At 47.9% G+C, this 57,671-nt stretch carries 43 protein-coding genes, 11 tRNA genes and 4 pseudogenes (1 of these 58 running past the window's edge); 38 read left to right on the top strand and 20 right to left on the bottom strand.

Annotated elements, in window-relative coordinates; translation table 11 throughout:
• Positions 1 to 21: 21 nt before the first annotated feature.
• Entirely contained in the window at positions 22 to 543 is a 522-nt protein-coding gene (gene fldB / locus ELR70_RS20325) for a flavodoxin FldB (protein ID WP_054015503.1), read from the bottom strand.
• 108 nt (positions 544 to 651) lie between these two features.
• On the opposite strand from fldB, the gene xerD reads away from it, so the two are divergent.
• The 11 genes from xerD (at position 652) to ELR70_RS20270 (ending at position 9,948) form a co-directional block, all read left to right on the top strand.
• Positions 652 to 1,548, top strand: coding sequence for a site-specific tyrosine recombinase XerD (gene xerD, locus ELR70_RS20320; protein WP_054015561.1), 897 nt, complete (start codon positions 652 to 654; stop codon positions 1,546 to 1,548).
• A 61-nt stretch (positions 1,549 to 1,609) separates the two neighbouring features.
• Positions 1,610 to 2,341 carry a bifunctional protein-disulfide isomerase/oxidoreductase DsbC gene (gene dsbC / locus ELR70_RS20315; protein WP_054015502.1) on the top strand — a complete coding sequence of 244 codons (732 nt, stop codon included), beginning with the start codon at positions 1,610 to 1,612 and terminating at the stop codon, positions 2,339 to 2,341.
• A gap of 96 nt (positions 2,342 to 2,437) precedes the next feature.
• Positions 2,438 to 4,162: a single-stranded-DNA-specific exonuclease RecJ gene (gene recJ / locus ELR70_RS20310; RefSeq protein WP_054015501.1), complete on the top strand. Its 1,725-nt coding sequence runs from the start codon at positions 2,438 to 2,440 to the stop codon at positions 4,160 to 4,162.
• A 186-nt stretch (positions 4,163 to 4,348) separates the two neighbouring features.
• Positions 4,349 to 5,447, top strand: a protein-coding gene (gene prfB / locus ELR70_RS20305) for a peptide chain release factor 2 (protein WP_125562743.1) whose coding sequence is annotated in 2 segments (ribosomal slippage) — positions 4,349 to 4,423 and positions 4,425 to 5,447 — 1,098 coding nt in all. Because the reading frame shifts where the segments join, the coding sequence is not laid out codon by codon here.
• Positions 5,448 to 5,474: 27 nt separating this feature from the next.
• Entirely contained in the window at positions 5,475 to 7,016 is a 1,542-nt protein-coding gene (gene lysS / locus ELR70_RS20300; RefSeq protein WP_054015500.1) for a lysine--tRNA ligase, read from the top strand.
• Between the two features lie 550 nt (positions 7,017 to 7,566).
• A tRNA-Ser gene (locus ELR70_RS20295) sits at positions 7,567 to 7,659 on the top strand.
• Between the two features lie 30 nt (positions 7,660 to 7,689).
• Positions 7,690 to 7,766, top strand: a tRNA-Arg gene (locus ELR70_RS20290).
• A 52-nt stretch (positions 7,767 to 7,818) separates the two neighbouring features.
• Positions 7,819 to 7,895, top strand: a tRNA-Arg gene (locus ELR70_RS20285).
• Positions 7,896 to 7,947: 52 nt separating this feature from the next.
• Positions 7,948 to 8,024 (top strand) — tRNA-Arg (locus ELR70_RS20280).
• Between the two features lie 134 nt (positions 8,025 to 8,158).
• Positions 8,159 to 8,235, top strand: a tRNA-Arg gene (locus ELR70_RS20275).
• Positions 8,236 to 8,778: 543 nt separating this feature from the next.
• Positions 8,779 to 9,948: a DUF1343 domain-containing protein gene (locus tag ELR70_RS20270; protein WP_054015499.1), complete on the top strand. Its 1,170-nt coding sequence runs from the start codon at positions 8,779 to 8,781 to the stop codon at positions 9,946 to 9,948.
• Between the two features lie 7 nt (positions 9,949 to 9,955).
• On the opposite strand, the gene ELR70_RS20265 is transcribed toward ELR70_RS20270, so the two are convergent.
• A complete protein-coding gene (locus tag ELR70_RS20265; RefSeq protein ID WP_054015560.1) occupies positions 9,956 to 10,804 on the bottom strand; it encodes a MurR/RpiR family transcriptional regulator in 849 nt (282 codons plus the stop codon).
• A 230-nt stretch (positions 10,805 to 11,034) separates the two neighbouring features.
• On the opposite strand from ELR70_RS20265, the gene ELR70_RS20260 reads away from it, so the two are divergent.
• Positions 11,035 to 12,411, top strand: coding sequence for a Na+/H+ antiporter NhaC family protein (locus ELR70_RS20260; RefSeq protein WP_054015498.1), 1,377 nt, complete (start codon positions 11,035 to 11,037; stop codon positions 12,409 to 12,411).
• Positions 12,412 to 12,446: 35 nt separating this feature from the next.
• On the opposite strand, the gene ELR70_RS20255 is transcribed toward ELR70_RS20260, so the two are convergent.
• From ELR70_RS20255 to ELR70_RS20245, 3 genes are all read right to left on the bottom strand, one after another.
• Positions 12,447 to 13,052, bottom strand: coding sequence for a hypothetical protein (locus tag ELR70_RS20255; protein WP_128064692.1), 606 nt, complete (start codon positions 13,050 to 13,052; stop codon positions 12,447 to 12,449).
• Positions 13,042 to 13,596, bottom strand: a complete 555-nt coding sequence (locus ELR70_RS20250; RefSeq protein ID WP_054015496.1) for a sigma-70 family RNA polymerase sigma factor — start codon at positions 13,594 to 13,596, stop codon at positions 13,042 to 13,044. The genes ELR70_RS20255 and ELR70_RS20250 overlap by 11 nt, the downstream gene beginning before the upstream one ends.
• 74 nt (positions 13,597 to 13,670) lie before the next feature.
• Positions 13,671 to 14,318, bottom strand: a complete 648-nt coding sequence (locus ELR70_RS20245; RefSeq protein ID WP_082353197.1) for an energy transducer TonB — start codon at positions 14,316 to 14,318, stop codon at positions 13,671 to 13,673.
• Positions 14,319 to 14,519: 201 nt separating this feature from the next.
• On the opposite strand from ELR70_RS20245, the gene ELR70_RS20240 reads away from it, so the two are divergent.
• On the top strand, positions 14,520 to 15,026 hold the full coding sequence (locus tag ELR70_RS20240; RefSeq protein WP_054015495.1) for a DUF3087 domain-containing protein: 507 nt from the start codon (positions 14,520 to 14,522) through the stop codon (positions 15,024 to 15,026).
• Positions 15,027 to 15,071: 45 nt separating this feature from the next.
• Here ELR70_RS20240 and ELR70_RS20235 read toward each other — a convergent pair whose 3' ends face one another.
• Genes ELR70_RS20235 through ELR70_RS20225 form a run of 3 tightly spaced genes read right to left on the bottom strand, consistent with a single transcriptional unit; the run spans position 15,072 to position 18,284 of the window.
• Positions 15,072 to 16,580 (bottom strand): GGDEF domain-containing protein, encoded by a 1,509-nt coding sequence (locus ELR70_RS20235; protein ID WP_054015494.1) that lies wholly within the window; start codon positions 16,578 to 16,580, stop codon positions 15,072 to 15,074.
• A 40-nt stretch (positions 16,581 to 16,620) separates the two neighbouring features.
• On the bottom strand, positions 16,621 to 17,055 hold the full coding sequence (locus tag ELR70_RS20230; RefSeq protein ID WP_054015493.1) for a hypothetical protein: 435 nt from the start codon (positions 17,053 to 17,055) through the stop codon (positions 16,621 to 16,623).
• A complete protein-coding gene (locus ELR70_RS20225) occupies positions 17,055 to 18,284 on the bottom strand; it encodes a hypothetical protein (RefSeq protein ID WP_054015492.1) in 1,230 nt (409 codons plus the stop codon). Before ELR70_RS20225 ends, ELR70_RS20230 begins: the two co-directional genes overlap by 1 nt.
• Before the next feature lie 200 nt (positions 18,285 to 18,484).
• Between ELR70_RS20225 and ribA the strand changes: the two genes are divergently transcribed.
• The 7 genes and pseudogenes from ribA to csrA all read left to right on the top strand — a co-directional run bounded on the left by ribA (position 18,485) and on the right by csrA (position 24,681).
• Positions 18,485 to 19,117: a GTP cyclohydrolase II gene (gene ribA / locus ELR70_RS20220; RefSeq protein WP_054015491.1), complete on the top strand. Its 633-nt coding sequence runs from the start codon at positions 18,485 to 18,487 to the stop codon at positions 19,115 to 19,117.
• A gap of 152 nt (positions 19,118 to 19,269) precedes the next feature.
• Entirely contained in the window at positions 19,270 to 19,803 is a 534-nt protein-coding gene (locus ELR70_RS20215; protein WP_241566334.1) for a hypothetical protein, read from the top strand.
• Positions 19,804 to 19,817: 14 nt separating this feature from the next.
• A complete protein-coding gene (locus tag ELR70_RS25550; RefSeq protein ID WP_241566333.1) occupies positions 19,818 to 20,063 on the top strand; it encodes a hypothetical protein in 246 nt (81 codons plus the stop codon).
• Positions 20,063 to 20,533 (top strand): regulatory protein RecX, encoded by a 471-nt coding sequence (locus tag ELR70_RS20210; protein WP_054015489.1) that lies wholly within the window; start codon positions 20,063 to 20,065, stop codon positions 20,531 to 20,533. Before ELR70_RS25550 ends, ELR70_RS20210 begins: the two co-directional genes overlap by 1 nt.
• A gap of 38 nt (positions 20,534 to 20,571) precedes the next feature.
• Positions 20,572 to 23,176, top strand: a pseudogene (alaS, locus tag ELR70_RS20205) (alanine--tRNA ligase).
• A 3-nt stretch (positions 23,177 to 23,179) separates the two neighbouring features.
• Positions 23,180 to 24,399: pseudogene (locus ELR70_RS20200) on the top strand (aspartate kinase).
• A 90-nt stretch (positions 24,400 to 24,489) separates the two neighbouring features.
• Positions 24,490 to 24,681 (top strand): carbon storage regulator CsrA, encoded by a 192-nt coding sequence (csrA, locus tag ELR70_RS20195; RefSeq protein WP_010386837.1) that lies wholly within the window; start codon positions 24,490 to 24,492, stop codon positions 24,679 to 24,681.
• A gap of 52 nt (positions 24,682 to 24,733) precedes the next feature.
• Here csrA and ELR70_RS20190 read toward each other — a convergent pair whose 3' ends face one another.
• Positions 24,734 to 25,204: a YcxB family protein gene (locus ELR70_RS20190; protein WP_054015486.1), complete on the bottom strand. Its 471-nt coding sequence runs from the start codon at positions 25,202 to 25,204 to the stop codon at positions 24,734 to 24,736.
• A gap of 433 nt (positions 25,205 to 25,637) precedes the next feature.
• Between ELR70_RS20190 and ELR70_RS20185 the strand changes: the two genes are divergently transcribed.
• The 4 genes from ELR70_RS20185 (at position 25,638) to ELR70_RS20170 (ending at position 29,152) form a co-directional block, all read left to right on the top strand.
• The gene (locus ELR70_RS20185) at positions 25,638 to 25,898 is read left to right on the top strand and encodes an OadG family transporter subunit (protein ID WP_054015485.1); all 261 of its coding nucleotides are present in this window, start codon (positions 25,638 to 25,640) and stop codon (positions 25,896 to 25,898) included.
• 14 nt (positions 25,899 to 25,912) lie between these two features.
• Positions 25,913 to 27,685, top strand: a complete 1,773-nt coding sequence (gene oadA / locus ELR70_RS20180; RefSeq protein WP_054015484.1) for a sodium-extruding oxaloacetate decarboxylase subunit alpha — start codon at positions 25,913 to 25,915, stop codon at positions 27,683 to 27,685.
• Positions 27,686 to 27,695: 10 nt separating this feature from the next.
• Positions 27,696 to 28,829 (top strand): sodium ion-translocating decarboxylase subunit beta, encoded by a 1,134-nt coding sequence (locus tag ELR70_RS20175; protein WP_054015483.1) that lies wholly within the window; start codon positions 27,696 to 27,698, stop codon positions 28,827 to 28,829.
• A gap of 143 nt (positions 28,830 to 28,972) precedes the next feature.
• Positions 28,973 to 29,152, top strand: coding sequence for a hypothetical protein (locus tag ELR70_RS20170; protein WP_054015482.1), 180 nt, complete (start codon positions 28,973 to 28,975; stop codon positions 29,150 to 29,152).
• A gap of 43 nt (positions 29,153 to 29,195) precedes the next feature.
• Here ELR70_RS20170 and ELR70_RS20165 read toward each other — a convergent pair whose 3' ends face one another.
• Entirely contained in the window at positions 29,196 to 32,165 is a 2,970-nt protein-coding gene (locus ELR70_RS20165) for a hybrid sensor histidine kinase/response regulator (RefSeq protein ID WP_054015481.1), read from the bottom strand.
• Positions 32,166 to 32,416: 251 nt separating this feature from the next.
• Here ELR70_RS20165 and ELR70_RS20160 point away from each other — a divergent pair.
• The 6 genes from ELR70_RS20160 to ELR70_RS20135 all read left to right on the top strand — a co-directional run bounded on the left by ELR70_RS20160 (position 32,417) and on the right by ELR70_RS20135 (position 32,971).
• Positions 32,417 to 32,492, top strand: a tRNA-Phe gene (locus ELR70_RS20160).
• A gap of 14 nt (positions 32,493 to 32,506) precedes the next feature.
• Positions 32,507 to 32,582: transfer RNA gene (locus ELR70_RS20155), tRNA-Thr, on the top strand.
• Between the two features lie 5 nt (positions 32,583 to 32,587).
• Positions 32,588 to 32,663, top strand: a tRNA-Phe gene (locus ELR70_RS20150).
• A gap of 61 nt (positions 32,664 to 32,724) precedes the next feature.
• A tRNA-Phe gene (locus ELR70_RS20145) sits at positions 32,725 to 32,800 on the top strand.
• Between the two features lie 14 nt (positions 32,801 to 32,814).
• Positions 32,815 to 32,890 (top strand) — tRNA-Thr (locus tag ELR70_RS20140).
• Positions 32,891 to 32,895: 5 nt separating this feature from the next.
• Positions 32,896 to 32,971, top strand: a tRNA-Phe gene (locus ELR70_RS20135).
• Between the two features lie 775 nt (positions 32,972 to 33,746).
• On the opposite strand, the gene ELR70_RS20130 is transcribed toward ELR70_RS20135, so the two are convergent.
• Complete coding sequence (locus ELR70_RS20130; protein ID WP_054015480.1) at positions 33,747 to 34,055, bottom strand: hypothetical protein; 309 nt, start codon at positions 34,053 to 34,055, stop codon at positions 33,747 to 33,749.
• A 128-nt stretch (positions 34,056 to 34,183) separates the two neighbouring features.
• On the opposite strand from ELR70_RS20130, the gene ELR70_RS20125 reads away from it, so the two are divergent.
• The gene (locus ELR70_RS20125) at positions 34,184 to 34,453 is read left to right on the top strand and encodes a DUF1289 domain-containing protein (protein ID WP_054015479.1); all 270 of its coding nucleotides are present in this window, start codon (positions 34,184 to 34,186) and stop codon (positions 34,451 to 34,453) included.
• Here the strand turns inward: ELR70_RS20125 and ELR70_RS20120 are convergent.
• Entirely contained in the window at positions 34,437 to 35,072 is a 636-nt protein-coding gene (locus ELR70_RS20120) for a transporter substrate-binding domain-containing protein (protein ID WP_235577093.1), read from the bottom strand. The genes ELR70_RS20125 and ELR70_RS20120 overlap by 17 nt on opposite strands.
• A 205-nt stretch (positions 35,073 to 35,277) precedes the next feature.
• Between ELR70_RS20120 and ELR70_RS20115 the strand changes: the two genes are divergently transcribed.
• The 3 genes from ELR70_RS20115 to ELR70_RS20105 are packed head-to-tail and all read left to right on the top strand — an operon-like array spanning position 35,278 to position 40,378.
• A complete protein-coding gene (locus ELR70_RS20115; RefSeq protein WP_054015477.1) occupies positions 35,278 to 35,481 on the top strand; it encodes a DUF3283 family protein in 204 nt (67 codons plus the stop codon).
• 2 nt (positions 35,482 to 35,483) lie between these two features.
• Positions 35,484 to 35,912 (top strand): GNAT family N-acetyltransferase, encoded by a 429-nt coding sequence (locus ELR70_RS20110; RefSeq protein WP_054015476.1) that lies wholly within the window; start codon positions 35,484 to 35,486, stop codon positions 35,910 to 35,912.
• Positions 35,913 to 35,914: 2 nt separating this feature from the next.
• Complete coding sequence (locus tag ELR70_RS20105; protein ID WP_082353195.1) at positions 35,915 to 40,378, top strand: EAL domain-containing protein; 4,464 nt, start codon at positions 35,915 to 35,917, stop codon at positions 40,376 to 40,378.
• Between the two features lie 48 nt (positions 40,379 to 40,426).
• Here ELR70_RS20105 and ELR70_RS20100 read toward each other — a convergent pair whose 3' ends face one another.
• From ELR70_RS20100 to ELR70_RS20080, 5 genes and pseudogenes are all read right to left on the bottom strand, one after another.
• Positions 40,427 to 41,374 carry an ion transporter gene (locus tag ELR70_RS20100; RefSeq protein ID WP_054015475.1) on the bottom strand — a complete coding sequence of 316 codons (948 nt, stop codon included), beginning with the start codon at positions 41,372 to 41,374 and terminating at the stop codon, positions 40,427 to 40,429.
• Positions 41,375 to 41,413: 39 nt separating this feature from the next.
• The gene (locus ELR70_RS20095) at positions 41,414 to 44,089 is read right to left on the bottom strand and encodes a bifunctional acetate--CoA ligase family protein/GNAT family N-acetyltransferase (RefSeq protein ID WP_054015474.1); all 2,676 of its coding nucleotides are present in this window, start codon (positions 44,087 to 44,089) and stop codon (positions 41,414 to 41,416) included.
• A 142-nt stretch (positions 44,090 to 44,231) separates the two neighbouring features.
• The gene (locus tag ELR70_RS20090) at positions 44,232 to 44,957 is read right to left on the bottom strand and encodes a hypothetical protein (RefSeq protein WP_054015473.1); all 726 of its coding nucleotides are present in this window, start codon (positions 44,955 to 44,957) and stop codon (positions 44,232 to 44,234) included.
• 71 nt (positions 44,958 to 45,028) lie between these two features.
• Complete coding sequence (locus ELR70_RS20085; protein WP_054015472.1) at positions 45,029 to 45,547, bottom strand: NUDIX domain-containing protein; 519 nt, start codon at positions 45,545 to 45,547, stop codon at positions 45,029 to 45,031.
• Between the two features lie 95 nt (positions 45,548 to 45,642).
• Positions 45,643 to 46,694, bottom strand: a pseudogene (locus tag ELR70_RS20080) (aldo/keto reductase).
• 192 nt (positions 46,695 to 46,886) lie between these two features.
• Here ELR70_RS20080 and dinB point away from each other — a divergent pair.
• The 3 genes and pseudogenes from dinB to ELR70_RS20060 all read left to right on the top strand — a co-directional run bounded on the left by dinB (position 46,887) and on the right by ELR70_RS20060 (position 51,808).
• A pseudogene (gene dinB, locus ELR70_RS20075) lies at positions 46,887 to 47,956 on the top strand (DNA polymerase IV).
• A 469-nt stretch (positions 47,957 to 48,425) separates the two neighbouring features.
• Positions 48,426 to 50,117, top strand: a complete 1,692-nt coding sequence (locus tag ELR70_RS20065) for a carbon starvation protein A (RefSeq protein WP_054015469.1) — start codon at positions 48,426 to 48,428, stop codon at positions 50,115 to 50,117.
• A gap of 158 nt (positions 50,118 to 50,275) precedes the next feature.
• On the top strand, positions 50,276 to 51,808 hold the full coding sequence (locus tag ELR70_RS20060) for a leucyl aminopeptidase family protein (RefSeq protein ID WP_054015468.1): 1,533 nt from the start codon (positions 50,276 to 50,278) through the stop codon (positions 51,806 to 51,808).
• On the opposite strand, the gene ELR70_RS20055 is transcribed toward ELR70_RS20060, so the two are convergent.
• A complete protein-coding gene (locus tag ELR70_RS20055; protein ID WP_054015467.1) occupies positions 51,805 to 53,439 on the bottom strand; it encodes a methyl-accepting chemotaxis protein in 1,635 nt (544 codons plus the stop codon). The genes ELR70_RS20060 and ELR70_RS20055 overlap by 4 nt on opposite strands.
• Before the next feature lie 206 nt (positions 53,440 to 53,645).
• On the bottom strand, positions 53,646 to 55,862 hold the full coding sequence (locus tag ELR70_RS20050; RefSeq protein WP_054015557.1) for a DPP IV N-terminal domain-containing protein: 2,217 nt from the start codon (positions 55,860 to 55,862) through the stop codon (positions 53,646 to 53,648).
• A gap of 189 nt (positions 55,863 to 56,051) precedes the next feature.
• On the opposite strand from ELR70_RS20050, the gene ELR70_RS20045 reads away from it, so the two are divergent.
• The gene (locus ELR70_RS20045) at positions 56,052 to 56,456 is read left to right on the top strand and encodes an HIT family protein (protein WP_054015466.1); all 405 of its coding nucleotides are present in this window, start codon (positions 56,052 to 56,054) and stop codon (positions 56,454 to 56,456) included.
• Positions 56,457 to 56,480: 24 nt separating this feature from the next.
• Here the strand turns inward: ELR70_RS20045 and ELR70_RS20040 are convergent, their stop codons facing one another.
• A protein-coding gene (locus tag ELR70_RS20040) for a Zn-dependent hydrolase (RefSeq protein WP_054015465.1) crosses the window boundary here: on the bottom strand, positions 56,481 to 57,671 show its 3' portion. It continues 498 nt past the right edge of the window; 1,191 of the gene's 1,689 nt are visible here — the last part of the coding sequence; the start codon falls outside the window, past its right edge; it ends in the stop codon at positions 56,481 to 56,483.

Here is a 57,671-nt window from a genome sequence, read left to right as displayed (position 1 = left end):
TGGCAGATCAGGTGATACGCGTTATAGCGACTCACTATATTGTGTCATGATTTGCTCAATCCACGCGGCGATGCGTTCGTCACTCTTTTCGTACTGGCTGTCTTCATCCAGAGCAAGGCCTACAAACTGACTTTTATCGTCTGTGAGTGCTTTAGATGCTTCAAACTCATAATCGGCAGTATTGGGCCAGTAGCCTATAAAATTAACACCTTGTGGGGCAATTTTATCGTGCAACATACCCAGTGCATCCTGAAACCACTGTCCATAGCCTTGCTGGTCACCCATACCAAACAGTGCGATGGTTTTGCCTGCGAGATCAACCTCGTCGATATCATCCCAGTGCGACTCCCAGTCTTCCTGCAACTCGCCGAAATCCCAGGTTGAGATACCAAAAATCACAAAGTCGAATTGCTCTGCGTTTTTTAGCGGTTCATCTTTGATATTGTGGAGCGACAGAATGTCTTCACCTATGATCTCCTGCATTTTCTCTGCTGCCATTTCTGTGTAGCAGGTAGTTGAACCGTAAAATAACCCGATCTGCATAGTAGTCTTCGCTCAATTGGCTGTTATTATATGGCGCGAAGTCTACCTTATGGTGTAATGAATTGATACAGGCTGCCCGTGACCGATTTAGAAATATCTGACCCAAGCATGCACAGCAATAGCGAACTGATAGAATCTTTCCTGGATATGCTCTTTTTGGAGCAGGGACTCAGCGACAATACCCTGGCTGCCTATCGTGCAGATCTGGATAAGTTTGTACGTTATGTCGTTGCTCATCATGATAACAAACCTCTATTGACCATTAGCAGCGCGGATATAGAGGCCTATCTGGCCTACCGAGTAGATGAAGGGCTTAAACCACGCAGCACTGCACGTGCAATGAGTGCCCTCAAGCGATTCTATGCCTACTGGGTAACCAAACAAGTCATCACGGCGAGTCCTCTTACCCACATTGCTCAGCCCAAATTGTCACAGTCTTTGCCAAAAACGCTTAGTGAGCAAGAAGTGGAAGCCTTGCTGAGTGCGCCTGATGTTGAAGATCCTATGGGCCTCAGAGATAAAGCCATGCTGGAACTGTTGTACGCAACAGGATTGCGCGTCACGGAGTTGGTTGGCTTGCGGATGGAGCAAATTAACCTGAGACAAGCAGTATTGTTGGTTCGAGGTAAAGGCGGAAAAGAAAGGCTGGTGCCGATGGGAGAAGAAGCATTGCACTGGGTCGAACAGTTTTTAAAAGTTGGTCGCGCTCAGATGGTCAAGCATGCGAATGACTTTGTTTTTCCGTCCAAACGGGGGATTGGCATGACACGGCAAACTTTTTGGCATCGTATCAAACACTATGCTATGTTGGCAGACGTTAAGTCACCGTTATCGCCACACACGCTGCGTCATGCGTTTGCAACACATTTGCTAAATCATGGGGCGGATCTTCGAGTTGTACAAATGATGTTAGGCCATAGCGATTTGTCGACAACCCAGATTTATACGCATGTTGCCAGTGAGCGACTGAAAACGCTTCATCAGCAACATCATCCTAGGGCGTGATGGAATTTATTCGTAGTAATCCGGTCCTAGTGATTAACCAGAGCAATTTTACGAGAAAAACATGAAAAAGTTACTATTAGCAGCGTCGCTTGCTTTCAGTGTGGGCACGTTTGCCGACACAACACAAGAAGTCTCTCCGATGGCAGTAAGCCCTATCGCATCTCAGTTTTCTGAGCTGGGTTTAACGGTAAAAAGTGTATCGGACAGTCCAATCTCAGGTCTTAAAACCGTGATCACCGACAAAGGTGTATTTTATGCCAGCCCGAATGGTCAATATCTGGTGCAGGGCACTATGATTGATGTAGCGAACCGTCGCAACATCACAGAAGATGCACTGAGCGATGTACGCAAGAGTGGTGTCGCGCAATATCAAGATTCGATGATTGTGTACAAGGCTGAAAACGAAAAGCATCAGATCACTGTCTTTACGGACATTACCTGTGGCTACTGTCGTAAGCTACACCGTGAGCTGGAAGACTACCTGGCTGCGGGTATCACCGTTAAATATTTAGCCTTTCCGCGTGGTGGCCTGAGCGGTAACGGCTATAAGAGTTTGATGAACGTTTGGTGTGCAGAAGATGCCGCCTCAGCGATGACCGAGGCCAAAGCTGGCAACACCATTGCAGATGCGAAGAATTGTCAGGCTCCGGTTGCTGAGCACTACCAACTAGGTCAGAGTTTTGGTATTTCTGGTACGCCGGCTATCGTTTTGGAAGATGGCAGCATGATCCCAGGCTATCAGCCGGCAGACGCACTGGCAAAAATGTTAGACCAGGCCAGTAAAAAATCCTAAATCTGAGGTATACTCTCAGCATTTCTAAAAAGGCCTGCGGGCCTTTTTTGCTTTGTGGAGTCGTCCTTCACCCCATCAGGTAGTTCAGAGAGTGTTATGCAAACAGAGATCCGTCCCAGATTACGCGTCGATGATAGTCATTTACCCGCCCATCTTCACCCGGTCATTAAGCAGATTTATGCCGCGCGGGGCGTGAAAGAAGCCGTAGAGCTTGATAACAGTGCGGCTACATTGCTGGATTTTCGTTTGTTCCGGGATATGGATAAGGCGTGTGTCCTACTTGAAACCGCATTACACCAGCAGCAAAGGGTATTAATCGTCGGTGACTTTGATGCTGATGGTGCAACCAGTACTGCGGTGTTAATGGAAGGGTTACGTTTGTTTGGGCTACAACAGGTCGATTATCTGGTGCCTGATCGCTTCAGTCTGGGTTATGGATTAAGTCCTGCTTTAGCAGAGCAAATTGTTCAGCTGGCACCGCAACTGGTTATCACAGTGGACAATGGAATTTCCTGTCTGGCAGGTATCGATATCGTCAAGCAGGCCGGTATTTCGGTACTGGTCACTGATCATCACTTACAGGGTGAACAACTGCCTAATGCCGATGCCATTGTTAATCCGAACCGCCACGATTGTCAGTTTCCTTCAAAGTCTATTGCCGGCGTTGGCGTGGCATTTTATTTGCTGGTGGCCTTTCGCCATCATCTTCGTGAGGCTGGCTACTTCGAGCGTCAGGGTCTGACTCAGCCGAATCTTGCATCCTTGTTGGATATTGTTGCTTTGGGCACGGTGGCTGATGTGGTCGCGCTGGATGCGAATAACCGGACTTTGGTACATCAGGGCCTGGCACGCATTCGCAAGGGGCAAACTCGACCTGGGATCCGAGCGCTGATTGAAGTAGCAAACCGTACCGCAACGCGGCTTAATGCCAGTGATTTTGGTTTTGCACTGGCACCAAGACTGAACGCTGCAGGCAGGCTGGATGACATGAGTCTGGGGATTGCCTGCTTGCTATCTAAAGAAGAGCATCAGGCACGACGCATCGCCGCCCAGCTCGATAGCCTCAACCAGGAGCGACGCGAGATTGAGCAGGGCATGCAGCAAGAAGCGCAGGCGGTGCTTGAACGTCTTGTCGCTGCCCAGCAAAGCATTCCTGATGCAGTGTGTTTATATCAGGATGACTGGCATCAGGGCGTCATCGGGATCCTCGCGGGCAGACTGAAAGAAAAATATCACCGCCCGGCGATTATTTTTGCCCAGGGCGATAACGACGAAATCAAGGGGTCGTGCCGTTCGATAGAAGGTTTGCACATGCGCGACTTGCTTGAGCAAATAAATACACGCTATCCGGACTTAATCGTTAAATTTGGCGGTCATGCGATGGCGGCCGGATTGACCATCAGAGAAGCCGACTTTAGTGACTTTAAGCGTACCTTTGAAACCCTGGTCAGCGAAACCCTCAGTGAAGAGCATAAGCAGTCGGTGCTTCTGACTGATGGTGAGTTGCCGGCTGAGTGTTTCAATATGGATTTTGCCATGTTGCTACAACAGGCGGGTCCCTGGGGACAGCATTTTCCTGAGCCGGTATTCAGCGGCGTGTTTGAGTTGGTACAGCAGCGCATTGTAGGCGATAAGCACCTTAAGCTGGTACTTAAACACTCAAGCGGTAAACTGGTCGATGCCATTGCGTTTAACGTCGACGTGCGAGCCTGGCCCAACACGGCTGCACAGGCCGCTGAGCTGGCTTATCAGCTGGATATCAATGAGTTTCGTGGTAAGTTCACGCTGCAATTGATCGTCAGAGAGATCCGTGCCTGCTAACAATTGCAATAAAGGCACAAAATGTTCTTATCTGGGGCTGATATCTATGGCTATTATTTGTTAGTATTGGCCGTTTAGACCGCTTATATAATCTTTAAATACAGCGGTCACACTATATTTCAGCCCAGTGGCCAAACAAATGTTGCCACTGGCTGCGTTACCATCACGTAAATTGGAGTAATGTGAATGTTTGAAGTGAATCCTGTGATTAATCAAATCAAGGAAATTCGCGAGCGTACTGAACTTCTTCGGGGGTATCTTTGACTATGCTCTGAAACAAGAGCGGTTAGAAGAAGTCAATGCGGAACTGGAAGATCCAGCCGTCTGGAATGAGCCTGAAAAGGCACAAGCGCTGGGCCGAGAAAAGTCCAGCCTGGAAACCATAGTCGAAACCATAGACAACCTGGTAAGTGGCGCGGATGACGCCGAAGGTCTGGTTGAGCTTGCTGTCGAAGCAGAAGACGAAGAAACCTTTGCAGAAGCAGAGCAAGAAGTGCAGGGCCTTAACGCTCAGCTTGAAAAGCTGGAGTTCCGCCGCATGTTTTCTGGCGCGCAGGACAGCAACGATGCATATCTTGACTTACAGGCAGGCTCCGGCGGTACTGAAGCGCAGGACTGGTGTAACATGCTATTACGTATGTATCTGCGTTGGGCTGAAGCCAAAGGCTTTAAAACCGAAATCGTTGAAGCAACAGATGGTGACGTAGCGGGTATCAAAGGGGCAACACTGCGAGTCAGCGGTGAATATGCTTACGGTTGGCTGCGCACAGAAACCGGTGTTCACCGTCTGGTTCGTAAGAGCCCGTTCGACTCAGGTGGCCGCCGTCATACCTCATTTGCCTCGGCATTTGTATATCCGGAAATCGACGACAACATTGAGATTGATATCAACCCGGCAGACTTACGTATTGACGTATATCGTGCATCGGGTGCCGGTGGTCAGCACGTTAACCGAACAGAATCGGCGGTACGTATTACCCACTTGCCGACCAATACCGTGGTGCAGTGTCAGAATGACCGTTCACAGCACAAAAACAAAGATCAGGCCATGAAACAGCTCAAAGCAAAACTGTTTGAGCTGGAGCTGCAAAAGCAAAATGCTGAAAAGCAGGCCCAGGAAGATGCCAAATCTGATATCGGTTGGGGCAGCCAGATCCGTTCTTACGTGCTGGACGACTCGCGTATTAAAGACTTGCGTACCGGTGTTGAGAACCGTAATACCCAGGCGGTATTGGACGGTGATCTAGACAAATTTATCGAAGCCAGCCTGAAATCAGGCCTATAATCAACAAGCTAAACTAAGAGCTAAAAAATGACAGAGCAAATCCAAGACGAGAATAAACTCATTGCTGAGCGTCGTGCTAAATTGGATGCAATTCGTGAAAATTGCAGTGCCAATGGCCATCCGAACACCTTCCGCCGTGAAGACTATACGGCTGATCTACAGGCTAAGTTTGGTGATAAGTCAAAAGAAGAGCTGGTTGAGTTAGATCATCAGGTCTCTGTGGCTGGCCGTATTCTTGCCAAACGTGGTCCTTTCCTTGTTTTGCAAGATATGAAAGGCCGCATTCAGGCATATGCGTCTAAAGACGTGCAGAAAGAGCTGAAAGCCAAATATGGTCAGCTGGACATTGGCGACATCATTGGTGTGTCTGGTCCGCTACACAAATCTGGTAAAGGCGACTTGTATGTGGATATGGTGCAGTACGAGCTACTGACCAAATCGCTGCGCCCGCTGCCAGAAAAGTTCCACGGCCTGACCGATCAGGAAGCTAAGTATCGTCAGCGTTATGTTGATCTGATCACCAATATGGAAACCCGTGAGACCTTCCGTATTCGCTCGAAAGTGATTGAAGGCATTCGCCGCTTCCTGGCTGAGCGTGACTTTATGGAAGTTGAAACGCCAATGCTGCAGGTGATCCCGGGTGGTGCAACGGCTCGTCCGTTTGTGACACACCACAATGCACTGGACATCGATATGTATCTGCGTATCGCACCTGAGCTTTATCTGAAGCGTTTGGTTGTAGGTGGTTTTGATCGTGTATTCGAGATTAACCGCAACTTCCGTAACGAAGGTCTGTCAACTCGCCATAACCCAGAATTCACTATGATTGAATTCTATCAGGCGTACGCAGATTACAACGACCTGATGAACCTGACAGAAGACATGTTACGTACTGTGGCACAGGACGTACTGGGTACTACTACTGTGCTTAACACGGTTAAGAACGCGGAAGGCGAAGTACTTGAAACCATCGAGTACGATTTCGGTAAAGCGTTTGAGCGATTGTCTATGGCGGACGCCATCATCAAGTATGGCCCGGACGCTGAAGCGTCTGCTCACATCTTTAAAGATCCAGAAAACCACTTTGATGAGTTGGTCGCGTACGCTAAGAAAGTACACGTGAAGATCCCTGAAAAATGCGTGTGGGGTGCCGGTAAGTTCCTGTGTGAAATCTTTGAAGAAACCGCTGAGCATAAACTGATCCAGCCGACTTTCATCACAGAATATCCGTGGGAAGTTTCGCCACTGGCGCGTCGTAATGACGAAAACCCGTTTATCACAGATCGTTTTGAATTCTTCGTAGGTGGTCGTGAACTTGCAAACGGCTTCTCGGAGCTGAACGATGCTGAAGATCAGGCTGCACGTTTTGCCCGTCAGGTTGAAGAAAAAGATGCTGGTGATGACGAAGCAATGCACTTCGATGACGACTACATTCGTGCACTTGAATACGGCTTGCCGCCAACGGCGGGTGAGGGAATTGGTATTGACCGTCTGGTAATGCTATTTACTGACTCTCCGACTATCAAAGACGTTATCCTGTTCCCGCATATGCGACCTCAGGCTGACTAAGCCAGTCATTCAGAACAAACAATCGAGAAAAGCGCCTAAGGCGCTTTTCTTTTATGTATGTAAGAGATATCTGCTATGAGCCAGTTTAAGTCTCAAGGTATTTATAAAAGCACAATAAAATCAGGTATGAATTGACTAGAATTCCTGGCGGGTCAAATTTGGGTTAGCCGGTGACGGCTGGCATATCCAGCGCTTTTGCATATACTGCTGTGACTACGAACGGATGCAAAAGACCTCTGACCATGTCGCAACAAAAATCAAAAGCACAACACGAACAGGCAAGGATGAATTACTGCCGTAGCTGTATTAGTGAATTTCAGCGTTTAGGCTATGTAGACGCCTTTATCTCGGAAGAAACCTCCCGTAAGCAATCCCTTTTGGACCACTTTAATATACAGTCAGACCCTAAAAGTGACTAATTTATGACAAATTAATCGATAAAGTGCCTTAAAACACACCAAGCTGAACAATCTATCACCATACAGTGCTTTTTTACAAGAAAAGTATTTGACATATTTTCACGGTTCTATATTATACGCCCCACAAAGACGGAGAGGTGGCCGAGTGGCTGAAGGCGCTCCCCTGCTAAGGGAGTATAGGGTTTGTAGCCCTATCGAGGGTTCGAATCCCTCCTTCTCCGCCATTTATTTAAATGGTATCTTTGTAGTAAAACGGACGCGTAGCTCAGCTGGATAGAGTACCTGGCTACGAACCAGGCGGTCGGAGGTTCGAATCCTCCCGCGTCCGCCACTTTCTTCAAGTGGTTAAAAATGAAGTACTGAAGAGTATAAACTTAAGAAATGGACGCGTAGCTCAGCTGGATAGAGTACCTGGCTACGAACCAGGCGGTCGGAGGTTCGAATCCTCCCGCGTCCGCCACTTCCTTCAAGTGGTTAAACATGAAGTACTGAAGAGTAAAAACTTAAGAAACGGACGCGTAGCTCAGCTGGATAGAGTACCTGGCTACGAACCAGGCGGTCGGAGGTTCGAATCCTCCCGCGTCCGCCACTTCCTTCAAGTGGTTAAATAAGAAGAATCGGATTCAGGAAGTCGGAGGTTCACTCTCCACAAAGTACGTCCCGGTCCGCCACTTTCTTCAAGTGGTTAAAAATGAAGTGCTGAAGAGTATAAACTTAGGAAACGGACGCGTAGCTCAGCTGGATAGAGTACCTGGCTACGAACCAGGCGGTCGGAGGTTCGAATCCTCCCGCGTCCGCCACTTCTCTTGAGTGGTTAAATAAAAAGAATCGGATTCAGGAAGTCGGAGGTTCACTCTCCATAAAGTACGTCCCGCGACCGCCACTTTTTCTTGAATTCCGGAAAAGTGAGCAATCAACCGACGAGAGTCGGTTTTTTTGTGCCTGTAATTTAGGTAATTTGGTACGAGTGGACACACGTCCGTGTGAAGGGCTACCGGCGCGTAACGCGTGTGATCGACTTCCATGTCTCGCGTTCAGCAAGCTGCGAAGCAGTGCTTCGGTCTTGCCTCACCCACCTCCGCCACTTCTTCTTCAAGAGGTGAGCAATCAACCGACGATAGTCGGTTTATTTGTATCTGAAATTTGAGGTTTGCCTTGGTACGAGTGGAAACACATCCGTGTGGAGGACTCCTGACCCGTGTTATCGACTTCCAAGCCTCGCGTTCGGCAAGCTGCGACGATAATTAATCGTCGGCCTTGCTTCACTCTAACTTAAATAGTTGCAAATGAGGGGGGAGCGACACACAATTCTCGCATTCTTTGTTTTTCTCAGCAGGAATTTTGTGCGCCAGCCTATATATTCTTTCCTGATACTTGTTATCAGCTTCATCACACTTGTTTTGTCATTGCAGGTCGACGCCATTCAAGTGGGTGCCGAGCGCGGTGACAAATACCTGCCTTTGCTAGCAGGCAAACGGGTGGGTCTGGTTGTCAACCAAAGTGCGCGAGTACATGATCAACACTTGCTGGATTACCTGACAGACAATCAGGTAAATGTGGTTCGGATCTTTGCTCCTGAACATGGCTTCAGAGGGGACAGGGGAGCAGGTGTTTACATTAGTGATGGCAAGGATACGAAAACAGGGGTGCCAATCGTTTCTCTATATGGTGCCAATAAAAAACCTAAACCTGAACAACTCATCGACATTGATATTCTGGTATTTGATATCCAGGATGTCGGTGTGCGTTTTTACACTTACCTCAGTACTATGTTCCTGACTATGGAAGCGGCGCAGCAAAATGGCCTCAGTTACCTGGTATTAGACCGACCAAACCCCAATATTGCCTACGTTGAAGGTCCAGTTCTGGATAATCACTTTCGTTCCTTTGTCGGCATGGTCCCGGTGCCGATTTTACATGGAATGACACTGGGTGAGCTGGCACGTATGATAGTGGGTGAAAGGTGGTTTGATGGTGATGGAGCACTTAATCTGACAGTGGTTCCCGTTGCACAATACAGTGCTCAGCATGAGTATGTGCTGCCTATCGCACCGAGTCCCAATTTACCCAATCAACAGGCAATACACCTTTACCCGTCTTTGTGTTTATTTGAGGCTACGCGTGTATCTGTGGGAAGAGGGAGTGATTTTCCATTCCAGGTTTTTGGCCACGACCAAATCAGGCTTGGCTCATTGGCCTTTACACCGCGTGCTATACAGGGTGTCGCAGCTCATCCTAAGTTACAGGGAAAGGCCGTATACGCCACAGATCTGCGGCATTCTGAACAGCGAGGATTCTCGTTAGACTGGTTAGTGCAGGCACAAGCTGCTTTTGCGCAGCACAGTGAAGTGCTGATTAACTCTCCTGGTTTTTTTGACAAGCTGGCAGGAACCGATGTGGTCCGTCTGGCACTGGCACAAGGCCTTAAAGCACACCAGATCGAAGCCATCTGGCAGCAGGAAGTACAGACGTTTAAGACACGCCGCCTGCCTTACCTGCTTTATGAACGATAACATGCTTTTAGTCGTGATAAATAGCACGCATATTATCATTGGCCCGGTCAATGCGGCGTTGCCAATGCAAATTAGAGTGTGCCAGAGAGACAAAAAGCGTATCTATCAGATAGCACTGTGATGCACGCGTCAGTATTGCACTGTGGTTAACTGGTTCCGTTTCCTGAACAGTGTACAGAACATGATCGGCTACTTCGCTCAGTTGAGAGTCGCCATACCGAGTAATAGCAAATAAACGACACTCATTTAATTTTGCTTGTTCGGCTAGTTTAAGCAGTGCCTTGGTCTGCCCAGAGTTACTGATAACTATTAGTAAATCTTCTTTCCCCAGTGAGGCAATATAGCTGGCAGCGCTATATTCATCACTATGGCAGACTGCTGAAATCCCCACCTTTTGCAGTTTGAATGCAAAGTCCTGGGCGACAGACCCTGACGCACCCTTTGCGCAGATCAGTACTTTACGTGCGCTTTTTAGAACTTGCACCGTACGTTCAAACTCTGAACCATTATTGAGCTTTTGTGTAGCGGTCAGTGTTTTGTGCTGATTGGCAATGAGCTTTTCACTGATATCCGCCAAAGAGTCATTTTGCTCAAACTGTATAGAGCGAGACTCCTGAGTTGATGCTTGTTCATTCAGAGCATCCACAACGGCGAGTTTGAACGCCGGGAATCCCCGATAACCTAATTTTTGTGCAAACTTTACGACACTTGACTGACTGACTCCGGCTGCTTTGGCTAGCTCAATAGACGACAAGGTACGTATCTGAGTCCCCGAACTAAGGGTAAAGTCGGCGAGTTTTGCCTCACTTTGTGAGAGAGTTGGCCTTAATGCCTTTATTTTAATAAAAGTAGACATGCGCTTCACTTGGTAACCTGTATTAACAGAGATGTCCATATTATAGGTTCAAAGATGACAATGTGATAGATCGGAAAGATATATTATTGCGCTTTTTGATCTGGTTGGTACCTAAATAAGTTCTTTTTGTTGCGTTTGTAAATTCAGCTGGGAAAAGCTTGGATTTTTCCACGCAACTATTTAAGCTAACGGGTTTACAGCTTGAGCTAATAATTAGTAATAGGGAACCTATGTCCTGGTATTCGATTTTACCGCCTTTAATAGCCATTGCCGTGGTGTTCTGGCGTAAAGAGGTCATTGTGGCGCTGATCCTGGCGTTGATCTCTTCAGAATTTCTGCTTGCCCTCAATGGTGAGGGTAATGCGCTTTTTACCACCTTTATTAATAGTATTGAGCGCATCGTGAGCGTGGCAACCTCTCCTGGAAACAGTCGGATCCTGTTGTTTAGTATCGTTATTGGTGCGCTGCTGGCATACATCAGAGAGTCAGGGGGAGTCGGGGCAACGGTTAACAAACTGCTGAATATCGGGGTGGCAAAGAACAAACGCCAGGTAGGTCTGCTGACTATGTTCACTGGTATGGCTGTGTTCATAGAGTCGAACATGAGTGTGCTGACTTCAGGGATCGTATCCAGGGGTCTGTTTGACAAGTTTAAAATGAGCCGTGCACGACTTGCTTATATTATAGACAGTACCAGTGCTCCCGTGTGTATTCTTATTCTGCTCAATGGCTGGGGCGCTTACGTACTGGGCCTGCTGAGTAACTATGAGCTTGAGCAGTCGGCTGTCAGTATTTTATGGGGTAGTGTGGCCTTTAATTTTTACGCCATCATCGCATTGCTTATCGTCTTTTACACCATTGTTTTCGACAAAGTACACGGCCCGATGAAAGTAGCGGAGCAAGCACTGGCAAAGCAGGACCAGGAAATTGACAAGGGCCCAGCCGCCAGTAAGGCACGCTTTATGTTAGTGCCTCTGGCAACGCTTATCATCAGTATGTTGGGTTTTATGTTGTGGACAGGTGGTGGAGAACTGGCTCAGGGCAGCGGCTCTAAATCGGTCTTGTATGCCACGGTCCTGGCAACTGCGGTAGCTTACTTACTGCTACTCAAGGCGCGCCATTTTACTCATCAGCAATTGGTTGATGTGGGCTTTAAAGGTATGGGCGAACTACTGCCTTTGGTCAGTATTGTTTTGCTGTCTCTGACTTTGGGTGCAAGCCTAAAAGAGTTAGGTACAGGTGTATTCGTGGCATCGTTAGTGGGTGATTACTTACCTTTATACTTTATTGTGCCTGTGTTGTTCTTAACCGGGGCAGTGATGTCTTTTACCACAGGTACGTCCTGGGGAACCTTCGCGATTTTGATCCCCATCGGTGTGCCATTGATCCAGACTCTGGGGTTACCACCGTCTCTGGTTGTGGGTGCGATTCTCAGTGGCGGGATTTTTGGCGATCATTGCTCTCCGATCTCAGACACCAGTGCGGTCTCTGCACTGGCTTCAGGGTGTGACCTGCTGACCCATGTTAAAACTCAGCTTCCATATGCAATGGTGGGCGGAGTGCTGGCATTGATCAGTTTCTTCATTGCCAGCGTTGTGATGATTTAGGGTGTCCATTCGCCAGCCGAACGAGGCTGGCGAAGTTAAGGGCAGGCATACACGCTGCTTGGGGCTGGTATGATGGTCGTTAAATGACCCTCGGTGTTTTTGTCCAGCGCCAACATCTGACCCTGTGACAGCTCAGGCAATCTGGTTCCATCTTGCAATGCCACCAGCACCGACTGTTTAATTTCTAATAAGGTTTTACTACGGCAGTCGGCAACAAACCAAGTATCCTTATCACTGTGAACCAGTCGGCCATAAAAGCGTTGTTCCCTGAGCTGCTGATGCTGTTGGTCAAAGTGCTTATCAAGCGCTTGTTTTTGTTCCCGAATATGAGTGACATAATGACCCTGCTCAACACTATGGGTTTCGACCTGCTCATAGTCATCAAAACTCAGGGCGTATACAGGCAAAGCTGTATGTTGGGTTTGTTCCTGGGTGACCATGACGGTAGCCAGCACTATGAGTGCACCACATGCCAGGATCCACTGGCTTCTTTGCCACCAGCTTATCGGCCTGCTATTAGAATTCGCAGCGCGACAAATGTGTTTTAGGTGTCGCTGCTCAAATGCTGGCGGCTTGTTCTGTTCTTTGGCTTGCTGATAAGCTTGCCTGAGCTGATCAGTTGGTGATTTGTCATTCATCATCTGCTCCTAATTCGTTTTTCAGCGCGGCCCGTGCATAGCGGAGCCTGGTTTTGATGGTTTCCTGTGCAGAATCCGTAATACTGGCAATCTGTTGCAGGGAAAACCCTTCCAGTTGCAGGCTTATTGCTTCTCTTTGCGCTAAAGGCAGCGACAGAATTGCGTTGTACAAGGGTTGATGTGAGCGTGTTTCGTGTTCTGCCTGAGCAGGCATGTGCTGTTCTGGGCTCTCCATATAAGCTAACTTTTTTTGTCGACGTAGCTCATCAATCAGCGCGTTTCTGGCCACTTTGAACAAAAAGGCCTTGGGCGCCTGACTGGTATGATATGCCTGGCGTTTCTCTACAACGGTCAGCCAGGTTTTCTGACACACATCTTTAGCCAGTTCACTGTCACTTTGGGTAAGTAGAAAGTGATATAAATCATGGTTGTATTTGTCTATAGCCAGTTCAAGATACTTATTCTCTCCGCTCAGTTTAAATGCATGTAATGGATCCGCTGGCTCCGGTTCAGTTGCCGTCAGCCAGTTTTTTAGAGCAAGTAGCATAGGCAGTTCCTTATTGTTATTTGTGCGCCCAACAAGTGCACCAGACAGATTTGCGCTGGTGCACAACCTTGATATTAATTCTGGTCGAGCTTGAACTCCAGCACGACTTTTTGTCCGGGCATTGGTTGAGGCTGACCATTGATGATTTGGGGTCTATATTTCCAGCGTTTTAACGCTTTTAGTGCTTCACGGTTGAACACGCGTTTGGGTTCTGCATTGGCAACCCTGGCGTCGATGACGGTCCCTGTTTCTGAAATTGTAAAATGCAGTTCAACCCAGCCTTGTGTGCCATCTCGCGCAGCGGTGACCGGGTAGCGTGGCTCGACTCGTACGATAGGTGTGGCCTGCATATCTGATGGTTGCATTGATGAGCCCATTTGTATCGGACCGGTTTCGACAATTGGTGCGCTACCTAGCCCGTTGAATGCCATGGGGGGGACTTCTGCATTCAGCGTCGGCTTAGGCGGCGCTTTAGGTGCAGGTTTAGGCGGGGGTGGCAGGGGCCTTTTGGTTTCGACCGGACTATCTTGTTTTACTTCAGGCAGAAAAACTGGCGTATAAGTGATCGGACTTTGTTTAAACTCCAGGTCCTGACTGATCAGGTGCTGCATAAAGGCAAACGCAGCGAAGGTGACGGCACAGGCACCTATAAATGACAGTAAAACCTTATTCAGTGTTTGATAGGGGCGAGGTGATTGTTCTGCTAAAAATTGACCGTTCATGGGCATACTCCTTGATGATTTACCTATAAAACGGTGCTGAGGTCAAAAAGGGGTGAACTAGTTAGCGTTTTTTTTTTCCGATTACGTTAGAATGCGCAAAATAGTGAAACAGATTTACCTGACTATCAGGTCATCATAAGAGACTGAATCGCGCTTTATGGCTTGATTGGCTTGATAGTTTTACGGCATGTGGGAGAAAAGATGCAACTACTGGACATAGATAAGACACGTTACAGAAAACACCTGAACATAGTAATCGCGGCCTGCATTGTAGCTTTGGTGGCGGGCAGCTTAGGGTTCGCCCGGATTTTGATTGTTGCTTTCCCGGATCCGGATGGCAGTCATTTTCACTGGAACCTGACTGGGGTGGTGCTGACGTGTGTGATCATCGCTGCGGTCCTTAAACAGGTGCAGCATCACCCATTTATGTATGAAGTGAATTATGTTTGGCAACTTAAGCAAGCTCTTAATAAAGTCACCCGGAAAATGGCCAAAGTAAAAGCAGCTGCGCAACAAGGCGATGTAGATGCCATGCTAGCAATGCAGTTTAGTTACAGTGGTTCACGCCAGTTATGGCAGCTCGACGACAATACGCTGACTATGGAAGAGTTGGGTATTTGGCAGGCTGAGCTTGATGCGCTGACTAAACAGTATCAGGTGACGCTAGACTTAGCTCAATATGACGCTTCTTTATTGGAGAAGTTCTAGTCTGAATGAGGGCAAACAGAAAAGCATTATAGCGGCACAAGCATTTTAGCTGGAATAGAAAGTGAAATTGTTGCGAGATGTTTTTTTGATGCTGTACATGGCAACGTCGGCGCACTCTACCAGGCCCTTCAGATTTTCCGCGTGCTGAGGAAAATGAGCAATGCCGATACTGGCACCCACTGCCAGCTCTGTTTGGCCGTCACGGTGCTCAAAGGACATAGGTTGATTGATTGATTCGAGCAGGGTTTGGGCAAGACGAGTGAGGTCTTGTTGTGTAATGTCCAATCGCGCCACTAAAAATTCATCGCCTCCCCAGCGACATACCAGGTCGGTTGAATCCATGGCACCAGAGAGCTGGTTAGCGATGTGTTTAAGCAGTGCGTCTCCGGCATTATGACCGTAAACGTCATTGATGGGCTTAAACTTATCCAGGTCGATCAGCATCAGGCTAAAAGTGTATTGATTGTCTATCCAGTCGAGCAGCAGAAGCTCCGCGCCGTAACGGTTATATAACCCTGTCAGGCTGTCCCGCTGAGCACGTTTGTTAAGCTGATTCAACATGGTTTTACGCAAAGTAATGTCGGCAAGAAACACCTGAAAGTACCATTTACCGTCGCTCAGGGTGTTGAGCATGATAATACTAAGCCACACGGTTGACTGAGTCAGAGGGTTAACGAACTCAAATTCAGACTGCATTACTTGCTTTTGCTTGATACTGTTTTCGGTAAAGGTATACAGAATATCAGGGGTTTTACAGTATAGTCCCAGATTCTCCGGAAAACGTTCGTCTACATCAACACCCATACCCACAAGTAAATCTTTGGCTGCGTCGTTTATTAACAAAATATCGCCCTCATCTTTGACGAGCAAGGTGGGAGAAGAGGACTGTTCAAACATCAGCCGAAAGCGTTTCTCAAGCTCTACGACCTCAGCTCTTAAGCTTCGCTCCTGCTCAAATAAGGTTTCAGCTTTATCCAGCAGGCTATTGATACCTAGTTCTATGCGGCCAATTTCATTGTGACAGGCGTGTTTGTCAGCCTGTAAGCGCTGTGCGCTGCCGGGTAGGATCTTGGCCAGCTGCTTGCCTAGCTGGTTCAGAGGCCGCGTCACTTGCCAGTATACCAGAGTTGTTAGTAACAGGATGATGGGCAGGATCACGACAAGCATAGTTCTTACCCCGCCTAATGCAATGTTACGGGCATTTTGCTCGATTATCTGTGTATTGGGTGCAATATGTATGGTGCCAATGTTCTCGGATAAAAAAAAGGGATTAACGAGGTTGATCTGAATACTACCGGGACCACTGTGCAATATACTCTTGGCTAACAGGGTATCTTTACTAACCAAAGCAGCAGATAGAATAATGTCGTTGCTGACCAACCCATTAACAACTTCAGTGGCTAAATCTTTGTCTTCCAGATAAGCGGCAATAGACGCAGTTGAGGACACCGTTTTTCCTATCTGCATAACGATACCACTCGATCGGGCAAGCTCTTCTTCAAAAACATGTCGATAATATAGCTTGGCGTAGATCACACTGAAGAGCAGCGTCATTAGACTCAGTAGCAGGGTTAGCCGTGTGATCAAACTGTGTTTATTGAACAAAACGATACACCACTTTGACGTCCTCTGTTAGTGCCGTCTCAGGCACATAACCTATTGCATCTGGTGTAGATGCGACCGCTTTAAGTATAGCCTCGATTGACTGATACGCCTGTGGAAAAGAGGCCTTACCGCTAAATTTTACTTGTGACCAATATGCGTTTATCTGACTCATAGGGCGACCTGTGAGTGTAGTTAGAAACTCAACACGTAATGGATGACCTTGTTCATAATCCAGGACAGTGGCCAGTGTGCCATCCGGGAAAGCCGCATATTTACCCATATATAGGTCAATTAATTGATATTGAGACAGCTGTTGATTGGGATTATCACGATGCACAATGACAACCAATGGATCGGTGGCTTTTGCTGTGCAGGTAATCAACAATAGAAAGCATAAAGTTATGCGCACTGATATGAACTGCATTAGAACACCCAATTCAGGCTCAGCCCCAGAGACTGGAAGTCGTTATCATGATTTGCAGAAGACAACCCCTTGTGAAGATAGAATGCTGACGGCAGTTGCTTGACTTGGGTATGGTCCAGCTGAATTTTCGCAGCCAGCGTCGAGGTTAAGCTACGGCGCCAACTGACAGACCAGGTATGCTGGTCTATCAAATAGAAGTTGGTATGTCTGATCACGCCTTGATACAGGCTAGTGAGTTGAGGTGAGGTGAGCAAAGGCCCCGGATCAATGCGGTTGTTTGACTTTGCGGCGCTGAAAGTGAGCAGCCAGGTATCATCGTCGCTATGCATCCCCAGGCTGACATAGCCGGCTTTCAGGTGGTTGAGCACCTCCGAATCTGAGTCGATGTAGGAAAGTTCGCTCTGCATAATCCAACGACTATCGTCATACTTGGCACCGACTGTGAAGTAATTAAACCGCTTGCCTTTTATCTGAAGTGACTCAATTAATGCCTGTCGTGTTGGCCAGATAGCCTGCGGTACTTGCTGTAACGCGTTTAGCAGTAGTATCTGTTGTTCATTGGTATTACCGGCTTTAGTTGTGGTGTAGTTGGTGCGCAACAACCAATTTTCAGTCTGCGCAGACAGACTTAAGCCATAGATAGAGTCTAATTCTACATCCCACATAAAGTCATCGTCGCTGATTATCGGCGCGCTCGATTTTCCGCCAAAGAACTTATAAGACAGGACACTTTCTTTAAGTAGGTGAGTGTAAGTAATGTCGATGCCGTCCATATTTTGATGCGGAACTACCGCATAAAACTCGGTCGGAGGGTGGCCGTAATTGAAGGCATAACCAATATCCCGGAATTCCGTCATCATATACAGGTCAAGGCCTGTCCGGCCAATACGCAGCTGCCAGTTAGGCGTTAAGGTATAACGAGCAAAGGCCATTTGAATGAGGTAATCAAGTTTGTACTCTTTGCGCTCTTTTAACACGGTCTGCGCAACCCATTGTAGTTGCGAAGAAGATTGCCATTCGAGTTGTACCCCAATAGAAGAGTTAGCTAAGCTGGGTTCGCCCAGGTAACTGGCATCAGGTTGAGAGATCACGTGTCTGATCCCTGCAGTTTGAGAGTTGCTGATGTTGATATCCAGGGTGGCAAAACCTCCCACTTTGACGTCATTAGCCAAAGCCGGTATTGAGAGGCCCCAGACCAAGTATAAAAACATCACAATTTTCGAGCGCATCAGTTACCATTAAGATATTATTTCAGTAGAAATGCACTAGTGCGAGCGACACTGAGCAGTTCTTAATAGCCTAGCGTTGTTCGGTGTATTTGCCAGTATTTAGTCTGAGGACTTGTAAGTGGGTGGCTTTGCCACCATATAGTCAGTTACAGTATTTTTTGTGATATTATCACATCTTTGCAATTAGGTATTTTGTAGTCGTGGCACAAGTAAGAGCAAGAGTTGAGCTGAATGTTGGGCAGCGTAGTCATATCCCCGCAGAAATCGTCTCATTTGAAGGGTTAAAAGATGGCCAGGAGCATGTTGCCCTGGTGTTTAATCGTGCCGACAGCGAGCAGTCAGTACCACTGATCAGAATGCACTCTGAGTGCCTGACTGGTGATGTTTTTCATTCATCACGGTGCGATTGTGGTGAGCAGCTAAACGAAAGTATTGAAGCCATGCATCAGCAGGGGGGGGTGTTGCTGTACTTGCGCCAGGAAGGCAGAGGGATTGGTCTGTATAACAAGATTGATGCCTATGTTTTGCAATCACAGGGCATGAATACCTATGAAGCTAACAACCATCTTGGATTTGCTGATGATTTACGGGATTTTTCAGATGCAGTACTGATGCTACAGGCATTGGGCTTGGATCATGTTCGCTTGATGACAAATAACCCCCGTAAGCTCAACGCACTAAGAGAGGCAGGGATCCAGGTTGAAGAAGTTGTGGGTACCCATGCCCATGTCAAGGTGGGTGTTGCCGGGAATCGCAATTATCTGGAAACCAAGGTGAAACATGGGTCGCACATGCTTGATATAAAAAAGATCAAGAAACAGGATGAAATGTAGGCCTGTGTTATGACACTGGCCGGTCTGATTTCTAGATTGACCAGTGTCGGCTCATTCGCCAGCCGACAACGAGTTGAAATTTCCCCAGTCTGAGCTTTTAAGTCCCTCTATGACCCAGTATAATCGACTTGTTTCACAACGAATTGATGAATATGCCAACAGAATTTAAAACGTTTACCGCAGGATTTGGCTTGCAATGGCTTAAAGCCGGATGGATTATTTTCAAATCCCAACCTGTTACTTTTGTAATGATGTACCTGCTCATGGTTGTTGTGAGCCTGGTGCCATTTGTTTTTCCACCGTTGCAGCTGGTTGCTGTTTTAGCATCGCCGTTTCTCACTGCCGGCTTTTATCTGGCCGTGGTGAAAAAACAGCAGGGTCAGAACATTACATTGGCCGATATTTTGGCTCCGTTTTCTACTAAAGGTCGGCGACTAAACCTGTTTCGATTCGGTCTGTACCAAATGGGCGTGGCGTTGCTTTTGAGCGCCTTACTGAGTGTTTTATTTGGCCCAGCGCTGGAAATGCTACAAAGCGTTGATGAACAGAGCGAGCAGGCGGATGTGTTTGCGCAAGTACTTGCTCAGATAACATTTGCGGATGTGGCTATTTTCGTCGTGGTGCAATCGGTTGCTATGATGGCGTTTGCCTATGCGTTGCCTCTTGTTTTCTTCCGGGGGAAGTGAGCATTATTCAGGCCATGAAACAGTCATTAACCGTGTTTTATCGCAATATGGCGCCGCTAACGGTATTTGGCGCTGTGGTTGCCATGCTAATGCTGTTGTGTATCCCCATGTCTTTAGTGCCGCTAATCGTCGTGATGCCGATTGCTTACATTGGCTTTTTTGTGTCATTTCAGGCGATTGTCTCCACTTCGCAGCCGCCAGCCCCCTCTGATGATGGATCGTCACAGTCACAAACACAAAGCGGCCGGTTTGACGCCTAATGGATGAAAAGCAGGAACATGAAAAGAAGCTAAAGAATTACGCACTTTGGCTATTGTCCCGGCAGGAATATTCACGTCAGTTACTGGCCCAAAAGTTACGGGCAAAAGACGCCGAAGATGGGTATATTACACGCTTGCTTGACTGGCTGGAGTCGTTGGGCTATCTCGACGATAAACGTTATAGTGCCAGCTTTTTATCACAGCAAGTTGCCAAAGGGTTGGGCGAAAAACGTGTTATGATGGATGCACAGCGTAAAGGTGTCGATAAATCATATTTACAACACCTAATAGAAGAACAAGAAGTCGACTGGTTTAGTGTGGCATTACGCGCCTATGAAAAAAAATATAGCCGGTCGACAAATCAATTGGATTATAAAGAAAAGTCAAAACGAATTCGCTACATGATGTCGCGCGGGTTCCGTTATGACGAAATAGATTATGCTATCGAGGCACACTCACAGGGTGAGTAGTGTCTGTCACTAGAGCAGCAAAAAAGGGTAATGAGCACATGCAGCAGATGACGACCGCACAGATAAGGCAGAGCTTTCTAGACTACTTTGCCAAACAACAACACCAGGTGGTACCTTCAAGTTCACTGATCCCAGGTAATGACGCCACGTTGTTATTTACCAATGCCGGAATGGTGCAGTTTAAAGATGTGTTTTTAGGTGGTGAGAAACGCCCTTATAACCGAGCGACCAGCTCACAGCGCTGTGTGCGTGCCGGTGGTAAACATAATGACCTGGAAAATGTAGGTTATACCGCTCGTCACCATACCTTTTTCGAGATGCTGGGTAATTTTAGTTTCGGTGATTACTTTAAAAAAGATGCCATTCGTTTTGCCTGGGAGTTTTTGACAGAAGAAATCAAGCTTCCCAAAGAAAAGCTGCTGGTGACTGTTTATCACGAAGACCAGGAAGCTTACGACATCTGGGCGAAAGAGATGGGTGTTCCGGAAGATAAGATCATTCGGATCGCTACATCGGACAACTTCTGGTCGATGGGTGACACAGGCCCTTGTGGTCCTTGTTCTGAAATCTTTTTTGACCATGGCGAAGAAATTTGGGGTGGACCTCCGGGCTCGCCGGAAGAAGACGGCGACCGCTTTATTGAGATCTGGAACCTGGTATTTATGCAGTATAACCGTCATGCCGATGGCACGATGGAGCCACTGCCTAAGCAATCAGTTGACACAGGAATGGGCCTTGAGCGTATTTCTGCAATCATGCAGGGCGTGCACTCCAACTATGAAATTGACCTGTTCCAGGCATTGATTGCTGCAGCTGCCAAGGTCACCGGTGCACAGGATCTTGAAGATAAGTCACTGCGAGTGATTGCTGACCACATTCGTTCTTGTGCCTTTTTGATTGCAGACGGTGTGATGCCATCTAATGAAGGGCGCGGTTATGTATTGCGTCGTATTATTCGCCGTGCAGTGCGTCATGGTAACAAGCTAGGTGCCAAAGACGCATTCTTCTATCAGCTGGTCAGTGCACTGAGTGAGCAGATGGGTGACGCTTACCCTGAGCTGGTTAAACAAGGTGCCATCATCGAGAAGGTACTGCGTATTGAAGAAGAGCAATTTGGTAAGACGCTGGACCGTGGTCTGGCTATCCTGGAAGAGCATTTGGCCTCACTCGAAGGCGATGTGATCCCGGGTGATGTGGTATTTAAGCTATATGATACCTATGGTTTCCCGGCTGACCTGACCGCTGATGTGGCTCGTGAGCGTTTTATGACCATAGATGAGCGCGGCTTTAAAGACTGCATGGAAACTCAACGTAAGATGGCTCAGCAGGCCGGTAAGTTCGGTGCCGACTACAACGAGCAGCTGAAATCTGAAAAATCGTCAGACTTTAAAGGCTACGATGCCACGCATTACACTGGTACTGTTGTGGAGTTGTTCAAAGAAGGCCAGTCGGTATCTGTGCTTGAAGACGGTGATACGGGTATTGTGGTACTGGACCGCACACCGTTTTACGCCGAATCAGGTGGTCAGGTTGGCGATACCGGTAGCCTGAAAGTTGCGGCGGGTGAGTTTATTGTCACAGACACGCAAAAGCTGGGTAATGCCATTGCGCATCACGGTCAGGTAACAGGCCGCATCGGCGTGAATGACAAAGCGGATGCTCAGGTGGATACGGCGCGCCGTGAAAACATTAAGAAAAACCATACAGCCACCCACATTTTACACGAAGCGCTGCGTCAGGCACTGGGTGAGCATGTTGCTCAAAAAGGCTCGTTGGTCATGGCAGACAAGCTGCGCTTTGACTTTTCTCACTTCGAAGGGGTCAGTAAAGCCCAACTACGTGAGATTGAAGATGCCGTGAATGCCCAGATCCGTACAAACTTCGCACTCAATACTGAGTTAATGGACATAGATGCAGCCAAAGAAAAAGGGGCTATGGCACTGTTCGGCGAAAAATACGACGATGAAGTACGTGTCGTATCAATTGGCGACTATTCTATTGAGCTGTGTGGTGGTACACACGTATCTCGCGCTGGCGACATTGGCTTGTTTAAGATTGTCTCTGAAGGCGGCATTGCTGCAGGTGTGCGTCGTATCGAAGCGGTAACGGTGTGCTGAGGCCATTGCTTACGTTGCGGATCAAGAGCAAACGCTAGCAGAAATTGCAGCCCTGGTGAAAGGCGACAACAGCAGTGCGCTGGACAAAGTGGCGGCCCTGATTGAAAAAGCCAAGGGGCTAGAAAAGCAGGTGTCTCAGCTTAACGATAAACTGGCAAGTGCTGCTGGTGCTTCGCTACTAGAGTCGGCGACTGACATCAACGGCATTAAAGTGCTGGTTGCGAATGTGGCTGGAACCGAGTCGAAAGCACTGCGTGGCATGGTTGATGACCTCAAGAACAAGATGGGCTCAGGCGTTATCGCGCTGGGCGTGGCCAATGGTGACAAAGTTAGCCTGATCGCAGGTGTAACCAAAGATTTGGTTGGCCGTGTGAAAGCGGGCGAGCTTGTTAACCATATGGCTGCTCAGGTGGGTGGTAAAGGTGGCGGCCGTCCGGATATGGCGCAGGCTGGCGGTTCTGAACCTCAGAACCTGGATGCGGCACTGGCCAGTGTTCCTGCATGGCTGGCTGAGAAAACGCAATAACACGTGGCCCTTATTGTTCAAAAGTTTGGTGGCACTTCGGTGGGGTCTATTGACCGCATCGAAGCGGTCGCCGACTTGGTAGTCAGAACCCGACAGGCTGGCCATCAAGTCGTGGTGGTACTGTCGGCGATGTCTGGTGAAACTAATCGTTTGATTGAGCTTGCCAAGCAGATAGATGCACAGCCCAACCCCAGAGAGCTCGACGTTCTGCTGACTACCGGTGAGCAGGTGTCCATTGCTTTGCTGGCGATGGCTATTATCAAACGTGGCCACTCCGCGATCAGTATGTTGGCTGAGCAGGTTGGTATCTACACTGACAACATGTTTGGCCGGGCGCGCATCACACATATTGAGACGGCTCGCCTGCGTCAGGAACTGGAACAGCATCATATTAGTATCATTGCTGGTTTTCAGGGGCGCGACCAGGAAGGTAATATTACCACCCTGGGCCGGGGGGAACGGATACCAGCGCGGTCGAAATAGCTGCTGCACTTGGTGCGGATGAGTGTCAGATTTATACCGATGTTGATGGTGTCTACACCTGTGATCCCCGTATCGAACCCAAAGCTCGCCGTATGACTCAGGTCACGTTTGAGGAGATGCTGGAGCTTGCGAGCTTAGGTGCTAAGGTGTTGCAGATACGCTCCGTTGAGGCTGCGGGGCGTTATAAACTACCATTGCGGGTTTTATCTACCTTCAAGCCAGATGCCGGGACCTTGATAAACTACGAGGACAACCCCATGAATAATAAAGTGGTATCAGGGATTGCCCATCAGAAAGATGAATGTCTACTGATTGTCAGGCAGGTACCTGAGAGCCCTGCAACCTTGGCTGCAATCTTGTCACTCTTTGGCGAATATGCCATAGAAGTAGACATGATCAGTCAAATGAATCAACAGACTGGCAAAATAGACTATGCTTTAACTGTGCATAGCAATGATCATCTGCAGGCGCTGGATGTGCTCAGGACGCATCAGCATACGTTTGGAGCAGTTGAAATCGTTAGTAATTCAGCGGTTGCAAAAATATCAGCGGTAGGGGTGGGGTTAAAATCGCATTCAGCGAACGTCGGTACATTCTTTTCTGCGCTGGCAGCAGAGAATATTTCACCCTTGTTAGTTGCAACCTCAGAAATAAAGATTTCAGTATTAATCGATGAGCGATATCTTGAGTTAGCAGTACGTGCTCTGCATGACGCTTTTAAACTGGAAAGTGACGATTAAGCAATAATTTTGCTTACTTTTACGGAAACTTTTCATTAAAATGAACAAGACGCGGAATCTTTTAAATTTTGGAATAACAGGAGCAAGAGAATGCTAATTCTAACTCGCCGTGTAGGCGAAACTCTAATGATAGGTGATGAAGTAACTGTAACCGTATTAGGTGTTAAAGGAAATCAAGTTCGTATTGGCGTTAACGCCCCTAAAGATGTTTCTGTACACCGTGAAGAGATCTACATGCGTATTCAGGCTGAAAAGTCTAACCCAACAACGGGTAATATGTAAGACACGGCCATTCCAGGCGTACATGCCCGGTAGAATTCGAAAAAGTAGCCACTCAGTCGTGGCTATTTTTTTTGCTTAGAATAAAGCTCAACGCTTCTTTGGACAGAGCTTCTTTTGAGATGTATTGATTTGTACCTGCTCGCACTAAGACCACACCTAATTCCGTTTCTGCGATCTCATGCACATCTTCCCAACGTATCTGATACGATTTATAAGGATTGGTTGCTGTGACTCCCTGTTCATCAATTTCCAGTGTTATTTTACTCCCACTGGCACGGGTGACCATTTGCCTCGCTACCCACCAGGGGCGCCGATAATAGTGTGCAATACATTCTAAAACCGCAAGTAAAATCAAGAAGTTGCCTAGATAGGCATTGTCAAGGCCATACATTGCAACGCAGCCCAGAATGAACAAGAACGCGACCAGGGCATACTTAGGCTTGCTTACATTGCTGTAAGGCAGTGATTGATCAAAACATTCACGAAAGTAATTTTTATCCAGTATAAATTCGCAGCGAAACACAAATACAACTCCAGTTATTTCATCTTTGTATTATACCCCGAATTCAACTGCGTGAGTGACTTTACGTAAACTGCAGAATGCTTCTCTCAGGAAATGTTAACATTCATTAAAAAGGTCTTCTTGGTCATACCAATTGTATGTTTCCGTTCTGGGATCCTGCCTCAGTGAATATTTTTTATGCCACCTCTCTATTTTTGTCAGGTATCTTGACTATTTTTCATATTTATTTGGCTGTTTTCATTAAATATTCATTTGGAATATTGTAACAGGTTGAATTTATGTGTTTATTTTAATTGGTAATACCAATTTACACATAAGTTTACAAAGCGACCTTTTTTGCTATGATGATTGCATAAATATCTATAAATTGTGGCTATCTATTGTATCTACATGATGTCACGTAAAAAATGTTAACAACAAGGGGAGAGCAGAGATGGACATTACAGCCTTACTGGCTCAGGCCGCCAACTTAATGCTTACCGGCATGGTCGGGGTGTTCGTATTTTTGTCTATTTTGATCATCGCAGTGAAAGGGTTATCCAGGTTTGCTGCTCCGGCAGAACAGACACCACCAAGTTCGCGGGTAACTAAATCAAAGCCGGCGAGTGAAGAACCGGTACCCGGTGAGCATTTGGCAGCTATCAGCGCTGCGATTTCACAATACCGCAATCAGCACTTCCAATCAGAAAAATAATCAAGGGGTCCTTTATGTCACAGCTCAAACTTACAGAATTGGTACTGCGTGATGCACATCAATCGCTATTAGCCACTCGTATGCGCCTGGAAGATATGCTGCCAATTGCTGAGAAACTGGATCAGATTGGTTACTGGTCAGTCGAATCCTGGGGAGGAGCCACTTTTGATGCCTGTATACGGTATTTGGGTGAAGATCCCTGGTATCGGATCCGCGCTCTAAAAGAGGCTATGCCCAACACTAAGCAACAGATGTTGTTGCGTGGCCAGAACTTGCTGGGATATCGGCATTATGCTGACGATGTCGTTGAAAAGTTTGTTGAGCGTGCTCACCACAATGGCGTTGATGTTTTCCGAATTTTTGATGCCATGAATGATGTGCGTAATCTGGAAACCGCGATTCGTGCTGCCATTAAAGTGGGTGCGCATGCGCAGGGCACAATCTCTTACACTGTCAGTCCGGTGCATACACTGGATATGTGGCTTGCACAAGCCAAACAGTTGGAGCAAATGGGGTGCCATTCAATCTGTATTAAAGACATGGCGGGCTTACTTAAACCTTATGATGCCGAAGTGTTGATCCGTGAGCTGAAAAACACGGTGTCTGTACCAATCGCCATGCAATGTCATGCTACTACGGGCCTGAGTACCGCAACGTACCAAAAAGCGGTGGATGCAGGCATCGATATGCTGGATACCGCCATCTCTTCCATGAGTATGACCTACGGTCACAGTGCCACAGAGACTTTGGTGTCGATCGTTGAGGGCACTGAACGGGATACCGGACTGGACTTATTACAACTTGAAGAAATTGCTGCTTACTTCCGTGATGTCCGTAAAAAGTACGCAGCCTTTGAGGGCAGTCTAAAAGGGGTTGATGGGCGTATTTTATCGGCGCAAGTTCCGGGAGGTATGCTGACCAATATGGAAAATCAGCTCAAAGAGCAAGGTGCCGGAGACCGTCTTGATGAGGTGCTCAAGGAAATCCCATCTGTACGTCAAGATTTGGGCTTTTTGCCATTGGTGACACCGACCTCTCAAATCGTCGGAACTCAGGCGGTACTGAATGTCCTGACAGGAGAGCGCTACAAAACCATCACCAAAGAAACCGCGGGTGTCCTCAAAGGCGAATACGGGAAAACCCCCGCACCGGTCGATCAAGCTTTGCAGCAGCGAGTGCTTGATGGCGCAGATGCGATCACCTGCCGCCCGGCAGACCTAATCGAGCCAGAGCTTTCACAGCTTGAATCTGACTTACTGGAGAAGGCGAGCAGTCTGCAGTTGAGTCTCAGTGAAGCCGTGGTTGATGATGTGCTTACCTACGCCCTGTTTCCTCAAATTGGCCTGAAGTTCCTGCAAAACCGTGATAACCCAGACGCATTCGAGCCTAAGCCTGAATTGGTTCAGAATGACTCTGCGGCACTTAAACCGACACGGTCGAAATCAGCACAGGAGCGTTATAGTGTTCAGGTCGATGGCAAAGTGTACAACGTAGTAGTAGCACCAGGTGGTGAATTACAGGAAGTCGCTGTGAAGGACAGCGAGCTAATGCCTCAGTCGGCATCTCTCAGCAGTGGTGAAACGCTAAACGCACCGCTGGCGGGTAATATTTTTAAACTGCATGCTCGACGTGGAGATGTGGTAGAGCAGGGTGATCTGGTATTGATTATGGAAGCGATGAAGATGGAGACCGAAGTGCGGGCGACCCACAGCGGTAAAATTGCCGATATCCTGGTCAATGAAGGCGACTCTGTATCGGCTGGCGATGCCATAGTAGAGCTGGCGTAGGAGGTGTTCGATGGATGGACTATTAAACCTATGGTCAGCGACTGGACTGGCCAATCTGACATTTCCTGCATTGGCAATGATTGCGGTTGGCTGTGGGCTACTGTATCTGGCAATTGCAAAAGGGTTTGAGCCTTTATTACTGGTGCCGATTGGTTTTGGTGCAATTCTGACTAATATACCCGTCGCGGGTCTGGCAGATCCAGGTGGGCTGCTCTACTACGTTTACTACATAGGTATAGACAGTGGTGTGTTTCCGTTACTGATCTTTATGGGGGTTGGTGCATTGACGGACTTTAGTGCCTTAATTGCTAACCCCAGAATGTTGTTGTTGGGGGCCGCTGCCCAGTTTGGCATTTTTGCTACTTTGTTTGGGGCCATCTTACTGAACTATGTGCCCGGCTTTGAGTTTACCCTGCAAGATGCCTCTGCAATTGCCATTATCGGTGGGGCTGACGGTCCGACTGCTATTTTCCTTGCATCGCGCCTGTCTCCGGAATTATTAGGGGCCATTGCGGTTGCTGCTTATTCTTATATGGCGCTGGTGCCGATTATTCAGCCGCCTATTATGCGTCTACTGACCTCTGAAGAGGAGCGCAATATTGCGATGCCACAGTTAAGAGCGGTGTCAAAGCAGGAAAAGATCCTGTTTCCACTGGGTGTTCTGGCATTGACACTGTTATTCCTGCCTGCTGCAACCCCACTGGTTGGGATGTTTTGCCTGGGTAATCTGATGAAAGAGTCAGGGGTGGTTGATCGCCTGAGCAATTCTGCCCAGAACGAAATCATCAATATTACAACCATTTTCCTTGGGTTAGCGGTAGGTTCCAAGTTAGCGGCAGATCAGTTTCTTACCGTAGAGACCATAGGGATTCTGGTACTGGGTGCAGTCGCCTTTAGCATAGGTACAGCATCGGGCGTCTATATGGCGAAGATGATGAATCGCTTTTCAGCAGACAGTCCAATCAACCCACTTGTTGGGGCAGCTGGCGTATCCGCTGTACCTATGGCAGCCCGGGTTGTAAATAAAGTTGGTTTAGAAAGCAATCCTCACAACTTTTTGTTGATGCATGCAATGGGACCTAATGTGGCAGGCGTACTCGGTAGTGCCGTTGCCGCGGGCATTTTGCTTGCACTTGTCGGTTAACACTCTCCAACCTGTTGCGCGAAGTAATGCTTCGCGCTTTTTTCTTCATTTCTCTGGACCTTCAAATTAGACGCCTTGCGATACTTGGCAAACGGGCTGCTGCTATGGCATGGTAACACCATTAATAAAAGGAGCGCGTAGTTTTGAATGTTCTGATAATTCTGGGAAGCTTGATAGTCGCCTTGCTGGTCCTTATCCCATTACTTGAAAAGTACCAAAGTCGAATTGGGCTCGATAAAATGCAGAAATACGGGAAGTATATTTTACCCCTGGTGATGATTTCTATCGTGATACGCCTGATATACTCGATGGTGCAGGGCTAGCGGTGTGTACTCAGCAGTAAGCTGCTGAGTACACTGGTTATGATTAATTGACCTGTGACTGCAAGTAACGCTGAATAAACTCTGTCGCTTGCTGGTATTCGGTTTCAAGTGCGTCACGCAAGTGGATCAGCTCATCACTGGTTAGCTCTTCATTTTTACAGCGATGTTCGAACTGAGTGGCCATATCAGCAACACGGTGTGCGCCAATGGTCTTTGATATAGATTTGAGCTGGTGACAGGCTTCGACAATCTCTTCCTGACTCATAGAAATAACCGCACCATTGATATCTCTGGCGAGTTCGCTACTTTGCTCAAGGTACATACGGAAAAACCTTAACCGTTTGTTGGCGTCATGGTTGACATACTTATCCAGCTGCGCCAAATCAATCGGCTCCTCCGGCGCTGTTTGAGCGGTTTCCTCGTTGGCGTCGGGTGCTTCCACCACCGTGGCCTCAACCTCCGGAACTACGTGCTGTTCAACAGCCTCCGACTCCGTATTTTGAGGCTGTGTGTCCTGCTTTTCAGTTGGAGCATTTGACTCCTGTGCATCCTGAATAGGCGCATTTACAGCCTCAATAGCCGAGGCTTTGGGCTCACTCACTACTTCTTTTTTCTCAGCGAGTGATTGCTTTTGTGTCGCCCCCGTTGACTGTTGCCAGGTGTCAAGCGTTGCCTCGAGTACATTGAGTTCAACAGGCTTAGTGATGTAATCATTCATGCCGGCAGCCAGGCAGCGATCACGCTCACCTTTCAGGGCGTTAGCCGTAATTGCGATGATGTAAGGTTGAGCATTGATATCTTCTGCCAGCTCCGCTTCTTCGCGGATCTTAGCAACCATATCGTAGCCGGACATTTTTGGCATGTGCAGGTCGGTAAGAATAATGGGATAGTGGGACTGCTGCCAGCGGGCCAGGCCTTCTTCGCCATTTTCAGCGACTTCAACACCATAGCCTAGCAGATGTAGCTGATCGGTCAGCACCTGCTGATTCAGTATATTGTCTTCAACCAGCAACACCAATTTATTGGCAGCTCTGGCATCGTCGACATTAAGATACTTGTTCAATGAACGTGAAGGCTTGAGTTTCTTCGGCTGATGAAGACCCGCTGCGACCAAAACAGCTGTCATAAAGCTGGACTTACATAAAGGCGCAGCATTGAGATAGAAGATACGGTCGTGGTTGAGTGCAGGCTCATCCATAGTGCTAAGCACAATGACTTGTTGATTGTTGTGTTCGATTGAGTAGAGTAAATCGCGCAGCTGGCCATTTACTTTGTCCATGCCATCCAGGCCGTCCAGTACCCAGATCACATCGCTGTCGTACTGATACTCGCTGAGCTCGTCAGCCTCTTTTAGTACTACAGTGTCCGCGCCCATAAAGGACAGGTAACGGCCGACAATGTTGCGGCGAGCCTGGGCATGGGTCAGTACCACAACTCTTTGACTGTTCAGTACTGCTTTATTTGCATAGGCTATCTTGCCTTTGACGCTAAACGGCAGTTCTACCACGAATTCACTACCCATACCGATATCAGAACTCACGTGAATGGACCCCAGCATCAGCTCAACCAGGCTTTTACAAATTGATAAGCCCAGGCCTGTGCCGCCGTATTCGCGGGTAATAGAGCCCTCGGCTTGAATGAAGGGGTTAAAAATCTCCCTAAGCTGCGCCTGGGTCATGCCTTTTCCGTTATCTGTGACGGTAAAGCGCAAGGTGTAGTGCTCTGATGTATTCTGTGCGACTTCCACCGCAATTTTAACAAAGCCGCGTCTTGCGTCGTCAGAGGTTGTGAACTTAATTGCGTTGCTACACAGGTTGTATAACACCTGTCGAACACGTACAGCATCACCCACCAGGTTATTAGGGATATCAGGTGCAACAGACAATTGCAGATCCAGTTTACGTTTTCTGGCCACGGATGAGAGAACGCGCGCGACTTCTTCAATGGTCTCCGCTACAGAAAAGGCACTATTGTCCATCTGCAGTTTGCCAGCTTCAATCTTGGAGAAGTCGAGAATATCGTCGAGTATGCCCAGTAGCGAGAAAGCGGAATCACGAATAATGGTGGTCAGACGGTGCTGTGCCCCGTCCAACTCAGTCTGACGCAGCAGATCAATGGTGCCAATGACACCATTCATGGGGGTTCTTATCTCGTGACTCATGGTGGCGAGGAAAGTTGTTTTTGCTTCACTGGCACGTTCGGCATTTAAAGTCGCTTTTTCTAGTGCCAGTGTTCTGGCCTGAACTTCAGACTCTAAGCTGGTTTGTAGCTGTTTTAACTCTCTTTGTGCAGCCTGGTTGCCCTGAATAATATCACGGATCTGATTGATCAGCTGGTTGATGCCAATCGCTGTTTTTGACAGACCGAAGCTTAACTTCTCTGTGACATGAATATCGTAAGACTTCTGGTCCAGCAGGTGCTGCAGTTCTTCGTTGAGCTCGGTCAGGTCTTTACTCAGGCGGCCAATGATTTGACGTTTCAGAAACAGGCCAAAAGCAATGGTCAGGATCAAAGCACAAATACCTAGTAATATGCTGGTCACAGGGGTTGCGCTCGAGACACTCTGTTGTGGGGCATATCTTAAAATCAGTTCCCCAACGGGCAAGTCATCCAGCACCAGAGGCTGATGTACAACGAGTTCCCCCCCCTGGTCTACTTTGGTTTGTCGCTTGATGGGGGCAATGCTCTGTTCATTACTTTGATACACCAGGCTAGGTTGCCCTATACCACTGTCACTATACAGATAGAGTTCGATGTCTGGATTACTGGCTTCAAATGCTGAGAGTATCTGTTTGGCATAGTTATACCCAAGTTTCATCATCGCGTGTGACAATGGCGTTGAGATATCTTTAGCTAACAATACAAGATCGGGCCGCGAGGCGGAATCTGCTTTATCCTGGTTTTTACTTGGCCATGTAAAAGCAGCGGCCGCCGAAATAGCTGCAATAATGATAGTAACGACGATAAATAGAGGCACAAACCCCTTTATATTCGTATGAGACGAGTTTTCCATTATATGATTCCGAACCCAACTTTTGTGCTATGTTTCTTTGTTGGTTGCAATCCTACCACCTATAGTGGATGAATTCTCCCCGTTTTTACCTAAGGTAAGTGATAAAAGCGGGTTCCAAAGAGCTTCAAATTGCCAAATAAAGCGGGAAATTTAATCGATTAAACGCGTTTTGTCGGAATAGTGTTCAGTCAAACACGGAGTTTAAAAAAAAAGTTGACTTAACAAGGCAAAACCCGTTTAATACGCCGCACGCCCAGATAGCTCAGTCGGTAGAGCAGAGGATTGAAAATCCTCGTGTCGGTGGTTCGATTCCGCCTCTGGGCACCATTTTTAAAAGGTGCGCCGACTTAGCTCAGTTGGTAGAGCAACTGACTTGTAATCAGTAGGTCATCCGTTCGACTCGGATAGTCGGCACCATTTAAGCCCAGATAGCTCAGTCGGTAGAGCAGAGGATTGAAAATCCTCGTGTCGGTGGTTCGATTCCGCCTCTGGGCACCATTGTTTTTTAAGTCTGAAATTCAGGCTGCTGCTTTAAAGTAGCACAATATAACCAATTTTAGCCCAGATAGCTCAGTCGGTAGAGCAGAGGATTGAAAATCCTCGTGTCGGTGGTTCGATTCCGCCTCTGGGCACCATTTTTAAAAGGTGCGCCGACTTAGCTCAGTTGGTAGAGCAACTGACTTGTAATCAGTAGGTCATCCGTTCGACTCGGATAGTCGGCACCATTTAAGCCCAGATAGCTCAGTCGGTAGAGCAGAGGATTGAAAATCCTCGTGTCGGTGGTTCGATTCCGCCTCTGGGCACCATTATTAAAAAGCCTCGCATTAGCGGGGCTTTTTACTTTCTGTTCTAAATTAAGTTAGTTGGCGCAATCGAACACGCCTGCGGATGGTTCGATGATGAAATACGTCCTTGTATTTCACCGCAAGCGGCCAGCTAAAGCTGTTCAAAGTGGTTCCAGACCACTTTGTCCGCCTCTGGGCACCATTATTAAAAAGCCTCGCATTAGCGGGGCTTTTTACTTTCTGTTCTAAATTAAGTTAGTTGGCGCAATCGAACACGCCTGTGGGTGGTTCGATGATGAAATACGTCCTTGTATTTCACCGCAAGCGGCCAGCTAAAGCTGTTCAAAGTGGTTCCAGACCACTTTGTCCGCCTCTGGGCACCATTATTAAAAAGCCTCGCATTAGCGGGGCTTTTTACTTTCTGTTCTAAATTAAGTTAGTTGGCGCAATCGAACACGCCTGCGGATGGTTCGATGATGAAATACGTCCTTGTATTTCACCGCAAGCGGCCAGCTAAAGCTGTTCAAAGTGGTTCCAGACCACTTTGTCCGCCTCTGGGCACCATTATTAAAAAGCCTCGCATTAGCGGGGCTTTTTACTTTCTGTTCTAAATTAAGTTAGTTGGCGCAATCGAACACGCCTGTGGGTGGTTCGATGATGAAATACGTCCTTGTATTTCACCGCAAGCGGCCAGCTAAAGCTGTTCAAAGTGGTTCCAGACCACTTTGTTTGCCTCTGGGCACCATTATTGAAAAGCCTCGCATTAGCGGGGCTTTTTACTTTCTACTGTTGGATTCTAATTACCTTCATACATGGCATTTACGATACAGGTAGTTTCGTCTATTTGCAGTGCAACGGGTTTACCTTGGGCTTTGGCTGACAGAAGTAACGAATATTCTTCATTGAATGACACTCTGTTTCGGTCAAGGCAAAAGCGGTTTGGCCAGGTTGGATAACATTTACAATCTGTTTTTGTGGCTCCTTCCATACCAATAGAGATTGTTTTTCCATCATATCCTATTGCTATCATTTCAATACGGCCACTATGCCAATCTGCGTAAGCAAAACAAGGCAAAAGCAGACAAAGGGAAAGCCATTTTCTCATGGGTCGTCCTATCCTAATTATACAATGCGGTTTGCAGTATGTATTATAATCAAAAATGAACTTGCTGAGCCATTAGCAGGGCGTCAATTTGGCCATTTGCCAAATTAAGCGCATGTTTTTGAGTCAATATGGAACAGATTGAGATTTTTGAGATCCCCAGCCCTTGTCGTGGGATCTGTGAGGTAAACAACCGGGGTTATTGCAAAGGGTGCTTTCGCAGTCGCGAAGAGCGCTTCCACTGGCATGCCTTAACCGAACAACAAAAACGTAAAGTGATTGATTTATGCGCGCAGCGACAGAAGCGTGTGATGGCAGCGAAAAAACGTGGTGGCGACATTCAATCACAAAGTACATCACAGGCGGCAGAACAGGATGATTTATTTAAATCTGATACTTAGTTTTTAACATGGCAACCGTCCCTTTCTCAGCCAGTTGATTCAATGTTTCTTCCAGTTGTGGGAGCAGCGCTTTATGTTTTCGGTGCAGGTAGTGATAAGTCTCTATGGTCAACAAGGTTTCTATCTTCAAAGATTCTAAATCGATGTCTGCAAGGTGCTCACGCAAGTGAAAATCAACGACCAGCGCAGCTTGTACTTTGCCCTGAGTAACCAGGTTAAGCTGAGTAATGTTGTTTTTTACTTCTATTAATTGGCCATTAAACGGAGTGGTTTCCAGATACCGGTTAGCTACCAGGTAGCCACTTTGAATGACCAAAGAGTCAAGTTGCTGGAATGTGCAACTCAAGCAGCGGCTAAGCAACTGTAGATTAAAAGTGTACAAAGGAAAGCGTACCTTAAGCAGGTTTGGGTAAGCCTGAGTCACACCATGTATTCGACCAAGTTGTCCATCCAAAGCCCCATCATTGGCTGCAATTAACGCACTTTGTCGGTTGAAATCGACCAGCTCCAACCTGTACCCCAATTGCTGATAAGCGGTTTGCAGCAATTCGATTACGTACCTCGCCTGAGGTGTATCAGCTGGACGGTTAAAGTAGAGTGTTCGGTTATCTGATGCCATACTTTTCAAACTCAGGCAGTAAAGCAATATCAAGCTGAAAATTCGCAATGGATCTCCTTATTGAAAATCGAACCATCCTGTCATGCTATCTTCAGCGAGATGAAGCAACTTTGCTTACTCGATGGTGACACATTTCGCATGATCGGATACACCTTAGCGTAATTATGATACACTTTTTACAGAGATTGCTGTAACCAAATTTACTATGAGCTATAACCTGTGTAACTTATCACGACAAGATAAATATCAAATTCAGTTAGAATACGAAGCGTCGTTCTGGGCCTATCAAATAAAACGCGGTAAGAATAGCCGAGAAGCGATTTATGACGCTATTAATCAACGTCCTATCTCTGAGCAAGCGGTATTAAAAGAAAAATTCGAATTTTACTTGGGGTTGATGCTGGCTTAGTCATGGACATAACTGCTGGGGTTTTACCTGCTATTCAGACGCCACTGGTGAATAAGTTTTACCAAGCTCATAAGGCGCGAGGAAAGGCGACCCGTCACGACCAAAACTGGGTGTTAAAGAGCACAGAAATTGTTGCGGCATGCAGAGTACAAAGTGTTGCGAGCAGTGATTTTTTATCCACGGTTTTGGTTGACCCCAAACTGCGAGGCAGGGGACTTGCTCGGCAGTTGTTATTGGCGGTGCTGGCCCAGCAGTATGCTCCTTTGTATACGTTTGCCTATCGTCATCTGGCTGCTTTTTACGCGGGGCTCGGTTTTGAAGTAATCCAGCCGGAGGAGTTGCCTCATGCGCTGGCAGATAAATATCACATATATGTTGCACAAGGCCGGCAAATCCTGGCAATGCAATTTATAAAACCCGATCAGAATTGACTATGTTGCGAATAATCCTCAGCTTTACCCTTCTTATATTTGCCTCTGTATCAATTGCACAGGTAGCACGTTTGTCTCCCGCGGAGGGGCTATCTCAAAGCTATGTCAACACATTACTTATAGATGATAACGGGTACCTATGGCTGGCAACGGAAGGTGGTCTGAATCGGTATGATGGTTATCAGGTATTGGAGGTCGGTGGGCCTAATCAGGACCTGAATAAAATGCAAATAGATAGGATCTATCAGGATGAAAATGGTCTCATCTGGATTGCGTCTGGGCGAGCTGGACTATTTAGCTATGATCCAGAGCTAGATAGCTATCGTCGCTATACGTCTGCACCTGAATCAGAAGAAGATTACTTTGAGAAAAGTGTGTTCCAGATGCTCAGCAAGAGTAAGCACGAACTATGGCTGGGGCGAGCGCAAAATGTCGCTGTAATGGATACTCGAACAGGTGAAATCACCAAAGAAATAAGGTTACCAGTAGAAGATCCACAATTAGCGGTACGCGGCCTGCTTAAGCATGACGATTTGTTATTTATCGCATCCGCTGAGCGCTTGTTTGTTTATAACATTCAAACCGATGAACTACGTGCACTCAAGCACAGAGATCAGATCACGCACCCTTTTCAAACCAATACCAAGTCACTGCATTTGCTGGATGATAACACTTTGATATTAGGTGCAGTGATCGGCATGTACCAGTTGGATATTACTGCTTTACGCCGCGACTTTGATGCCGAGGTTTCGTATAAAACCCTCATCGAAGAGCTCAACATCTGGCAAATAGAGCGCAGTGGTACACAGCTTTTACTTGGCACAGATCTGGGGTTGATGCACTACGATATCGAAAGTGGTCAGGTAAACCGTGATACGCGCCTGACCGACAGCCGATATGCTGTTTCTGATAGCAGTGTGATCTATTTTATTCGGGATGACTTCGGAGGGATTTGGATTGCAACGAAAAAAGATGGTGCTTTCTACTTACCCGCGAAGTCCCAGGGATTTGATAATGTTCACCCTGGTAATGTTCAGGGCCGCTTTTCCAAAGGCACTGTCTGGGGGTTGGTCGAATATGATGGTTATATTTGGGCGGGGACCCGAGACGGCTTAACCCGCTATGATCCTCAGACTCGTCAGTCTGAACAGTATCTGGCTGGGTTCCTGGGAGACGGCTTTTATCCCGAATTCACTATTTTTGGTTTACTTAATTATCAGGATAAGCTCTGGCTTAGCAGTAACCGGGGCTTATTTGTGTTTGAACCACACTCTGAAGAGATTTATCGGCCTCAGGCACAAGATGATGCTGCGACATCGGTATTGTCCGGGTTTGTCAAAGGAGCTGTAATTGTCGGCGACGGGCAGCTTTATCTGGTGGATGAGAAAACCGGCTTTTATGTATTTGATATTAATACAGCCAGATTGACTAAGCTGGGTGAGGAATTCGATCGATTTGATCCTTTTCTTAGCTATGGTTTTTACAAGCCTCTAAGTACACACCCTCAGGACCCAGTTTTTTACAGTGAAGGTCGGTTATTTCGCTATGATACTCAGGCACATATGCTGGTTGAGATTTATCAGGTGCCCAAAGCACACAAACAAAGTGCAGTCGATTTGCTGAGTTACACTATAGATAAACACAATGTCTTATGGTTGTCTTTTGCCAGGCATGGCCTGGTTCGGTTGACTGCAGATGGGTATGAGTTGTTGCCTTTGCCTAATGAGCAGCATACCGTGACCAATAATATTTTGTACGAAATGGTCCAGGATGATGTGGGCATGATCTGGATGTCATCGCATCAGGGGATCTGGCGGCTCGACCCAGATAACTTCCACCTGCAGGGTTTTACAACGGCTGATGGGTTAATGAGCAACGAGTTTAACGGTGGGGCCTCTGTAAAGCTTGCCGATGGCCGTATCGGCTACGGATCGTTGCAGGGCTTTACTTTGTTTGACCCGAAAGTACATCGCCCAACTAAATCTTTGTTAAGTAAGGTCAATATTACAGATGTTGACTTGATGTCGCGTGACATTCTGCCTTCCGGACTTAAGTCGTTTTCCTATATTGAACTCAACCATGACGATATTGGTCTGGAAGTCTCGTTTTCAGCTATGGCGTTCACGTTACAGGAACGTATAGTCTATGAGTATCAACTTTCAGGGGAGCAGCGTATTCTCAGTCGCAACAGTAATCGAGTGGTGTTTCCTAAACTTAGTCCGGGTAATTATCGTCTGAAGGTATGGGCTAAAGATCCGCTCACTGGCGATTATACTCCCCCTGCGCAATTAGAAATTGCCGTTCATTACCCGGTGTGGCGTGCGCCATGGGCGCTATTTTGTTACGTGATATTGGGCGCTGCATTATTCGCATTTTGGGTGCATAGAAAAAATAAAGTGGCAGGCATGATCCTGGCTGCTCACCGCGAAACACAAAACAGTGAAACACGGCTTAAGATGGCGCTGGAAGGGAGCAATTCAGGGGTGTGGGATTGGCAATCCGGTAGCCACCTTGTCTATCAGCCGCGATTGGTCAGCGATTTGGGCTATAGCAACGACAGTATTGTATTAGATGAGTATCTTGAGCTGATCCATCCTCAGGATCGAGCCTTGTTTCGCATTGAATGGCTGGAATTTGTGTCGACAGAAAAAGGCTTTATTGACTGTACTTATCGTTTACGGCATATCAATGGGCAGTGGCGCTGGTATAAAGATTACGGCAAAGTGATGGCTTGGCAGGATGGGGTGCCGGTACAGGTTGCCGGAACCTATACCAACCTGACACGAGAGCGGGTATTCGAGGAACGTGCAACGTTATTTGGTGCGGCGTTTGAGCAGACACGAGACTGGGTCATGATTTTTGACAAGCATTTACGGATCCTGGCCTGCAATAAAGCCTTGCAAAGTGCTTTTTCTGTCAGTGAGGCACCTTCTTCAAGTACCAGCGTTACACTGGGTCTTGAGCGCCATGTCAGAATGAAGTACTTGCGCGAGATCAGCAAAATGAAGGTCGGCGAGTTGTATGTTGCGGAAGAGACATTGCGATTACCAAGTGGAGAAAAGCGGCAAGTCCTGCTTAAAATCAGCGCAACTGAAGATAAGCATTATATTTTGGTCCTAACCGATATCAGCAAGCAAAAACGCACAGAAAAAGAGCTATACCAGTTGGCTAATTATGATGCTCTGACAAAGCTGCCAAATAAGGTGCTATTTATGGATCGTGTGCAGCATGCGATTGAGCAAGCGCGTTTGTCACGACAGCCATTGGCCATCATCGCGATTAAATTTAGTCGACTACAGCGTTTTGCCGACACCTACGGCAATGACTTTCTCGCTTTAGTGACACAGAAACTGGCGACTAATCTTCAGTGTTGTTTCCGCGAAGTTGATAGTCTCGCAATTGGTAATGAACGGGACTTCTATATTTTGATGGAGCAGTTAACGAGTGTGGAGCAGGTCATGCGCTACATTCATTGTCTGCTTGAACGATTCGAAAAAGGCTTTGAGATTGAACAGCAACAGGTGCATGTTAAAGCAAAACTGGGAATTGCAATGTTCCCTGAAGATGCCAGTGATGCGTTTGACCTGAATCAGGCCGCTGAGACGGCCCTGAATCATGCAAGACAGTCTCTGGTGACCGACTATCAGTTTTATCATCGAGAGATTAATGAGCAAGTGCAGCGTGCCCTGGCGATAGAGCAAGCGCTGTTAAAAGCTTATCAGGAAGAGGCGTTTCGCAATCACTATCAACCGATCATAAATGCCAGTCACATGTCTGTAGAAGGCTTTGAGGTGCTATTACGCTGGCCACAAGACCCTAGCTACAGTATTGAAGAGCTTGCTCACACCGCTGAGCAGACAGGGATTATTACCCGGGTTATGCTACAGACACTGGAGCGTGCACTGGCTGACCTGAAAGTGTGGCATGAATCTCACCCGGATCTGTATATTTCAGTCAACTTATCGGCGTTGGATTTTCAGTACGATGATTTACTGGTGCGCATTAAGGAAATCCTGCTGCGTAATCAGATTGATGGCCGTTATCTGGTATTTGAAATTACAGAATCGGTGATGATGGCAGATGCCCAACAGGCCATTTCGAGGATGCATGAACTTAGAGCGCTGGGGTGCCGCCTCTATATGGATGATTTTGGCACTGGCTATTCATCTTTGACTTATCTCAAACAATATCCAGTCGATGCACTTAAAATTGATCGTAGTTTTGTCAATGACATTGGTCGTGATAAAGAGCATGAGGTGATTATTCACTCGACTCTGTCACTGGCGCATAGTCTGGGCAAGTACTGTGTTGCGGAAGGGGTTGAACATATGGAACAGTTGTCTTTCCTACGGATGTTGGGATGTGAGCGATTCCAGGGCTATTTATTCAGTAAGGCACTACCTGCCCCGGAGGCTGGAGAATTATTAATGCGCAACTGGCATCAGGTCTTTACCCGGGCCAGTTAGTCATATAAGTGATATGCCGTGGCCCGTATTAAGCGGGCCAGATTGCGTTTATAACTTGCCACCACAATGACGGCAATAGTGGTCGTGCACTCGCTGGCTGGTCATTATTTTTATGGCCTGGTTCGCTTCTACAGCACTGAGCCCAAGCTCAATTCGCAGTGCCTCTAGATGTTCTTTTTCTTGTTCATCGACTTTACCATCGCTCAGAGAATGAAGGACGGCTTCGTTGAATGCATCCCTGCGTTTTCTGAGTTGGTCCGCAAAACTCGAGGCCAGCAGACCTGTCGGAATAGCGACCATGCCCATACTTAGCAGCGTAATCACACCACCAAAAAAGCGCCCTAATGGGGTAATGGGTACGACGTCACCATACCCAACTGTTGTGAGGGTAGCCATAGCCCACCACATTGCAGCAGGAATAGAACCAAACTTATCGGGCTGCACATCGTGCTCTATCAGATAAATACCACACGAGGCTACAATCAGCACCAGTGACATAATAAAAAAAGCGGCAAGGAGTGAACTGCTTTCTTCTCTGAATGCTGCCAGCAGTAACTGCATTGCGCGGGAATACCGAGTAAGTTTAAAGATACGTAGCAACCGGAATACCCGTAAAAAGCGCAGGTCAAAAGAGAAGAACACCATTAGCAGGGTAGGCAGAATTGCCAGCAGATCGATAATGGCTAAAGGGGAGAATACATAACGCAGGCGTTTTTTACTATTGTTGCCTGAGGTGTGTTTAAATTCGAGCTTATCCACACAACACCATAACCTTAGCAGGTATTCAATGGTGAAAATGGCGACTGAGATCACTTCGATGTAGAAGAATAAGCTGTGATAGCGCGTGGCCAGCGCAGGTACAGATTCAAGTACAATGGCTATCACGTTGGCAATGATCAAAGTGATCAGAAATACATCAATAGCATGTCCGGCTTTTCTGAATCGACCACTGGCTTCCAGTAGTCCGGCGGTTTTTTGTCTGAGTGTCAGATCCATAAATGTATTGTTTACCCTGTGATAGTAGGTTGTTTGGTGTTATTGAACTGTCAGTGGCATTTTCATAACCACAGTCCCTTCTTCAAAGTCCCGGCTGACAGCGAATCCCAGCTTTTTAGCCAGTCCGATCATACCGGTGTTTTCCGGTAGAGTGATCCCTTCAATACATCCCACCCGTTGACGCTTGCAATAGGCGATAGCAGCTTCCATCAGTAATTTCCCCAGGCCAAGGCCCTGACAATCAGAGCGCACCACTACCGCAAATTCTGCAAGTAAGTTGTCCGGGTCCATGAGCACCCGGGAAACGCCCAGAGTGCGCTGAGCACTTTTGTATGGCTCGGTAATGATAAACGCCATTTCACGGTCGTAATCTATCTGTGTCATTTTAGCCAGTTGTTCGTGGGTAAACTGGGGAAGCTCACCAAAAAATCGACGGTACCTGTCTTCTTTACTGAGGGATTGATCGAACTCTTGATGGTTGCGTTCGTCTTCTGGGCGAATTGGCCTCAGCTGCGCTTTGACCCCATTTTTCAGTGTGACCGCACGCTCCCACTCCTTGGGGTAAGGCTTGATGGCCAGTCGTTTGCGTCCGGGCAGGGGTTCATACCGTTGCAAATCAATGTTGGCATCGAGAATTAAAAAGTGTCCGTCCGTTGCCAGGATTGGGTTGAGCTCCACGGCCTGAATATCGGGTTGATCAATGACCAACTGCGAGACGCGAGTAAGCAGTGCACAGAGACGATATTTGTCGACTTTTTCTGGCAATAAGCGTTCTTTCAACACGCCTTTGTCATAGGCCGCAGCTATTAAATATTTGGCCAGATTCATATTCAGCGGAGGCAGAGCGACGGCAGCCTGATTGAAATTGAATCCGGTTCCCGCTTCGCCCAGCAAAATAACAGGACCAACATCTGGTTCGGTTTTGACTGCAATGCGCAGCTCCTGACTGCCAGCCCTGGGCGCCATTTTTTGCAAAGAGAACCCCTCGATGATGGCATCAGGATAGGCTTTTTTGATGCGTAGCAGAATAGCAAATGCGCTTTGTTCTACTTCATCTGCATCGTTCAGATTCAAAACCACGCCACCTACCTCAGATTTAGATGGGATACTTGGACTAATTAGCTTGAGTGCAACTGGAAATCCGAGTATTTGTGCTTGTTCTTTGGCTTCACTGGGTGTCAAAGCAATCTCTGTATCGATACACTCCATCCCATAGTGGCAGAGGATTTTGCTGGCCTGATGGGTTGAGAGCTGAGTGAGATCTTGTTTTAGATAGGCGTCTACCTGAGCTTTGGCATGGGGGCTGTTAATCAGTTCATCCTGGCTGACGGACTCGGGTGTTTGAGTGAGGTGCTTTTGGTTTCGACGATAGCTGATTAAGTGCATAAACGCACCGACCGCCCCTTCCGGTGTGCGGTAGGTCGGGATCCCGTGTCGGACACAGACGTCACGGGCTTCATACGCTGCTTCTTCACCCATAAAGTTGGTCATGACAAAAGGACGGGCCATTTTAGGTAAGGTGCCGAGGGTTTGGGCAATGATCTCTGCGTAGGCTTCACTGGGAGCAAGGGCTGACGGTGTGTGAATGATCAAAAGGTTTTTAACTTCATCAGCCTTGAGTAAAATTTCCAGTGCCTGCTTGTAGCGGTGGGGAGCAGAATCACCGAAAATATCAATGGGATTCGCGGTGTGGTTGGACTGAGGGATCACGGCATTGAGCGCCGATATGGTTTTGTCACTGAGCTCCGCGAGCTTGCCACTGCGTTGTAATAAGGTGTCTACCGCCATGATACCCGGACCACCACCATTGGTGAGAATAGTCAGATGCTCGATTTGTAACAGTTTAGGATGCAGTGCCAAAGTTTGCGTGGCGGCAAACAGCTCCCTCAGATCTGTGACCCTGAGCATACCCGCACGCTGAAACATCGCGTCGTACACGGCATCGTCTGAGGTTGATCCGCCAGTATGGATCATTGCAGCCTGTGCACCCGCCTGAGTACGACCTGTTTTTATAGCGATCACGGGTTTACTGAAGGCGGCGGCCCGTGCAGCAGAGATAAAGCGACGGACATCTTTGATGTTGTCTATGTAGAGTAAGATAGCTTTGGTTTTTGCGTCCCGCCCAAACAAGTCGAGCAATTCGTCAAAATCAATATCCAGGCTATCGCCCAAAGAGATAAAATAAGAAAACCCGATATGTTTACTTTTAGCCCAGTCCAATATGGTTGAACACACAGCGGCAGACTGGGAGATAAAGGCCAGTTTACCCGCATCGGCGGTGGTATGAGAAAAGCTGGCATTCAGCCCCAGGTGGGGAACCAGCATCCCCAGGCTGTTAGAGCCAAGCAGGGTGATCTGTTTTTCTCTTGCCAGTGCCTGTAATCGTTCCTTTTGGTCGCTATCCAGCCCGGCTGCGACAATGATGACATTTTTACACCCCCGCTCTGCGAGGTCTGTCAGTACCTGTATAAGAGTGGATTTGTTGGTACAGATTACCGCCAGATCCGGTACCTGCGGCAAGTCGGCGATTGTCGGGTAGGCGAGCACACCCTGAACGGCAGAGTACTTTGGCGTAACGGGCATAATGGGCCCTTTGAAGCCGCCATGCAGCAGGTTACGCATCACAACATTACCAGCTCTGTCTGGGTTGCTTGAAGCGCCAATTACGGCCACCGAGCGGGGGTTAAAGAACTGGTTTATCCGCTTAATGCTCATACTAACTCCTTGACTTGCCTAATGATGGCGGGTTATCTGCTAAATATTAATCGCTTTAAAGGCAGGTTGCGAGTTAAAGCAGACATTGTTTTGATCTGAGTGCATTTGCTCAACCAAAATGACGAAATAAGTGCCATCAGGATTAACGGTTTTTGTCCAACCATTTGCCCATCGCCGCATCATAGGCATCCGTGATAGCATTTTTGTCACAGGTGCTGCTCATCGTGAGCCAGTTTTTGGCAAATCCCTCTGGGGGCGGGTTATTGGGATCTCCCTGAACTTCTTTGTAGCAACGGTCTCCCTTGCGATATTCAGTAAATATTTGATTCTGAGATTCTACTTGGCGTAGTGTTTGATTTTTGGACAGGTGTGACTTCGGCACACCCAGCCTCTGTGGTTGAGGTTGCCCTGTAGGCGCATCACCTGCTATTTGCTGGTTGAGCTGTTGCTGTTGTATACGCAGGCGAGACAGCCCCAGTGCGGGGTCGATGTGTTTGTATGGTTTGTTGTTATCTGTATTGTCTGGTGCTTCAGTCTGTTGTTGTGATTGTGGGGCTTCTGTGGCTTTAGGCGGTGTGACAGGTTTGGTGGTGGTTGTAGTCTCAGGCACGATGGCAGAGGGTTGGCCTTTCGGCTCCACTAACTGCCTGGCTGGTCCCTCTATGTTACTTACGGGCTTTAGTTTTTTTGTAGCGGATTCGAAAGCAACAACAGGCTTAGGTTTTTCAGGGCGTTCCACCACCAGATACGTTTTCATGCTTTGCTGAGGTGTAATAGTGGGAATAAACGCAGTGTGTTGAGCCAGTAGCCACAATAAGCCCAGATGGCTGGCAACAGACACAACAATTGCAACGACCCACGAACGCATCACTTTTCCCTAGTGTGTTTATATAATGACTCTGGCTTATACTCAAAACACAGTTATGACCTTGTCCTTTGTCAAAAGTTCAGTTGCATCAGCTCGGTCGCTATCATTCGCAGTAGCCGCGTTTCACGAAGTAGTGATTGCCCTTGTTTATCGCTATTAGCCAACACAGCTTCGTTGTGCGCAATTGCCTGAGAAATCTCAACCCATTGTGGCTGCATACCATTATTTACTTCGTAGTGCTCCATTTCGGGCTCATCAAATTCGCCGCAAATATCACATACGTAGCAATGAGAAACAATATGGACAGTGTCATAGTCCGGCTTATGCCAGCGTTGATATTCTTCGTAGACGCCAAAAGGAATCACGTTGGTGACGGTACGGGCACCTGTTTCTTCTTTGACTTCACGCACTAACGCATCGATCAGAGATTCACCCTCATCAACACCACCACCAGGCAGAGAGTAGTCGTCATATCTTTGTGTATAGAGTAGTAATATTCGCGACTGACTGGTGATGATTGCTCGAGTCGCTGGTCGAGTAAAGCAACTGCCCGGCAAAGGCGTCGCGGGGGTTGGATTAAGAACGCGCATTTTAAAGTCCACAAAAGGCGCTGATTCTAGCACATTTAGGGAGAGGCAAAAATGCCCAGCCAGCTCAGCCGGGCATGTGGTTGTTCGGGTACGTGTTAATAGGGTAGAGGGTAAGTTTTTAGTACCGTATCAATCTCAGCTAAAGCCTCAGGTGGCAGAGTCATATCGAATGCTTTGATATTTTCTTTTAGCTGCGCCATGGTGGTTGCACCTATGATCGTCGACGTGACGCCATCGACTTGATCACACCAGGCAAGTGCGAGCTGTGCGGCGCTAATTTGATGCTCTTTGGCAATCTCCAGGTAGGCGGCTGTGGCCTCCTGAGAAAACTGCGTATCACGGAAGAGGCCATTGCGCTGGATCAATGTCCAACGTGAGCCGTGCGGTCTTGCGCCGCCCAGATACTTGCCTGACAATGCGCCCCCTGCAATGGGTGACCAGGGCAGGTAAGCAATGTCTTCATGTACGCAATTCTCAATAATATACGGCCAGTCTTTAGCGTGCAGCAGGTTGAATTCATTTTGAATGGAAACGGGCCGAGGTAGCTGGTGTTGTTGTGCTAACTGCAGGTACGTGTTGATCCCCATGGCGTGTCATTGGACAGCCCCCAGTGGCGAATTTTGCCCGCGTCGATGCACTGTTTGAGAGCCCTCAGAATCTCAAGCATATCCGCTTTATGCTGCTCAGTTGATACATCACTGAAAGAGATCATTCCTGGCCAGTGTTTGGAAAAGTGTGGGGATGTTCTGTTTGGCCAATGCAACTGGTAAACATCTATGTAGTCGGTTTGTAAGCGCTTTAGTGAGGCATCCACAGCCTGCACTATGGCTTTTGCCGAGATAGGCGCACCACCGCGGATCCAGGCCAGGCCCGAGCCAGCAATCTTTGTCGCGATGATAATATCCTGACGTTTTTCCGGGTGACGACGTAACCAGTCTCCTATGATTTCCTCGGTTTTGCCATAGGTTTCTGGCGAGGGAGGAACGGCATACATCTCTGCGGTATCGATAAAATTGATACCCTGCGCAAGTGCATAGTTGATTTGCTCATCGGCGTCGTGCTGATTGTTCTGCACACCCCATGTCATGCTGCCCAAACAGACACGTGACACCTCTAAATTGGAATGACCCAGGCGGCTGTACTTCATAAATGCTCCTTGTGTTTAATAGGTCTGGCGTATCGGCTTAGTGAGCGATAGATACGCAGGCATTGTCTGACCAGTTTAGAGTATTTCCAAATAAAATACAGATCGTGTGCGGTGACAAAAAATATTCAATCGTATTGCCATAGTGAGATTCTTTGCACATAATAACTGTATAAATAACCAGTCTTCGAGATCATGCGTAAGTTTATCCATGTTGATATGGACTGCTTTTATGCCGCCGTAGAAATGCGAGACAACCCTGCGCTTGCGGATGTCCCCATTGCGATTGGGGGAACAGCCACCGTGGTGTACTGTCGACAGCCAATTATATTGCCCGCCAATATGGGGTGCGCTCAGCCATGTCTAACTATAAGGCCAAACAACTGTGCCCTGAGCTGGTGATTGTGCCAGGCCGGATGTCGGTTTACAAAGCGGTATCGGCGCAAATACGAACAATTTTTGCCCGCTATACTGAGTTGATTGAACCATTGTCCCTGGATGAAGCTTACCTGGATGTAACTGAATGCGCTTTGTATCAGGGAAGCGCCACATTAATTGCTCAGCAGATCCGCAGTGACATTTTTCACGAAACAGGTTTAACCGCCTCTGCCGGGATTGCCCCCATTAAATTCCTGGCCAAAATCGCCAGTGATGAGAATAAACCCAATGGCCAGTATGTGATCACTCCCAATGACGTGGCTGCGTTTATCGATACACTGCCACTGAAAAAAATCCCGGGTGTGGGTAAAGTCACCCATGAAAAACTGCTGGCTATGGGACTGCAATATGGCCGGGATGTTAAAGCCATGAGTCGCGCACAGATGACGGATCGCTTCGGTAAATTTGGTGATGTATTGTGGCGGCGTTGCCAGGGTATAGATGAGCGCAAAGTAGAAACTGAACGTGTTCGTAAATCCGTCGGGGTTGAGACCACGTTTGAAAAAGACATTCAAAGCCTGGATGCGCTCAAAGAGATTCTTCGCCAGCGTTTATTACCTGAACTACACAGGCGTTCTGAGCCCTACCGTGGGACGAGAACCTTCAATAAGCTGGGCGTTAAGGTAAAGTTTTATGACTTTTCGCAAACCACCAAAGAATGCCAGTATCATGAGATTGATGAGGGCGTGTTACTCACCTTGCTGGAGCAGGCTGTAGAACGCTTTGGCAGTAAACCGGTCAGGCTGATCGGCATTCAGTTGGGTCTGGGTGAGAGTTCATCCTGCCAGGCTCAGTTAGGCTTGTTTGACGTTCCGACCTTAGACTAAAAGATAACTGTGTCACCTCTCTGCGATTATATGCCTGTGTGCTAGGGTATTAGCCAACCGATTTAACAGGAACGTCGTTTCGTGGGTTATGGCCCGTTGCCAGATGTGTTTAATAGCACTGGGCAGGCTAAACTTGATGGTGAGACGATAATAATACCAATTTCACTTAATACCTGTTCAATTTGAAGGAGCAAATATGCCGCTAACGGTGCTAAAAATTTCTCATTTAGAACAACTAAATAGCGAATTTTTTCTCGCCTACATGGATGTAGGTGCCTCAGCGATAGCAGGACGCGAGAGCGGTGTTATCGACGATATGTTCTCGCCTCAAAATAGAACACTTAATTAAACAAATTGGTATAACTGTGCTTTAGTGACTTTTGTCTGTTGTATGACTGAGCGGGTTGTGCGCTGAGTAATAACGAACAGATATAAAGTGACCATTAATAACAACAATAGGGGGAATACAATGCAGTCAATCATGATCGTGCTGTTTGGCATACTGGGTATGCTGTTTGGCTGGTTTGTCTACTCAAAATTCATCGCCGAAAAAATATTTAAAATGGACGATAAGTTCGTGACACCGGCACATGAGTTAAACGATGGAGTAGACTATGTACCAACCAACAAAGTCGTTCTCTGGGGACACCATTTCACATCTGTAGCCGGGGCGGCGCCTATTGTTGGCCCAGCCATAGCAGTATATTGGGGCTGGGTGCCAGCCGTTTTGTGGGTGGTGTTTGGCACCATTTTTTTTGCTGGTGTGCATGATATGGGTGCCCTTTGGGCCAGTGCCCGTCACAAGGGTAAGTCTATGGGCGCTTTGTCTGAAACTGTGATAGGAAAGCGCACCCGGTCATTATTTATGATTGTGGTCTTTTTGGTCCTGTTGATGGTCAATGCGGTTTTTGGGGTGGTGATTGCCAACTCTTTTGTAGCCAACCCCAGTGCCGTATTCCCCGCGTGGGCTGCGATTCTGGTTGCACTGGTCATTGGTCAGTTGCTCAAACGCCAGGTGCCGTTGGTACCCTTGTGCGTGATTGGGGTAGCCATCTTGTATGCCAGTATTTATGTGGGGTCGGGTATGCCGCTGGCACTGCCCAGCGAGTTGTTTGGTCTGGCAGACAAAGCAAACTGGATCATTATCTTGTTTATCTATGCCGCCGTTGCATCTTTGTTACCTGTCTGGATGTTGCTGCAGCCGAGAGACTTTATTAATGGCATGCAACTGCTGGTCGGTCTGGTATTGCTCTATGGTGCGGTATTTGTGGTGATGCCTGATATTACGGCGCCGGCATTTAATACTCAGACGGCAGTGGATACACCGAGTATTATTCCTTTGTTGTTCGTAACCATTGCTTGTGGAGCCGTATCCGGATTTCACGGAATTGTATCCTCTGGCACCAGTTCCAAACAGCTAGACAAAGAGACGGATGGCCGTTTTGTTGGTTATCTGGGTGCTGTGGGTGAGGGGTCGCTGGCCCTGATCACTTTGGTGGCCGTAAGTGGTGTTATGCTGGCGGTATCGCCTGAAGAGTGGCATGAAATATACAGTCATCTTGGCGCTGGTAGTGTGGGCGCCTTTATTCAGGGAGGCGCGAATCTGATCAGCAATGGCTGGGGACTATCGGTGGAAATCGCCTCGACCCTGCTGGCGGTGATGGTGGTATTATTTGCGGGTACCACGATGGACTCTGGTGTACGCCTACAGCGTTATATTATTCAGGAATGGGGAGAGATCTACCAACTGAATGCACTGAAAAATGGCGTACTTGCCACTTTGGTTGCTGTCGGGTGTTGCTTGTTGCTGGCATTTGGTGCTGGTGGGGCATCGGGTAGCGGCGGTATGATTATCTGGCCACTGTTTGGCTCCACCAACCAGATCCTCGCAAGTCTGACTTTACTGGTGATTTCTGTTTACCTGATTAAACTGGGTCGCCCTGCCAAGTTTACCCTGATCCCTATGACTTTTGTGATCCTGATGGCTTTTTTCGCCGGAGTGATAAAGCTCGGTGAATACTATGAGCAGGGTAACTGGCTGTTGGTTGGCCTCGATATTGTGGTACTTGTTGTCAGTGTACTGGTTATGCTTGAAGCCTGGTCTGTGGTCAGTAAACTCAAGCTACAAAAAGACACCGAAGCGACATCGCAGCCCGACTAAATGACAGGATCAGGGTGCAAAGGTGTTGAGTGTCAGCGCTATTCAACGTGATAGCGCATTATCCTGTGCTTAAGCGCGTATTTACCTTGATGGTCTTGGTTCTTGCCAGCAAATAACCGATAATCAGCCCAGGATTAAAATAACCAAGGGCTGATTATATGTCTTTCCCTCTTGCTCTGTCGGTCAATGACTGGCAAATTCAGGACGCCGATGCCGTCATCGTCGTTACTTCCGATGTGTCTGAACTCGCTTTTTCTGAGCTAAATAGCGCCGCGGCACCTTACCTGGCTGTTGATGCTCGACTACGCACCAAAGCGAGCGTGCTATTGGCTGAAGGTGTGCCTGGCAAGCGCCTTATTGTGTCGCCGACTGGCCCACTGAACCGTGACTATGACGATGTACGTCGCTTTTTTGAGGCGGGCAAAGCGGGTATCCAGGAAGCCAAAGCCGCAGGTGCTGTTAAACCCGTTCTGGTTGTTGCAGGAGTACCCAGTGAAGCACGATATCAGAATGCGCTTGAAGTGACCTACCTGGGAGCCTGTCAGGCACTGTGGCAGCCTCTTGAGGCACGTGAATACCGTGGCCCTTCCATAGAGCCCGTCGAATCAATCGCGCTGCTGGGAGCAAGTGAAGAGCAGTGTCGACAGCTTAATGCCATTGCAGCAGGCCAGTATGCGGCCCGTGATTTGTGTGGTACAGAGCCTGAGCGTATGGCTCCTCCTAAGTTTGCTGATTACTGTGTTGAGCTGTTCAAGGGCACAAGTGTTAGTGTTGAAGTTGTGGCAGATCCTGCGACTATCGATCAGGAATATCCTATGCTGGGTACCGTTGCCCGTGCATCTTATGCGGTAGAGCGTCATCACCCGCGAGTGGTGAAGCTGGTATACACACCAGAAGGAGAGGTGGAGCGTACGCTGATGTTTGTAGGCAAGGGCCTGGTGTATGATACGGGTGGTGCTGACCTCAAAGTCGGTGGCTTTATGGCCGGGATGAGCCGTGATAAAGGTGGTGCGGCTTCTGTGGCGGGCTTTATGAAGTCTGTGGCAGATTTCCAGTCAAAAGGCGTTAAAGTGATTGCCTACCTGGCTGTGGTACGTAACTCAATTGGCTCTGACTGCTTTGTTCCGGATGAGATAATCACCTGCCGTGAAGGAGTAAAAGTTCGGATTGGCAACACCGATGCGGAAGGACGTCTGGCAATGGGTGATCTGCTGAGCGAGCTAAAAGATATGGCCAAGCATGAGGTGAACCCGGAGCTCTTTACCGTAGCAACACTGACTGGTCACGCAGCACGCGCAATGGGTCCATACAGCGCCTATGTTGAAAATGGTCCGGCACGCGCCCAACAGGTATCTCGCCAGCTTGCCGATTTAGGCGATTTGTGGGCTGACTGCGCTGAAGTGTCGCGCAGCCGCCGCGAGGACTACGACTTTGTTCAGCCTCGCACTTTGGCAGATGACGTACTGTCGAGTAACAACGCACCGTCAGCAGTTACTGCTCGTGGTCACCAGTTTCCAATGGCCTTTTTGGCAATTGTTGGCGGTCTGGACAAACATGGCTGTGATGCTGAGCTACCTTTGCCTTATGTTCACATGGACATTGCCGGCAGTGGTGTTGAAGGCGGCGACTGGCAGCATGGTAAGCCGACAGCCGCAACCGTGAGTAGTTTGTTTGCGCGTTACTGCCGCTAAATTTTAAAGCGTTCCACAATCAGGGCAAGCTGATGGCTTGCCTGCTTCAGCTCCTTGCTGGCCTCAGACAAGTGCTGTGTAGTGTCCAGTGAGTGGTGGGTGGCGTCCGACAGATCGCCAATGCGCACATTGACGTCGGCTGCTGCACTGCTTTGCTCCTCCGTTGCACGGGCTATCAGACCATTCATGTCCAGGATCACGGTGATCAGCCGCTCAATTTCATTCAGTGCCTGTTCGGCCTCATGTACCTGGCTGACCGTACTGTTTGACAGGCGCTGGCTGTTTTGTACTGCATCCACGGCTGCCTGAGCACCTTTTTGTAGCTTCTCTATCATGGCCTGAATTTCATCGGTACTTTGTCCGGTACGACTTGCCAGTGTACGCACCTCATCGGCGACTACTGCAAACCCTCGACCCTGCTCGCCGGCACGAGCGGCTTCTATTGCGGCATTGAGTGCCAGCAGATTAGTTTGCTCTGAAATACCTCGGATCACGTCCAGTACTGAGCCAATATGCTGGCTTTCCTCTGCCAGCGCCTGTGTCACAACGCTGACTTCCTCAATGGTATCAGAGAGCGTACCTATGGCATCAATGGTTGTAGCAATCGTTGCTTTGCCCGTTTCACTGGTATGCATCGCATCCCCTGCTGCCTGTTCCGCGGCTTCGGCATGCTGGCTTATCTCTTGAATCTGAGCACTCATTTGCTCGACGGCTGTGGCCACCTGGCGGCTACTGTCATTCTGCCTTTCTATGTACTCCAGGTTGACCTCGCCTGTATTATCGACCCGGTTGGCAAGGGCTTCTACTTCGGTTGCATTATTGGCAACAGAGGCAATCGAGCTGCGCATTTTTTCGGTATAGGCATTGAAAAAACGAGACAGGCGGGAGATTTCGTCTCGACCATGTTCATCAAGTTGCTGTGTCAAATCCCCTTCACCCTGAGAAATATCACGCATCATGTCAGAGGCGGTGCGAATGGGTTGTAAAATGCTATTGCTGATAAAGAAGTTAAGAGCAATGAGCACGGCCAGTAGAACAAGAATATTGAAGAGCATTTGATTGCGCAGCTGCGCAAACTGCACGTCAATATTATCCAGATAAACGCCGGAGCCGATGATCCATTGCCAGGGCGCAAAGCCTTTTACATAGGAGATCTTATCGACTGGGTCGGATTTACCGGGCTTAGGCCATTTATAGGGAACAAAGCCTGCTTCTTGAGCGTCTACAACCGCCACCATTTCCTGAAATAATGCCACACCGTCGGGATCTTTACTGTCTCTGAGCGACTGCCCATTGAGCTGAGGCTTAAAAGGATGCATCACCATGCGAGGGTAATGATCATTGACCCAGAAATAATTGTTTTCATCGTATCTGAGGTTTTTCAACGCATTCAGGGCAGCGGCTTTGGCGTCATCTTCGCTGAGTACGCCCTGACGCTGAGCCTGATGAAAGTGGGCAACCAGGCTGTGCGCGGTTTCCACCAGGTTTTTAGTTTTTTCATATTGCTGTTCGCTCAATGCCTGATATTGCTGCTGCAGATTCATCACCCCCAGCGCAGCCAAACCCAGAACGACAACTCCCACCAACATTGCAAGGCGGCCAAAAATGGTGAACTGTCTCAGAAATGCCATATCTGTGGCTCCTCTTGAAGGCACAAGATTGTGCGCTGAACGGACTTTCATTGTCTATATTGCAATAAAAATTCAGGTGAATTTTGTTCTAAATCAAGTGAATAATATATTTAGCGAGGAAAGATTTAGGCAATTAGCTATTTGTCGAATACCACAGCTGGATGCAGGAGGGTGGCGTGCGGGCCAACACAGGCCCGCAAGTTGAATTATTTCACCTCAAAGTGACGATTAAAGAAATTGGTAATCGTCTGATGTAAATGGGTTTGCACCTTCTTACCGCGCAGACTGTGCTTGGAGCCCGGGTAAGTCATCATCTCAAATGGCTTAGCGTCATCCTGTAACTGTTTGAACAGTTTGGTGGCGTGTGTAAACAGTACATTGTCGTCCGCCATACCGTGGTAGATCATCAAAGGTCCCTTGAGGCCATCAGCATACGGGAAGACGGCACTTTGCTCATAACCTTTCCCATTAGTTTCAGGGTGCCCAAGGTAACGCTCTGTGTAATGCGTATCGTACAGAGCCCAGTCGGTCACCGGGGCTCCTGATACGCCGGCTGCGAAGTAGTCGCCAGCTTTGAACATAGTCATCAGTGCCATATAGCCACCGTAACTGTGTCCATAAATACCAATGCGAGCAGGGTCGACATAATCCAGTGTACGTAAGAACTCTACACCACGGATCTGGTCTGCAACTTCCACTTCTCCTAAATGTTTATAGATAGGGTCTTCAAAGCGCTTGCCGCGGTTGTACGAGCCACGGTTATCTAACTGGAAGACAATATAACCTTGCTGCACCATGTACTGGAAGTACAGGTTCTTACTGCGCCAGCTGTTGGTAACACGCTGGGCATGTGGACCCCCGTAGACATTAACGATCACCGGGTACTTCTTGTCTTTTTCCAGGTGCTTTGGTTTAAACAGGCGGTAATGCATCACCTGACCGTCTTCAGCTTTGAGAGTACCGTACTCAGGAGTCGCCAGATCGTTCAGGAAAGGCGTCAGTGGGTGCTGGTCATCCAGTTTGTTTTGCTCCAGCCAGGTAACGAACTCACCATTGGATTTACGCAGTGATACAGACGTAGGCTGATTTACAGAAGACTTACTGTCGATGAAGGTACGGTTGTCCTCGGCCATCACTACTTTATGGTAGGCGCCTGCTTCTGTGATCCGCTTAATGTTGCCCTTCTTGAATAGAGGGACTGAATATAAGTGGCTTTCCAGTGGGGTGTCTTTGCGACCAGAAAAGTATACCAGGCCTTTTTTCTCATCAATGCCCTGTAGCTCATCGACGACCCATTCCCCTTTGGTCAGCTGGCGAACCAGCTGGCCACTGGTGCGATACAAATAGAGGTGCTTATAGCCATCACGCTCCGAAGCCCAGACAAAATGCCTTTTATCTTTGAGAAAATGCAGGTCAAAGTGCAGGTTGAGCCAGGTATCACTGGTTTCAGTCAGGGCAACGTGTTGTTGTTTATTGCTGGCATTATAGAATCTGAGTTCCAACTTTTGTTGCGAGCGATTTTGCCATTGATAAGATAAGGTTGTGTCATCTTCCAACCATTTTGCGCGTGCGATGTAGATGTCTTTGTCTTTACCCAGGTCGACCCAATCAATGTTTTGATTGTTCAGTGTCACCACACCCAGGTCAATGCGAACATTATCTGTACCGGTGAAAGGGTAACGTTGGTTGAAAAGTTTAACTTCATCCGCATAGATCTCATTGCGAATGGCTTCTTGTACCGGGCTTTCATCAATGCGGGTAAAAGCAATCTTGCTTTCATCGCCAGCCCACCAGTAACCCGTCATCCGGCCCATTTCTTCCTGTGCGACAAATTCAGCCATGCCGTTTTTGATGACGCCACCGCCATCTTTGCTTAGACGGATTTCTTGACCGGTTGCCAGTTCCAGTGCATATAAGTCTTGCTCACGGATAAAGGAAACATAATTACCCTTAGGCGAAAAACGGGCGTCGGTTTCAAAAGCCTCTGTGTTGGTAAGCTTACGGCTCTTACCCGAGCTTAGCTCGTAATAATAAAGGTCCCCATTGAGTGGGAAAAGTAGTGCTTTACCATCTTTTGACCACTTGTATTCCAGGATCCCGCGACCAAAGATACGCTGTCGTTCACGGCGAGCTTTCTCTTCATCAGACAGCGTTTCAGGTCCGGAAAAAAGCGCCTGAGAATCCACCAGCAGCCGATTGGTATCGGCTTTAATATTGTACTCCCACAGGTCGTAACGGTTGTAGTCGTCGACTTTCCCCTGCAGGTAAGTTACCCGCGTGCCATCGGGTGAAAACTTCAGTTTAACGGGCGCTTTTCCCGCTAACGTTGGGTCATCAAAGATACGTTCCAGCGTCAGTGGTTGAGCCACTGTCAGCTGGCTGGTGGCCAGCAAACCAGCGGCTAACGCTGCGTAAGATAACAGATTGCGCACAGAGTCACCTATTTAGTTGTGTTGATTTGGTTTATGAGCGTTGATGGTAAAGACTGTGTTTCTGGATGGCAATAAAATCCGACAGACGAGATATCGAGAAGAGAATCTCTTCTATCTGGTCGATTTTGCTTTGGAAGTTCGCTACAGTGGCGACACCAATCACAGACTCCATAAAATACAATGAACACTTTTCAACTGGCACCGGAACTAGAGCGCGACTGCATAGCATTGGCAGACTGGCCTTTATGTAAGTTGTTGTTATTGAACGACAGCCAATATCCTTGGTTTGTGTTGGTACCGCGAGTACCGGGCATGCGAGAGATCATTGACCTGACGACGGAACAGCAACAGCAGTTTTGGCAGGAATCCGCCAAACTAAGCCACTTAATTAAAGAGGTGTTTAAGCCGCATAAATTGAATGTAGCTGCACTGGGCAATATGGTGCCTCAGCTGCACGTACATCATATTGCGCGCTTTGAGCACGATGCCGCCTGGCCAAAACCGGTATGGGGTGTTTTGCCAGCGGTACCGTACAGTGAACAACAGATTAGCGAAATAAAAAAGGCGCTCGAAGTGAACGCCTGATCCGATAGGTGTGTGGTGTTAGGACTATAGCCCCAGCACCGCCTTGCCTTGCTTAAAAGTCACATCGACCGGAATATTGGCAGCTGCCAGCTTATCGAGATCCGCTTGCAGTTCAGCCTTGATGTCACCATGAGTGGCCAGCAATTGATCGACCTTCTGATAATCACCATCGCCCTGCAGGGTCAGGATCAAATTAGATAGCTTTTCCATCGCGGCACCCATTTTGGCCATATCGACCTGATACAGACCATCGGCGTTTTTCGAAAATGCCCCTTCCTGCTTAAAGAAGTTAAAGCGGATCATGTTCGCTTTACCATGGGCGCTGGATGCGCCAAAGCGCACTGAGCGGAAAATACCCGCCATAAAGGTCACATAATAGTCTTCCAGTGTTCCCTCGCTGATTTCGCCTTTTTTCAGCAGCTGTTCAACCATGTAGAGACCCAGGATATCTGCCTTGCCTTCTTCCAGAGCACTGGCATGTTCCTGAAGAGACTGACGAACCGTGCCTTTACCTGTAATGGTGTTTTTGATACCCAGACCATGGGCAACTTCATGGAACATCGTATTGGCAAAGAATGCATCAAAGGTAATATGTTTACGCTGCTCCGGTACTATCAACTGCTCTGCAATAGGCACCAGGATTTTGTCGAACTTGGCTTGCATGGCATTTTTCAGCTGCAGGCGACGCGTGCCTTTTTGCAACTGTACTTCTTCATCGTTTGGCAAATTGATAGCAATGGTTTTACTGCCTGCATTGGAGTGGCCGGCATAGTAAATCACATCATACGCATTAAGATCGGCATCTGACCCCGGCACCTCTTGCTTATATTTCGCATCAACCGGCAGTCCTTGTTGCAGTTCTGGCAGGAATGCAGCAAATTTTGCCAGACGTTCGCTCCAGGCCATGTCTTTGACCAGAACATAAGACTCAAATGCTGTGCGATAGCCAAACAGCTGATCTTCGTAGGTTTCGATTGGACCAATGACCACGTCAATGGGGTTATTTTTCATGTCCATCCAGGCGAAGTCTGAACTTTGATAGCTGTTGTTAACTAATGCATCCGCTCTGAGGTTCAGATATCTGGAAAACTGTTTATCGACTGCCAATTTACTGGCATCGCGCAGTAGCTGAGCCGCGGAATTCAACTCAGCCTGATAAGCTTCTGAGTAAGCAACGCTATAAAGCTGCCCTTGTGCATCACGTTTGATCAGAGA

It is taken from the genome of Pseudoalteromonas sp. R3 (genome assembly GCF_004014715.1).
GTDB lineage: Bacteria > Pseudomonadota > Gammaproteobacteria > Enterobacterales > Alteromonadaceae > Pseudoalteromonas.
The sequence above is the reverse complement of the archived record's forward strand: the minus strand, read 5'-3'. Positions and strand labels throughout refer to the sequence as shown.

Coding starts and splice junctions, on each gene's coding strand:
- fldB (WP_054015503.1), bottom strand. CDS start 543: ATGCAGATCGGGTTATTTTACGGTTCAACTACCTGCTACACAGAAATG.
- xerD (WP_054015561.1), top strand. CDS start 652: ATGCACAGCAATAGCGAACTGATAGAATCTTTCCTGGATATGCTCTTT.
- dsbC (WP_054015502.1), top strand. CDS start 1,610: ATGAAAAAGTTACTATTAGCAGCGTCGCTTGCTTTCAGTGTGGGCACG.
- recJ (WP_054015501.1), top strand. CDS start 2,438: ATGCAAACAGAGATCCGTCCCAGATTACGCGTCGATGATAGTCATTTA.
- lysS (WP_054015500.1), top strand. CDS start 5,475: ATGACAGAGCAAATCCAAGACGAGAATAAACTCATTGCTGAGCGTCGT.
- ELR70_RS20265 (WP_054015560.1), bottom strand. CDS start 10,804: ATGTCTACTTTTATTAAAATAAAGGCATTAAGGCCAACTCTCTCACAA.
- ELR70_RS20260 (WP_054015498.1), top strand. CDS start 11,035: ATGTCCTGGTATTCGATTTTACCGCCTTTAATAGCCATTGCCGTGGTG.
- ELR70_RS20255 (WP_128064692.1), bottom strand. CDS start 13,052: ATGATGAATGACAAATCACCAACTGATCAGCTCAGGCAAGCTTATCAG.
- ELR70_RS20250 (WP_054015496.1), bottom strand. CDS start 13,596: ATGCTACTTGCTCTAAAAAACTGGCTGACGGCAACTGAACCGGAGCCA.
- ELR70_RS20245 (WP_082353197.1), bottom strand. CDS start 14,318: ATGAACGGTCAATTTTTAGCAGAACAATCACCTCGCCCCTATCAAACA.
- ELR70_RS20240 (WP_054015495.1), top strand. CDS start 14,520: ATGCAACTACTGGACATAGATAAGACACGTTACAGAAAACACCTGAAC.
- ELR70_RS20235 (WP_054015494.1), bottom strand. CDS start 16,580: ATGACGCTGCTCTTCAGTGTGATCTACGCCAAGCTATATTATCGACAT.
- ELR70_RS20230 (WP_054015493.1), bottom strand. CDS start 17,055: ATGCAGTTCATATCAGTGCGCATAACTTTATGCTTTCTATTGTTGATT.
- ELR70_RS20225 (WP_054015492.1), bottom strand. CDS start 18,284: ATGCGCTCGAAAATTGTGATGTTTTTATACTTGGTCTGGGGCCTCTCA.
- ELR70_RS20215 (WP_241566334.1), top strand. CDS start 19,270: ATGCCAACAGAATTTAAAACGTTTACCGCAGGATTTGGCTTGCAATGG.
- ELR70_RS25550 (WP_241566333.1), top strand. CDS start 19,818: ATGAAACAGTCATTAACCGTGTTTTATCGCAATATGGCGCCGCTAACG.
- ELR70_RS20210 (WP_054015489.1), top strand. CDS start 20,063: ATGGATGAAAAGCAGGAACATGAAAAGAAGCTAAAGAATTACGCACTT.
- csrA (WP_010386837.1), top strand. CDS start 24,490: ATGCTAATTCTAACTCGCCGTGTAGGCGAAACTCTAATGATAGGTGAT.
- ELR70_RS20185 (WP_054015485.1), top strand. CDS start 25,638: ATGGACATTACAGCCTTACTGGCTCAGGCCGCCAACTTAATGCTTACC.
- oadA (WP_054015484.1), top strand. CDS start 25,913: ATGTCACAGCTCAAACTTACAGAATTGGTACTGCGTGATGCACATCAA.
- ELR70_RS20175 (WP_054015483.1), top strand. CDS start 27,696: ATGGATGGACTATTAAACCTATGGTCAGCGACTGGACTGGCCAATCTG.
- ELR70_RS20165 (WP_054015481.1), bottom strand. CDS start 32,165: ATGGAAAACTCGTCTCATACGAATATAAAGGGGTTTGTGCCTCTATTT.
- ELR70_RS20130 (WP_054015480.1), bottom strand. CDS start 34,055: ATGAGAAAATGGCTTTCCCTTTGTCTGCTTTTGCCTTGTTTTGCTTAC.
- ELR70_RS20125 (WP_054015479.1), top strand. CDS start 34,184: ATGGAACAGATTGAGATTTTTGAGATCCCCAGCCCTTGTCGTGGGATC.
- ELR70_RS20120 (WP_235577093.1), bottom strand. CDS start 35,072: ATGGCATCAGATAACCGAACACTCTACTTTAACCGTCCAGCTGATACA.
- ELR70_RS20115 (WP_054015477.1), top strand. CDS start 35,278: ATGAGCTATAACCTGTGTAACTTATCACGACAAGATAAATATCAAATT.
- ELR70_RS20110 (WP_054015476.1), top strand. CDS start 35,484: ATGGACATAACTGCTGGGGTTTTACCTGCTATTCAGACGCCACTGGTG.
- ELR70_RS20105 (WP_082353195.1), top strand. CDS start 35,915: ATGTTGCGAATAATCCTCAGCTTTACCCTTCTTATATTTGCCTCTGTA.
- ELR70_RS20100 (WP_054015475.1), bottom strand. CDS start 41,374: ATGGATCTGACACTCAGACAAAAAACCGCCGGACTACTGGAAGCCAGT.
- ELR70_RS20095 (WP_054015474.1), bottom strand. CDS start 44,089: ATGAGCATTAAGCGGATAAACCAGTTCTTTAACCCCCGCTCGGTGGCC.
- ELR70_RS20090 (WP_054015473.1), bottom strand. CDS start 44,957: ATGCGTTCGTGGGTCGTTGCAATTGTTGTGTCTGTTGCCAGCCATCTG.
- ELR70_RS20085 (WP_054015472.1), bottom strand. CDS start 45,547: ATGCGCGTTCTTAATCCAACCCCCGCGACGCCTTTGCCGGGCAGTTGC.
- ELR70_RS20065 (WP_054015469.1), top strand. CDS start 48,426: ATGCAGTCAATCATGATCGTGCTGTTTGGCATACTGGGTATGCTGTTT.
- ELR70_RS20060 (WP_054015468.1), top strand. CDS start 50,276: ATGTCTTTCCCTCTTGCTCTGTCGGTCAATGACTGGCAAATTCAGGAC.
- ELR70_RS20055 (WP_054015467.1), bottom strand. CDS start 53,439: ATGGCATTTCTGAGACAGTTCACCATTTTTGGCCGCCTTGCAATGTTG.
- ELR70_RS20045 (WP_054015466.1), top strand. CDS start 56,052: ATGAACACTTTTCAACTGGCACCGGAACTAGAGCGCGACTGCATAGCA.